This window comes from Amycolatopsis sp. La24, assembly GCF_029087445.1.
Classification (GTDB): Bacteria; Actinomycetota; Actinomycetes; order Mycobacteriales; family Pseudonocardiaceae; genus Amycolatopsis; species Amycolatopsis nivea.
The window spans coordinates 1-43,302 of the sequence record NZ_JARACH010000074.1 but is presented as its reverse complement, the minus strand read 5'-3'; the positions used below and the strand labels follow the sequence as shown (position 1 = coordinate 43,302).

General features: G+C 69.3%; 41 protein-coding genes, 1 other RNA gene and 1 pseudogene. 12 read left to right on the top strand and 31 right to left on the bottom strand.

All coding sequences use genetic code 11. The features are described 5' to 3' along the window. The first annotated feature begins 149 nt into the window (after nucleotides 1-149). On the top strand, nucleotides 150-1,124 hold the full coding sequence (locus PUT80_RS40515; RefSeq protein ID WP_275295303.1) for a WYL domain-containing protein: 975 nt from the start codon (nucleotides 150-152) through the stop codon (nucleotides 1,122-1,124). Here the strand turns inward: PUT80_RS40515 and PUT80_RS40510 are convergent. Continuing rightward, on the bottom strand, nucleotides 1,115-2,032 hold the full coding sequence (locus tag PUT80_RS40510) for an SDR family oxidoreductase (RefSeq protein ID WP_037808454.1): 918 nt from the start codon (nucleotides 2,030-2,032) through the stop codon (nucleotides 1,115-1,117). The genes PUT80_RS40515 and PUT80_RS40510 overlap by 10 nt on opposite strands. A gap of 155 nt (nucleotides 2,033-2,187) precedes the next feature. On the opposite strand from PUT80_RS40510, the gene PUT80_RS40505 reads away from it, so the two are divergent. Next, nucleotides 2,188-2,748, top strand: a complete 561-nt coding sequence (locus PUT80_RS40505) for a DedA family protein (RefSeq protein WP_275295302.1) — start codon at nucleotides 2,188-2,190, stop codon at nucleotides 2,746-2,748. Here the strand turns inward: PUT80_RS40505 and PUT80_RS40500 are convergent. Continuing rightward, nucleotides 2,705-3,814: a serine hydrolase domain-containing protein gene (locus PUT80_RS40500; protein ID WP_275295301.1), complete on the bottom strand. Its 1,110-nt coding sequence runs from the start codon at nucleotides 3,812-3,814 to the stop codon at nucleotides 2,705-2,707. The genes PUT80_RS40505 and PUT80_RS40500 overlap by 44 nt on opposite strands. Nucleotides 3,815-3,878: 64 nt before the next feature. Between PUT80_RS40500 and PUT80_RS40495 the strand changes: the two genes are divergently transcribed. Beyond that, on the top strand, nucleotides 3,879-4,433 hold the full coding sequence (locus PUT80_RS40495) for a TetR/AcrR family transcriptional regulator (RefSeq protein ID WP_275295300.1): 555 nt from the start codon (nucleotides 3,879-3,881) through the stop codon (nucleotides 4,431-4,433). Here PUT80_RS40495 and PUT80_RS40490 read toward each other — a convergent pair. Further along, nucleotides 4,430-5,335, bottom strand: a complete 906-nt coding sequence (locus PUT80_RS40490) for a LysR family transcriptional regulator (protein WP_238603908.1) — start codon at nucleotides 5,333-5,335, stop codon at nucleotides 4,430-4,432. The genes PUT80_RS40495 and PUT80_RS40490 overlap by 4 nt on opposite strands. Before the next feature lie 86 nt (nucleotides 5,336-5,421). On the opposite strand from PUT80_RS40490, the gene PUT80_RS40485 reads away from it, so the two are divergent. Continuing rightward, on the top strand, nucleotides 5,422-6,321 hold the full coding sequence (locus PUT80_RS40485; RefSeq protein ID WP_238603907.1) for an EamA family transporter: 900 nt from the start codon (nucleotides 5,422-5,424) through the stop codon (nucleotides 6,319-6,321). 3 nt (nucleotides 6,322-6,324) lie between these two features. Here PUT80_RS40485 and PUT80_RS40480 read toward each other — a convergent pair whose 3' ends face one another. The 4 genes from PUT80_RS40480 to PUT80_RS40465 form a co-directional block, all read right to left on the bottom strand. Further along, the gene (locus PUT80_RS40480) at nucleotides 6,325-6,954 is read right to left on the bottom strand and encodes a hypothetical protein (protein ID WP_134662066.1); all 630 of its coding nucleotides are present in this window, start codon (nucleotides 6,952-6,954) and stop codon (nucleotides 6,325-6,327) included. A 178-nt stretch (nucleotides 6,955-7,132) separates the two neighbouring features. Next, the gene (locus tag PUT80_RS40475; RefSeq protein ID WP_037808466.1) at nucleotides 7,133-7,789 is read right to left on the bottom strand and encodes a DedA family protein; all 657 of its coding nucleotides are present in this window, start codon (nucleotides 7,787-7,789) and stop codon (nucleotides 7,133-7,135) included. 109 nt (nucleotides 7,790-7,898) lie between these two features. Then, a complete protein-coding gene (locus PUT80_RS40470) occupies nucleotides 7,899-9,095 on the bottom strand; it encodes a DUF6596 domain-containing protein (protein WP_275295299.1) in 1,197 nt (398 codons plus the stop codon). Next, nucleotides 9,092-9,472: a YciI family protein gene (locus PUT80_RS40465; protein ID WP_275295298.1), complete on the bottom strand. Its 381-nt coding sequence runs from the start codon at nucleotides 9,470-9,472 to the stop codon at nucleotides 9,092-9,094. The genes PUT80_RS40470 and PUT80_RS40465 overlap by 4 nt, the downstream gene beginning before the upstream one ends. Nucleotides 9,473-9,574: 102 nt before the next feature. Here PUT80_RS40465 and PUT80_RS40460 point away from each other — a divergent pair, with 102 nt between their 5' ends. After that, nucleotides 9,575-9,997 (top strand): nuclear transport factor 2 family protein, encoded by a 423-nt coding sequence (locus tag PUT80_RS40460; protein WP_275295297.1) that lies wholly within the window; start codon nucleotides 9,575-9,577, stop codon nucleotides 9,995-9,997. A gap of 59 nt (nucleotides 9,998-10,056) precedes the next feature. Here PUT80_RS40460 and PUT80_RS40455 read toward each other — a convergent pair whose 3' ends face one another. Beyond that, nucleotides 10,057-10,383, bottom strand: coding sequence for a helix-turn-helix transcriptional regulator (locus PUT80_RS40455; RefSeq protein ID WP_037808473.1), 327 nt, complete (start codon nucleotides 10,381-10,383; stop codon nucleotides 10,057-10,059). 99 nt (nucleotides 10,384-10,482) lie between these two features. Continuing rightward, nucleotides 10,483-10,770, bottom strand: a complete 288-nt coding sequence (locus PUT80_RS40450) for a hypothetical protein (RefSeq protein ID WP_037808475.1) — start codon at nucleotides 10,768-10,770, stop codon at nucleotides 10,483-10,485. Nucleotides 10,771-10,867: 97 nt separating this feature from the next. On the opposite strand from PUT80_RS40450, the gene PUT80_RS40445 reads away from it, so the two are divergent. Continuing rightward, nucleotides 10,868-11,629 (top strand): GntR family transcriptional regulator, encoded by a 762-nt coding sequence (locus tag PUT80_RS40445; protein ID WP_037808477.1) that lies wholly within the window; start codon nucleotides 10,868-10,870, stop codon nucleotides 11,627-11,629. A gap of 107 nt (nucleotides 11,630-11,736) precedes the next feature. Here PUT80_RS40445 and PUT80_RS40440 read toward each other — a convergent pair whose 3' ends face one another. The 11 genes from PUT80_RS40440 to PUT80_RS40390 all read right to left on the bottom strand — a co-directional run bounded on the left by PUT80_RS40440 (nucleotide 11,737) and on the right by PUT80_RS40390 (nucleotide 24,069). Continuing rightward, complete coding sequence (locus tag PUT80_RS40440) at nucleotides 11,737-12,849, bottom strand: oligopeptide/dipeptide ABC transporter ATP-binding protein (RefSeq protein WP_043834533.1); 1,113 nt, start codon at nucleotides 12,847-12,849, stop codon at nucleotides 11,737-11,739. Further along, nucleotides 12,846-13,841: an ABC transporter ATP-binding protein gene (locus PUT80_RS40435; protein WP_037808482.1), complete on the bottom strand. Its 996-nt coding sequence runs from the start codon at nucleotides 13,839-13,841 to the stop codon at nucleotides 12,846-12,848. The genes PUT80_RS40440 and PUT80_RS40435 overlap by 4 nt, the downstream gene beginning before the upstream one ends. Nucleotides 13,842-13,845: 4 nt before the next feature. Beyond that, on the bottom strand, nucleotides 13,846-14,781 hold the full coding sequence (locus tag PUT80_RS40430; protein ID WP_037808484.1) for an ABC transporter permease: 936 nt from the start codon (nucleotides 14,779-14,781) through the stop codon (nucleotides 13,846-13,848). Continuing rightward, the gene (locus PUT80_RS40425) at nucleotides 14,778-15,779 is read right to left on the bottom strand and encodes an ABC transporter permease (RefSeq protein ID WP_275295296.1); all 1,002 of its coding nucleotides are present in this window, start codon (nucleotides 15,777-15,779) and stop codon (nucleotides 14,778-14,780) included. The genes PUT80_RS40430 and PUT80_RS40425 overlap by 4 nt, the downstream gene beginning before the upstream one ends. Before the next feature lie 87 nt (nucleotides 15,780-15,866). Further along, on the bottom strand, nucleotides 15,867-17,558 hold the full coding sequence (locus PUT80_RS40420) for an ABC transporter substrate-binding protein (RefSeq protein WP_051728630.1): 1,692 nt from the start codon (nucleotides 17,556-17,558) through the stop codon (nucleotides 15,867-15,869). Between the two features lie 425 nt (nucleotides 17,559-17,983). Continuing rightward, nucleotides 17,984-18,460 carry a uridine kinase gene (locus PUT80_RS40415; RefSeq protein WP_275295295.1) on the bottom strand — a complete coding sequence of 159 codons (477 nt, stop codon included), beginning with the start codon at nucleotides 18,458-18,460 and terminating at the stop codon, nucleotides 17,984-17,986. 44 nt (nucleotides 18,461-18,504) lie between these two features. Then, entirely contained in the window at nucleotides 18,505-18,942 is a 438-nt protein-coding gene (locus PUT80_RS40410; RefSeq protein ID WP_037808489.1) for a DUF2304 domain-containing protein, read from the bottom strand. A gap of 11 nt (nucleotides 18,943-18,953) precedes the next feature. After that, nucleotides 18,954-19,709, bottom strand: a complete 756-nt coding sequence (locus tag PUT80_RS40405) for a glycosyltransferase family 2 protein (RefSeq protein WP_051728631.1) — start codon at nucleotides 19,707-19,709, stop codon at nucleotides 18,954-18,956. 6 nt (nucleotides 19,710-19,715) lie between these two features. After that, nucleotides 19,716-21,671, bottom strand: a complete 1,956-nt coding sequence (locus tag PUT80_RS40400; RefSeq protein ID WP_238603901.1) for a DUF6541 family protein — start codon at nucleotides 21,669-21,671, stop codon at nucleotides 19,716-19,718. Between the two features lie 83 nt (nucleotides 21,672-21,754). After that, nucleotides 21,755-23,053: a hypothetical protein gene (locus tag PUT80_RS40395; protein WP_275295304.1), complete on the bottom strand. Its 1,299-nt coding sequence runs from the start codon at nucleotides 23,051-23,053 to the stop codon at nucleotides 21,755-21,757. Beyond that, the gene (locus PUT80_RS40390; protein ID WP_275295294.1) at nucleotides 23,050-24,069 is read right to left on the bottom strand and encodes a glycosyltransferase family 2 protein; all 1,020 of its coding nucleotides are present in this window, start codon (nucleotides 24,067-24,069) and stop codon (nucleotides 23,050-23,052) included. Before PUT80_RS40390 ends, PUT80_RS40395 begins: the two co-directional genes overlap by 4 nt. 86 nt (nucleotides 24,070-24,155) lie before the next feature. Between PUT80_RS40390 and PUT80_RS40385 the strand changes: the two genes are divergently transcribed. Beyond that, the gene (locus tag PUT80_RS40385; protein WP_037808497.1) at nucleotides 24,156-25,253 is read left to right on the top strand and encodes a UDP-N-acetylglucosamine 2-epimerase; all 1,098 of its coding nucleotides are present in this window, start codon (nucleotides 24,156-24,158) and stop codon (nucleotides 25,251-25,253) included. On the opposite strand, the gene PUT80_RS40380 is transcribed toward PUT80_RS40385, so the two are convergent. From PUT80_RS40380 to PUT80_RS40370, 3 genes are all read right to left on the bottom strand, one after another. Then, complete coding sequence (locus PUT80_RS40380; protein ID WP_134727578.1) at nucleotides 25,244-25,702, bottom strand: hypothetical protein; 459 nt, start codon at nucleotides 25,700-25,702, stop codon at nucleotides 25,244-25,246. The two genes, PUT80_RS40385 and PUT80_RS40380, sit on opposite strands and share 10 nt — an antisense overlap. Before the next feature lie 62 nt (nucleotides 25,703-25,764). Beyond that, nucleotides 25,765-26,361, bottom strand: coding sequence for a recombination mediator RecR (recR, locus tag PUT80_RS40375; RefSeq protein ID WP_037808499.1), 597 nt, complete (start codon nucleotides 26,359-26,361; stop codon nucleotides 25,765-25,767). Between the two features lie 3 nt (nucleotides 26,362-26,364). Beyond that, a complete protein-coding gene (locus PUT80_RS40370) occupies nucleotides 26,365-26,721 on the bottom strand; it encodes a YbaB/EbfC family nucleoid-associated protein (protein ID WP_037808500.1) in 357 nt (118 codons plus the stop codon). A 124-nt stretch (nucleotides 26,722-26,845) separates the two neighbouring features. On the opposite strand from PUT80_RS40370, the gene PUT80_RS40365 reads away from it, so the two are divergent. Both PUT80_RS40365 and PUT80_RS40360 read left to right on the top strand, forming a co-directional pair. Then, the gene (locus tag PUT80_RS40365; RefSeq protein WP_238608218.1) at nucleotides 26,846-27,682 is read left to right on the top strand and encodes an N-acetylmuramoyl-L-alanine amidase; all 837 of its coding nucleotides are present in this window, start codon (nucleotides 26,846-26,848) and stop codon (nucleotides 27,680-27,682) included. A gap of 105 nt (nucleotides 27,683-27,787) precedes the next feature. After that, nucleotides 27,788-30,892 carry a TIM-barrel domain-containing protein gene (locus tag PUT80_RS40360; RefSeq protein ID WP_275295293.1) on the top strand — a complete coding sequence of 1,035 codons (3,105 nt, stop codon included), beginning with the start codon at nucleotides 27,788-27,790 and terminating at the stop codon, nucleotides 30,890-30,892. Here PUT80_RS40360 and PUT80_RS40355 read toward each other — a convergent pair. Beyond that, complete coding sequence (locus tag PUT80_RS40355) at nucleotides 30,889-32,946, bottom strand: DNA polymerase III subunit gamma and tau (RefSeq protein ID WP_275295292.1); 2,058 nt, start codon at nucleotides 32,944-32,946, stop codon at nucleotides 30,889-30,891. The two genes, PUT80_RS40360 and PUT80_RS40355, sit on opposite strands and share 4 nt — an antisense overlap. Before the next feature lie 87 nt (nucleotides 32,947-33,033). On the opposite strand from PUT80_RS40355, the gene PUT80_RS40350 reads away from it, so the two are divergent. Further along, a complete protein-coding gene (locus tag PUT80_RS40350) occupies nucleotides 33,034-33,843 on the top strand; it encodes a fused MFS/spermidine synthase (protein WP_205669831.1) in 810 nt (269 codons plus the stop codon). A gap of 7 nt (nucleotides 33,844-33,850) precedes the next feature. On the opposite strand, the gene ffs is transcribed toward PUT80_RS40350, so the two are convergent. The 4 genes from ffs to PUT80_RS40330 form a co-directional block, all read right to left on the bottom strand. Further along, an RNA gene (ffs, locus tag PUT80_RS40345) (signal recognition particle sRNA small type) lies at nucleotides 33,851-33,950 on the bottom strand. Between the two features lie 5 nt (nucleotides 33,951-33,955). Beyond that, on the bottom strand, nucleotides 33,956-34,450 hold the full coding sequence (locus PUT80_RS40340; RefSeq protein WP_037808510.1) for an ATP/GTP-binding protein: 495 nt from the start codon (nucleotides 34,448-34,450) through the stop codon (nucleotides 33,956-33,958). A 3-nt stretch (nucleotides 34,451-34,453) separates the two neighbouring features. Beyond that, nucleotides 34,454-34,873 (bottom strand): roadblock/LC7 domain-containing protein, encoded by a 420-nt coding sequence (locus PUT80_RS40335; protein WP_043834557.1) that lies wholly within the window; start codon nucleotides 34,871-34,873, stop codon nucleotides 34,454-34,456. Then, nucleotides 34,870-37,188: an ATP-binding protein gene (locus tag PUT80_RS40330; protein WP_275295291.1), complete on the bottom strand. Its 2,319-nt coding sequence runs from the start codon at nucleotides 37,186-37,188 to the stop codon at nucleotides 34,870-34,872. Before PUT80_RS40330 ends, PUT80_RS40335 begins: the two co-directional genes overlap by 4 nt. Nucleotides 37,189-37,449: 261 nt before the next feature. On the opposite strand from PUT80_RS40330, the pseudogene PUT80_RS40325 reads away from it, so the two are divergent. Continuing rightward, nucleotides 37,450-38,354, top strand: a pseudogene (locus PUT80_RS40325) (serine/threonine dehydratase). Here PUT80_RS40325 and PUT80_RS40320 read toward each other — a convergent pair. Genes PUT80_RS40320 through PUT80_RS40310 form a run of 3 tightly spaced genes read right to left on the bottom strand, consistent with a single transcriptional unit; the run spans nucleotide 38,341 to nucleotide 42,394 of the window. Then, on the bottom strand, nucleotides 38,341-40,134 hold the full coding sequence (locus PUT80_RS40320; RefSeq protein WP_275295290.1) for a glycosyltransferase family 39 protein: 1,794 nt from the start codon (nucleotides 40,132-40,134) through the stop codon (nucleotides 38,341-38,343). The pseudogene PUT80_RS40325 and the gene PUT80_RS40320 sit on opposite strands and share 14 nt — an antisense overlap. Before the next feature lie 48 nt (nucleotides 40,135-40,182). Continuing rightward, nucleotides 40,183-41,667, bottom strand: a complete 1,485-nt coding sequence (locus tag PUT80_RS40315) for a HAMP domain-containing sensor histidine kinase (RefSeq protein WP_275295289.1) — start codon at nucleotides 41,665-41,667, stop codon at nucleotides 40,183-40,185. Further along, complete coding sequence (locus PUT80_RS40310; protein ID WP_037808517.1) at nucleotides 41,642-42,394, bottom strand: response regulator transcription factor; 753 nt, start codon at nucleotides 42,392-42,394, stop codon at nucleotides 41,642-41,644. The genes PUT80_RS40315 and PUT80_RS40310 overlap by 26 nt, the downstream gene beginning before the upstream one ends. A gap of 170 nt (nucleotides 42,395-42,564) precedes the next feature. Here PUT80_RS40310 and PUT80_RS40305 point away from each other — a divergent pair, with 170 nt between their 5' ends. Beyond that, the gene (locus tag PUT80_RS40305) at nucleotides 42,565-43,122 is read left to right on the top strand and encodes a hypothetical protein (protein ID WP_275295288.1); all 558 of its coding nucleotides are present in this window, start codon (nucleotides 42,565-42,567) and stop codon (nucleotides 43,120-43,122) included. The last annotated feature ends 180 nt before the right edge of the window (nucleotides 43,123-43,302 follow it).

The window sequence follows — 43,302 nt, the reverse complement described above, 5'->3', positions numbered from 1 at the left end:
CTCGTCCTCACCCAGCACGAACAAGCCGTCCGCGACACCGCCCAGCCCACCCCGGCCTGACAACTACCACACCCCGTCAACCCGCCATGACCAGCACAAACCAGGATGAAAAATCCCCATTGGGGCGGTTCTGGGCGAGGGAGACGAGGATGCGAGCCGAGCGCCTGGTCGCGCTTCTCTTCACGCTGCACCGCAAACGCGCGGGCACCGTCGGGGAGCTGGCCGGCGAGCTGGGCGTGACCGAGCGGACACTGCGGCGGGATCTCGCCGCGTTGCGCGAAGCCGGCGTGCCGCTCTGGAGTGAACCAGGGCGCCGTGGCGGCGTCCGGCTCGTCGACGGCTGGCGTTCGCGGCTCGACGGCCTCACCTCGCGGGAGGCCGTCGCGCTGCTGGCCCTCGACGTGCCGGACGCGCTGGCCGGGCTCGGTCTCGGCACCGCGGTGTCCGCGGCGCACGCGAAAGTGTCCGCGAGCATGCCGAAGCAGCTGCAGGAACACGCCCGGACGGTCGCCGGGCGGTTTCATCTCGACGCCTCGGCCTGGTTCACCTCGCCGGACGACACGAGCGCGCTGCCCGCGGTCGCGAAGGCGGTGTGGACGCAGCAGCGGCTCGACGTGCGGTACCGGCGGCGCGACAAGGTCACCCGGCGGACGCTCGATCCGCTGGGGCTCGTGCTCAAAGCCGGGGTTTGGTACCTGGTAGCACGTGTCGACGCCGACCTGCGGACGTATCGCGTCTCCCGGTTCACGGCGGTCGCCGAAACCGGGGAAACCTTTGCCCGGCCGGAGGAATTCTCGCTCGCCGACTGGTGGCGCGCGTCGTCGGCGGAGTTCGAGAAGATGCCGCTGCCGTTGAAGGTGACGGCTCGGCTCGACCGGTCCGCGGCGGGGGCGTTGCGGCGGGTTTTCGGGCCCGAGCACGTGAACGAGGTGCTGGTGTCGCTCGGCCCGAAGGACGCCGACGGGTGGGCCGAGGCCGAGTTCGCCATGGAGGGCAAGGAAGTCGCCGTCGGACAGCTGGTTTCCCTCGGCCCCGGCGTCGAGGTGCTCACCCCGCCGGAGATCCGCGCCGCGGTCGCGGAATTCGGTCAAGCGCTGGCTGAGCGCAACAAGGATCAGCGGTAGCCGCTGGCGTCGGCGGGCTTCCCCGGTTCCTGCACCTCCTCGATGTACCGCCACGCGTCCGGACGGCTGCCGTCCACGTCATCGATCTCGTAGACCTTCGCCAGCTGACCGCTGGAAACGGTCTGTCCGGTCCACCGGTGCCGGTCCGCGTCGGCGGCGAGCGCGACGACCGTGCGGCCGGAGAAGGTCGGCGATTCCGAGATCACGAAGTGCGGCTCACGGACGGTCGCGTCGCGCCAGTTTTCCTCGGTGACCTCGAAAATCTCCAGCATCGCCTCCGAACGCAGCCACCCCGGCGTGAACGCGATCGCGGTGCACTCGTGCTTTTTGAGTTCGGCCGCCTCGCCGACGGCCAGGACGTTGATCGCCGCCTTAGCCAGGTAGTACGGCAGCGACGTGCCCTCGCGGTACTTCTGGTTGTACTCGGCGGTGCCGTCGGTCAGTTCGATCACCAGCCCGCCCGGACGCCGGATGACCAGCGGAAACAGATGGTGGCTGGTGATCAGGTGGGCGTCGAGGGACAGCCGCATCATCCGCAGGCTGGCGTCCAGAGAGTGCTCCCAGACCGGTTTGCCCCATTCCAGGTAACGGTCGCCGCCCCAGATGCCGTCGACCAGGATGTCGAGGCCGCCGTGCTCGGCGTCGATCCGCTTGGCGAGCGCGGCGACCTCGTCGCTCACCAGGTGGTCGACCCGCAGCGCGGTTCCCTTGCCGCCCGCGGCTTCGATCCGCTCCAGAGTGTCCTCAATGGTCTCCGGACGGTCCACTTCGGACCGTCCGGCCCGCGTCGTGCGACCGGTGACGTACACGTGTGCCCCGGCCCGGCCCAGCTCGACCGCGATCGCCCGGCTCGCCCCGCGCGTGCCGCCCGCCACGAGCGCGACCTTGCCCGCCAGTTCCCCGCTCATTCCGTTCGTCCTCTTCTCTCTCGGTGAACCACCAGCGTGCGCGCGAACCCTGACATCCTCTGTCCGGGTTCCGGAAATCTGTGTTCTGGCTGTGCCTTGCTGTGAAGAGCCGGTGATTCGGACTCATCGGCGTCGACGAAGCGGTTAATGGAGATATGGACGCTACGACGGCTGGGCTGGTGGTGCTATTCATCGTCTCGCTGGTGCCGGTGTTGCCCACCGAGGTGACACTGCTCGGCATGGGCGTGGCCGCCGCGCAGCACGGGACCTCGCTGGCTGTCGTGATCGCGGTCGCCAGCTTCGGCTGCCTGCTATCGGACCAGGCGTTGTACGCACTCGGGCGGTTCGGCGGGGCTCGCGTACTGGCCCGATTGAGCCGTCGGCGCAAACTGGCCGCCGGGCTGACCTGGCTCGACGGACGCTTGCAACGGCATCCGCGGCCGGTCCTGGTGGTCGCGCGATGGCTGCCTTCCGGCGGCACGATCGGCGCGCTGCTGGCCGGCTCGTTGCGGTGGCGGTTCACCGAGTTCCTGACGGCGTCCGCGGTCGGCGTGCTGCTGTGGACGTCGTACGTCGCGTTCCTCGGCTACGCCGGCGGGCAACTGGTCGCCGAGCCGGGGCTGAGCCTCGCGTTGTCGCTGACCATCGCGGTGCTGCTGGGCTCGGCGATCACTATCGGGATTCGACGGCACGCAGCGCCGAGTACAACGCCTTGATCAGCGGTTCGTTCTCCGGCGCGGCCGCGGCGGGGAACGGGATCCGGCGGCGGGTGTAGCCGTACGCGACGCCGTTGCGCGGATCGACGAACGCCTGCTGGCCACCCGCGCCGCTGTGTCCGAAGCTGCCCTGGCCCAGCTCGGGGTAGTACTCGCTGGTGGCGTGGAATCCGATGCCGAACGCCTTGTGCTGATGCAACACCACGTCGTCACCGGTGGACTGGATTTGCGCGAACTCGGCAGCGGTTTCCGGCTTCAGCAGCGGCGGTTCGCCGTCCAGCGGACTGATCGCGGCGGCGTACATCCGAGCCAACCCGCGGGCCGAGGCGACGCCGCCGAACGAGGCCGGGCCGAGCCGCCGGACCTCCGGGAGGTTCGGCAGTTCCCAGACCTCCGGGCCGTCCGGATGGTGCCGGTTGAACGCGATCCCGTTCAGGCTGTTGGCGGCGGGCGGGGCGATCTGCCGCTCGGGGGTCAGGATCATCGGCTCCGCACTCGCGAATCGCGGTTCCAGTTCGACGGGGAGGCCGAGGTAGAAGTCCAGTGCGTACGGATCGCGGATCCGTTCGGCGAAGTGTTCCTGGATGGTGCGACCGGTCGCCCGCAGCACGACCTCGCCGCTGAGCGCGCCGATGACCAGCGCGTGGTAGCCGAACGCGGTTCCCGGTCGCCAGAACGGGCGCTGGCGGGCCAGGCGTTCCGCGACGATCCGGTCGTCCGCGAGTTCCGCGCGGGAGAATCCTTCGTCGGCGCCGACCAGTCCGGCTCGGTGCGCCAGGAGTTCCCTGAGCGTGACGTCGGCCGAGAACTCCGGCCAGTAGTGGCGCACCCGCTGGTCAAGGTCCAGCACCCCGTCCTGGACCAGCAGCGCGACGACCAGATGCGCCGCGCCTTTCGTCGCGGAGTAAGCGCCAAGCAGGCAGTCCCCGTCGACGCCGGTCCACAAGTCGACTACCCGCTCGCCGCGGTGATACGCCACCAGCTGGGCAGCTCCGTCCGCGACTGCCGCGAACGTGTCCCGCACCTGTTCGAAACCGGGCCGCACGGTGCCCTCGATGTTTTCCATGCCACGACCGTACTCCTGTTTGTAACCATTGGTCACTAACTCTGTCTCGGTAGAGTCCGCAGCTATGACCCGACCGCGGCCCGGCCGCCCCGCACAGCTCGATCGCGAGCGGATCGTCGACGCGGCGTTGTCCACGGGAAACCTCGACACCTTGACCATGCGCGAACTGGCGACGCGGCTGGGCGTGACGCATGGCGCGCTCTACCGCTGGGTCGCCAACCGGGACGCGCTGTTCGATCTGATCAGCGAGGTGGTGCTGGAGCGGGTACTTCCCGAGGAAGGACCGCCACGCCGGTCTTGGCGGCCGTGGCTCGCCCAGGTCGCGTGGGCGATGCACGACCAGTTCCTCGCGGTGCCCGGTTACGCGACCCGGTTGTCCCGGCCGCACCGGCACAACGCGGATTCGTTCGGCAGGCTGCGCTCGCAGGTGGTCGCCGCGTTCACCAACGCCGGGGTGTCGCCGGAACTGGCCGAGCAGAGCTGGTACATCTTCATCACGTGCACGGTCAGCTGGCTCGCGGTGCGGGAAAACCCGCTCGATCTCGGGCCGGACGCGCCGCGGTTTGAGCTGTTTCTCGACACGTTGCTGCGTGGGCTTCCTGCCCGGGAACCCAGTTAGGTCGTCAACGCGGCGACCTCGGCACGCAACTCATCGATCACAGTCGCGACCGCCGGACGGTTCGCCGCACCGGTACGGCACACCACTTCCACCAACCGCGCCGCCCGGATTCCCGCCAGCGGACGGCCGACCAATCCACTGCCCCGCCGAGTGTCCATTGTGTACCGAGGCATCAACGCGATCCCGTGCCCGGCCGCGACAAGCCGTTCAGTGATGCGGAAATCGTTGATGCGCTGGACGATCTGCGGCCGCACGCCGGTACGCACGGTGAGCGAACGCAGGACGTCGTCGACCGGGAAGCCGTGGTCCACCGAGATCCAGCGTTCGTCGGCGAGATCGGCGAGTTCGACCCGGCGGCGGCGGGCGAGCCGGTGATCGGCGGGCAGTGCGACGTCCAGCGGTTCGCGCAGCAACGGGACGACGTCGAGGCGTTCGGTGTCGAATTCGGGCGCGTGCTCGTCGCGGTGGGCGACGACGACGTCGTAATCGGCGACCAGGCCAGGCACCTGCGGCGGGACCATGTCGACGTCGCGGACGTCGACGTCGAGGTTTTCGTACTGGTCGATGCGGCGCAGCAGACCGGGCAGGAGCATCAGGCCCGCGGACTGAAAGATCGCGATCCGCACCCGTCCGCGCGGGGCGCTGCGGTAGGTGGCCAGTTCCGCTTCAGCCCGGTCCAGCGCGGCCAGCACGTCGTCGGCGCGGGCGACCAGCGCGCGGCCCGCGTCGGTGAGCCGCAGGCCGCGGCCGGCCGGTTCGGTGAGCGCGATGCCGACCTCCGCCTGCAACGCGCGCAACTGCTGGGATATCGCCGACGGCGTGCAGTGCAACGCCCGAGCGGCGGCGGTGACGCTGCCCCGATCAGCGAATTCGCGCAGCGTCCGGAGCCTGCCCAAGTCCATCCGCGCAGTGTATGTGAAGCAGCGCTACACAGTCGGTGCAGTTTTTCTCGCTGGTGCTTCAAGGTTTGCCTAGGCAGAGTGGCGGCATGGCCATCCGGGACCGTCTGCTCGCTGTGTTCGTCGCCGTCTTGTGGGGTCTGAATTTCATTGCGATCCACGCCACACTCGGCCAATTCCCGCCGATGTTCGCGGGCGCGCTGCGGTTTCTGCTGATCGCGATTCCGACGATGGTCCTCGTGCCGCGGCCGCGCGTGAAGCTGCGCTACCTCCTGGGCTACGGGCTCGGGTTCGGCACCGGACAGTTCGCATTCCTGTTCGTCGCGATGCACCTGGGCATGCCGACCGGGCTGGCGTCGCTGGTGCTGCAGGCGTCCGCGCCGTTCACCGTGCTGCTGGGCGCGGTGCTGCTGCGGGAACGCGTCTCCGGACGGCAGCTGGCCGGGATCCTGCTCGCGGTGGCGGGCATGACCGCGATCGCCTGGCAGCAGTCCGCCCACGCCGCGCTGGTGCCGGTGCTGCTGACCCTGCTGGCCGCGCTGAGCTGGGCGATCGGCAACCTGAGCATGCGCCGCGCGGAGCCGGACAACCCGCTGCACCTGACGCTGTGGATGTCAGTGGTGCCGCCGCTGCCGATGCTGGCGCTGTCGAGCATCTTCGAAGGCCCCGGCGCGGCGTGGCACTCGCTGGCGACGCTCGGCACCAAGACCGGCCTGATCGGCATCGCGGGTCTGGCGTACGTCGTCATCTTCGGGACGGTCGTGGGCTCCGGCATCTGGACCACGCTGATGCGCCGCAACCCGGCGGGCGTGGTCGCGCCGTTCTCGCTGCTCGTGCCGGTGGTCGGGTTGACGGCGTCGTTCTTCATCCTCGGCGAGGTGCCGACAGTACTGACCCTAGTCGCCGCGGCGGTGGTGATCGGCGGGGTCTTGCTGGGCTCGCTGCGGAAGAAGCCCGCGGTCACGCCGGAGGAGCTGCTGCCGGTGTAAGGGTCACCGGCTGGGACGCTGCCGCAGCAGTTCGGGCACCCGGTCGTACGCCTTCAGCTCGCCGGCCAGCTCCGGGACCAGATAGCCGAGCACCCGCAGGATCGTCTCGTGGTCCTTCCACAGATGCCGGTGATGAATCGGCTCGTGATGCATGATCCGGTTGCGGAACAGCAGAACGGTGCGCAAATCCGTGTGCAGATCACGCCGTTTGCCGCGGTAGAAGGCGAACGTGCGGTGCAGGTGCGGGACCCACAGCGTCCGGTCGTAGGCACTGCTGAGCGTGGACACCCAGAACCCGAGCGACAGGTTGGCCACGAGGTCATCGGGCGTCTGCGGCCGTCCGCGCACGGTCAGCTTGCGCCGGGCCTCTGCCAGCTTGCCGACGCCGTCGGGGCGCAGCGGGGCTACCCGCCACCAGTCTTCCCGGTCGAACGCCGTCGCCAGCGTGCGGTGCAGGCCGTTCCGCAGCGCGAGCTCCAGGCAATGCAGCGACGGGTAGAACGCCGCGGAAACCTCTACGTTCCACCAGTACAACGCACAAGCCCGAGCGAGATCGCCTTCCGCCTTCGCGAGATACGGCGCGAACCTCGGGGTCGACAAACCTTCCCTGATCCACCCCGGCTCCCCCGGCATCAGCTGCCCCTCCCCGTTTCTTGCCCCTCTCGGGCGGAGGGGATGTGCTAGTATGGCGCAGTACGCCCCGGGTCGCCTCTGCTTTCGCATGCCGCTCGGGGCATCGCTTATTTCCAGGCCGGGGAACAGAAAACCCCCGGCACGTCCGAAGACCTGCCGGGGAATCCCGTCAGCCGGTTCAGGCGACCGCGTCGTTCTTCTCCTCCGACGACGCGGACGAGGCCGATCCCGCCGCGTGGCGGGCCATGCGCTTCTTCAGCACCAGCGTCACCACGACGCCGATCACCAGCGCCGCGCCGAGGCCTGCCCACTGGAAGCCCTTCAGCCACTTGTCGGCGACCACGCCGAGGTAGTAGATGAGCGCCGTCGTCCCGCCCGCCCAGACGATGCCGCCCAGTGCGTTCGCGATCAGGAAGCGCGGGTAGTGCATGTTCAGCGACCCGGCGAGCGGGCCGGCCAGGATGCGCAGCACCGCGACGAACCGGCCGAAGAACACGGCCCACATGCCGCGTTTGTGGAACATCTTTTCGGCGCTCGCGATGTGGTCGGGGCCGAAATGTTTCGGGAATTTCCGGCCGGCCCAGGCGAAGAGCCGTTTGCCGCCCTTCTTGCCGATCAGGTACCCGATGCTGTCGCCGATGATCGCGCCCGCCGACGCCAGCACGCCGATCCACAGCGGGTTCAGCCCGCTGTGCGACGACGCCAGCAGCGCCGCGCTCACCAGCACGATCTCCCCCGGCAGCGGGATGCCCAGGCTTTCGACCATCACCACCAAGCCCACCAACAGGTAGACCGACAGCGGAGGGATCGCCTCCAGCACGTGGTCGATGTTCACTGCCAACCCCCTTGTGATTCGTGCCTGGTCTCCGCAGAGTACCCAGCTGACGAGCGTTCTCGCGTCCGCCTGGAGTCGGGGGTGGGGTCCGTCTTCAGGCAGGGGTTTTTCAGGGTTTTTCCGACATAACACGCAAAGCGCGCGATTCGAAGTACTCGCGTTCCGGCAGGCTCAAGGTGCGCTGGGCGGCCCGGAGATAGCAGTCGCGGGCGCCTTGCGCGTCGCCGGACCGTTCGAGGAGATCGGCGCGGACCACGTCGGCCCGGTAGTGGTCCAGGTGCTCGGACGCGTCCAGTTCGGCCAGCGCGACCGCCGGGCCTTCGACGCGGGCGAGCGCGACCAGGCGGTTGAGGGTGACCATCGGGCCGGGCGCGAGCTGCCGCAGGAGGTCGTACAGCATCAGGATCTGCGGCCAGTCGGTATCGTCGGCGGTCGGGGCTTCGTCGTGCACGGCGGCGATCGCGGCTTGCAGCTGGTACGGGCCGACGGGGGTGTTCGCCAGCGCGTGTTCGATGAGTGCGCTGCCTTCGGCGATCGCGGACGCGTCCCAGAGCGAGCGGTCTTGTTCGGCCAGCGGCACGGGCACGCCGTCCTGGCCGGTGCGGGCGGGACGGCGGGCGTCGGTGAGCAGCAGGAGGGCGAGCAGACCGGCGACCTCGCCGTCAGCAGGCAGCAGGGCGTGCAGTTGCCGGGCGAGCCGGATGGCCTCGGCGGTCAGTTCGACGCGGTTCACCTCGCTGCCGGAGCTGGCGGTGTGGCCCTCGGTGAACACCAGATACAACACTTGCAGGACCGCGGCGACGCGTTCCGGCAGTTCGTCCCGGGGCGGCAGGGCGAAATCCGCACCGCGCAGCTTCTGTTTCGCGCGGCTGATCCGCTGACCGATCGTCGGCTCCGGAACCAGGTACGCGCGCGCGATCTCGGCGGTGGTCAGACCGCCGACGGCACGCAACGTGAGCGCCACCTGCGACGGGCGGGTCAGCGCGGGATGGCAGCAGAGCAACAGCAGGGTGAGCGTGTCGTCTTGCTGCGGCACGAGTTCGAAGGACGGCGGTTCCAGCGCGGCCACCGTCTCCTCGCGGCGGATCCGCGCGGCTTCGTTGCGCCACATCTCGATCCGCCGCCGAGAAGCGGTCGTGATGAGCCAGGCCTTCGGATTGTCCGGGACCCCGTCCTTCGGCCACTGCACGGCGGCGGCGAGCAGGGCCTCCTGCACGGCGTCCTCGCATTTGCCGAAATCGCCGTAGCGGCGCACGAGCGCGGTCAGGACCTGCGGGATGAGGTCGCGCAGGAGGCCGTCGATCACAGCTCGAAGTCCACGTCGCCGATCAGCCCCATCACGGGCCGCACCTCGATCGTCGCGAACGGGGCCTCCGGGATCCGCGCGGCGATCTCCAGCGCACGGGCCTCCGAATCGCATTCCAGCAGGTAGAACCCGGCGAGCTGTTCCTTGATCTCGGCGAACGGGCCGTCGGTGGTGCTCACGCCGTCAGTGCTCACGCGGACCTGCTTCGTCAGCTCCGGCGCGGCCAGCCGCTCGGACACGATCCGCTCGCCGGTGCCCGCCAGCTCCTCGTGGAACCGCTGGTAGGCCCGCAGGCCCTCGGCCTTCTGCTCGTCGCTCATCCCCGCCCAGGCCGCGCGCGACGCCGGGTTGCCGTAGATCAGGACCAGATACTTCATCGGGAGCCTCCTCGAAAAGTTTTTCCACCCCAGATGTCGAAGCCGGACCGGCGGCTTCGACGTCCCGGACGAACACCGAGTCCGGGAAAAGGAGACCACAAAATGTCCGAAAACGAGATCCGCGACCTGCTGGCCGAGCGCACCGCCGCGATGCACGCGAAGGACCCGCAGCGAGTCGTCGCGAGCTACACCGAGAAGGCGGTCAAATTCGACCTCGCCCCGCCGCTGCGCACGACCGGCGCTTCCGCGGAGCACGTCGCGCAGTGGATGAGCACCTTCGACGGGCCGATTTCCTACACGTACCACGACGAGGAGATCACGGTGTCCGGCGATCTGGCGATGGTGGCGGCGCTGACGAAGCTGACCGCGACGCCGCAGGGCCACAACGAATCGTTCACGCTCTGGTTCCGCACCACGTTCGCCTTGCGGCACAACGGAAATGGCTGGCTGATCGCGCACGAGCACAACTCGACGCCGTTCCACATGGACGGTTCGTTCCGCGCTGCCGTCGACCTCCAGCCCTGAAAACGGTTGGGAACCCGGCCGCCGCGCAACGTCGGGGAGAAGCGCGGCGGCCGGGAGTTTCAGGGGACAGGGTCGCGGCGAGGAGGCCCGCAGGTGCAGATCGGGCAAGCGGACACGATTTTGCGGAGCCGGTAGAGGAGCGCGAGGTTCAGAATCCGTTCCTGCTCGTCGCCGACGACGCCGAGCGAGCCGAGGATGCGCGCGACGATCAGCGGGCTAGGCGTGCGCCGCCCTTGCTCCCACTCGGGAATAGCCCCTGGAGATACGCCGATCCGCCGGGCAAGCTCGCGAACGCCCCACTTCTTTGCCTCCCGGGCTTCGCGGAGCGCGCTGCCCACCATCTGCGGCAACAGGTTCGGTTGGCGCTCCGGGTCGTTCGTGCTCACTTGTCGTGTCCTGCTCTTCGGTCCGGTCGGCGATGATCTCGCCAGTGTCGGGATCGGTGACGATCTCGGTGCCGTCGTACTGGATCCAGTGGCCCACGCTCACCACGCCCGTTTCGGACTGCGCGGTCCGCCGCAGAAGCACGTCGGGCAGTCATCGCGCAGGTCGCGGTCTGACCTCAGTTCCTCGGACAGCTCGTCGGCGAACGCCATCCGCTGCGGCAACCGCAAACCGGACGTGCACTTCGGCCAGAACACTTCCGCTCCGGGGGTGAACAGCTTCCGCTCGAACTGATGATTCGAGCCGTCGCACGCCCACCTGTGCACCGAATAGATCACCGTGGCCACCTCGCCGGAGGGCAACTCGCCCGCGATCCGTATCGCTTCCACATCCCACCTCGCCAACTGGTATTGACGTCTTATCCACTAACTGTCGCACGTCGCTCACCACTGGTCAAGACAAGTGGACCAGTGGCAGAATGGGCGCATGGTGGATCGCACGAGCGGAGTTCCCGCGTTTCGGCAGGTGGCGGCTGACCTTCGCGAGAAGATCGCGGCCGGTCAGTACGCACCAGGCGATCAACTGCCGAGCGAACGCGAACTGGTGGACGTCTACAGCGTGTCCCGTCCGACGGTGCGCGACGCAGTGGACGTGCTGCGGCGCGAGGGTCTCGTGATCGCCGAGCATGGGCGCGGCGTGTTCGTGCGGCCACCCGCCAGCATCCAGCGCGTTGCCCGGTCTCGTCTGTCGAAAGAGGCGCGGGCGAAGAACCGCGGCGCGTTTCTCGCTGACGCCGCAGCACGCGGTTTCGCACCGTCGTCGTCAGTCACGGTTCGGTTCGAACGGGCCGACGCACGTGCGGCCGAGCATCTTGCGATCGATGAAGGCGCTGAGGTGACCGTGCGAGACCGGGTGATGCGCGCTGATGGGCTCGTGGTCCAGCTCGCGGTGTCGCGCCTTCCACGAGAACTGACGCGCGACACCGCGATCGAGCAGGTGGACACGGGCAGCGGTGGTACGTACGCCCGGCTGGAGGAAGCGGGGCACGAACTCGGGTCGTTCGTGGAATACGTCGGGGCTCGGATGCCCAACCCCGTCGAGGCATCGCAGCTTCAACTCGCCGACGGCGTCCCGGTCATGACCGTCACGCGCGTGGCCTACGACGCGGACGGGAGGCCGTTGGAGATGAACGACATGGTCCTTGCCGCAGACCGCTACGAGCTGTCGTACGAATGGCCTGCCGATTGACTGTCCACATAGAACTGACCGGGCAAGGCTCCACCCTGAAAGCCCTGAAAAGCCGTGAAGGACTCCTTGAGGGAATCAGATTCCCTCAAGGAGTCCTTCACGGACGGTCAGAGGATCTCGGCGGCCGAACCGACGTCCGGCGGGCCGAGGTCCGGGTTCAGTGCCCCGGCGTCGACCAGTTCCACCTCGACCTTGTGCGGCTGGATCCGCCCGTCGCGGATGTCCTCCGCGTAGTGGCAGGCCACCCGGTGTCCGGCGCCGATCTCGCGCAATTGCGGGCGATCGGTGTCGCACAGGCTTTCCTGCTTCCACGGGCACCGCGTGTGGAAGCGGCAGCCCGACGGCGGGTTGGCGGGCGACGGGAGGTCGCCGGCGAGCAGGATCTGCTCGCGGCTGTCCTCCACCACCGGGTCCGGCACCGGGATCGCCGACAGCAGCGCGCGCGTGTACGGGTGCAGCGGGTTTTGGTACAGCTCCTCCGACGTCGTTTCCTCGACCAGCGCGCCGAGGTACATCACGCCGATCCGGTCGGAGATGTGCCGGACCACCGCGAGGTCGTGCGCGATCACCACGTAGGTGAGACCGAGCTCGTCCTGGAGGTCCTCCAGCAGGTTCACCACCTGCGCCTGCACCGAAACGTCCAGCGCGGACACCGGTTCGTCGGCGACGATCAGGTCCGGCTCCACCGACAGCGCCCGCGCGATGCCGATGCGCTGGCGCTGGCCGCCGGAGAACTCGTGCGGGTACTTCCGCAGCGACGACTCCGGAAGGCCGACCGCGCTCAGCAGTTCGCGCAGCCGTTTCGCGGTCGATTCCTTGTCCTTGTCGAGCCCGTGCGCGCGCATGCCCTCGACGAGGATCGATTCGACCGACTGGCGCGGGTCCAGGCTCGACATCGGGTCCTGGAACACCATCTGCATCCGCCGCCGCGCCTTGCGCAACTGCTCGCCCTTGAGCTGGGCGACGTCGGTGCCGTCGAACACGACCTTGCCGTCGGTCGGTTCGTTGAGCCGCAGGATCGCGCGGCCGAGCGTCGACTTGCCGCAGCCGGATTCGCCGACCAGGCCGTAGGTTTCGCCGCGGCGGATCGACAGGTCGACCCCGTCGACCGCGAACACGTGGCCCACCGTGCGGTCCACGACGATGCCGCGTTTGATCGGGAAGTGCACCTTGAGGCCGGTGACCTCGAGCAGCACCTCGTCGGTGTTCGCCACCGTCATCGGGTTCCTCCTCCTGCCGCCACGGCGGGTTGCACCGGGTTGTGGCAGCGCAGCAAGCCGTTCCGGTCGGGAACCAGCTCCGGCGAATTCTCCAGGCAGGCCTGGATCGCGTTCGGGCAGCGCGGCGCGAAGGCACAGCCGCCGTCCCACGGGATGTTGTCGGCCACCGAACCGCGGATCGGCACCAGCTTCTCGCCGCGGCCCTCGTCGAGCCGCGGGATCGAGGCCAGCAGGCCGTGCGTGTACGGGTGCCGCGGCTGCGCGAACAGCGAATGCCGCTCCTGGCGCTCCACGATCCGGCCGCCGTAAAGCACGTTGACCTCGTCGCAGAGCCCGGCGACGACGCCGAGGTCGTGCGTGATCATCACCAGCGCGGTCCCGGTGTCCTGCACCAGTTCCCGCAGCAGGGCGAGGATCTGCGCCTGGATCGTCACGTCGAGCGCGGTGGTCGGCTCGTCCGCGATGAGCAGCCGGGGACGGCACGCCAGCGCGATCGCGATCAGCGCGCGCTGGCGCATCCCGCCGGAAAGCTGGTGCGGGTACTCGGAAAGCCGCCGCGTCGGGTCGGGAATGCCGACCTTGTCGAGCAATTCCGCCGCTTCGATCCGCGCCTTCTTGCGCGGCATGTCGCGGTGGCGCTCCAGCACCTCGGTGATCTGCAGCCCGATCGGGATGACCGGGTTCAGCGAGGACAGCGGGTCCTGGAACACCATGCCGAGATCGCGGCCGCGCCGGTCGCGCATTTCGCGGTCGGACAGGGTCAGCAGATCGGTGCCCTCGAAGCGCACCGAACCGCTGACGGTGTTGCCGCGCTTGGCGAGCAGCCGCATGATCGCGAGCGAGGTCACCGACTTGCCGCAGCCGGACTCGCCGACCAGCCCGACCGTCTGGCCGGGTTCGACGTCGAAACTCACGCCGTCGACCGCGGTGAACGGACGCTCGCCGCGGCGCTGGAACACGACCTTCAGGTCGCGGACTTCGAGAAGTGCCACGGGGTCACCGCCGGTTCTTCGGGTCGAGGGCTTCGCGGAGGGACTCGCCGAGCAGCGTGAACCCGAGCGCCACGATGATGATCGCGATCGCCGGGTAGTAGGCCAGCTCGGGCCGGATGTCGAGGAAGTGCTGGGAAGCGTTGCCCAGCATCAAACCCCACTCCGCGCGGGTCGGGTCCGGGTCGCCGAGACCGAGGAACGACAGTGCCGCGGCCTCCAGGATCGCGGTCGCCAGGGTCAGCGTCGCCTGCACGATCACCGGGCCGAGCGAGTTCGGCAGCATGTGCCGGAACACGACCGTCGTCCGCTTCACGCCGAGCGACGTCGCCGCGAGCACGTGGTCCGCCTCGCGCTGGGCGAGCATGGAACCGCGCAGCAGCCGGGCGAAAATCGGCACGCCGATGATCGACACCGCGATGATCACCGTCCACTGGCTCGGCTTCGCGAACAGCGCCGCGATCGAAATCGCCAGCAGCAGCGAGGGAAACGCCAGCAGCACGTCGACGATGCGCATGAGGACGGTGTCGACCCAGCCGCCGAACGCGCCCGCGAGCCCGCCGATGAGCGCGCCGAGCAGCACGCCGATCACCGTGGCGAGCACGCCGACCAGCAGCGTCTGCTGTGCGCCGATCAGCAGCCGGGACAGGAAGTCGCGGCCGAAGTCGTCGACGCCGAGCGGGAAACCCGGCTGGGCGCCAGGAATGATGCCGCGCCCGAGGATGACCTTGTCCTGCAGGTACCGGACCTGCGGGTCCTTCGGCGCGAGCAGCGGCGCGAAAATCGCCAGCAGCAGGAACAGCAGGGTGATCACGCCGCCGACGATCGCCACCGGGCTGCGCAGCATCCGGCGCAGTGCCTCGGCGCCGAGGCTGCGCCCGCCCGCCGAAGCCGCGGCGAGCTTGTCGATCGGCTCTTTCTTCTTGTTCAGCAGAGTGTTCACCGCACACGCACCCTCGGGTCGATGAGCCCGTAGGAAATATCCACGAGCATGTTCACGAGCACGTAGACCAGTGCCCCGAGAAGCAGCAGCGCCTGCAGCCGCGGGTAGTCCCGCTTGTCGATCCCTTCGGCGAGAAGGAATCCGAGGCCGCGGAAGTTGAACACTCGCTCGGTCAGCACGGCGCCGCCGAGCAGCGCGCCGGTCTGCAGGCCGATCGTGGTGATCACCGGCAGCAAGGCGTTGCGCAGCACGTGCCGCTGGCGGACCACGGGCTGCGTGAGGCCCTTGGAGTTCGCGGTGCGGATGAAGTCCTCGTTGAACACGTCGAGCACCGAAGCGCGGGTGATCCGGGTGATCACCGCGAGCGGAATCGTGGCGAGCGCGAGCGCGGGAAGAATGAGGTGCTTGATCGCGTCCCACACCGCGTCCCATTCGCCGGTCATCATTCCGTCGAGAATGGCGAAATGCGTGACGACGGTGGCGTCGATGCCCGGCGCCTGCCTGCCCTGCGACGGCAAGCCAAGCGGCGTGGAAAGCAGGTCCTGCATCATGTAGCCGAGGAAGAAGATCGGCACCGCCACGCCGACCAGGGTCAGCACGATGATGACGTTGTCGACGATCTGGCCGCGGAACCGGGCGGCGAGATAGCCGAACGAAATACCGGCCACGACGGCGATGATCATCGCCGTGATGCCCAGCTCGATGGTGGCCGGGAGGAACGTGCCGATCTCCGACATCACCGGCCGGGACGACACGAGCGAAGTGCCGAAATCACCGGTGATCGCGCGGCCGAGGAATTTGAAGTACTGCACGAAAATCGGCTGGTCGAGGCCGAGCACGTGGTTGAGGTTCGCCAGTTTTTCCGGAGTCGCCTTGTCCCCGAGCAGAGCCGACGCGGGCCCGCCGGGAAGTGAGCGCAACCAGGCGAACACCAGGATGGACAGGATGAGGAGCGTCGGGATCGCTTGTAGCAGCCGACGCACGAGAAAACGGAGCACGAGTAGTCCTTTGTGTACAGCCCGGGAACGAGGCCAAGGGCAGGCGCGGTAGCACCTGCCCTTGGCCTGGCTGCTCAGTGGAGCACGTCAGCCGATCGTGACGTTGTCGAAGCGTTCGTCGGTGAGCGGGCTGGCCACCACGCCCTTGATCTTCGGGCCGACCACGATCGCCGGCGTCGGGTAGGCGATCGGGATGGCGGGCAGGTATTCCATGATCTTCTTGTTGGCTTCCTGGTACGCCTTGGTGTGCGCGTCGCCGGCCGGCGCCGCGTCCGCGTCCGCGAGCGCCTTGAAGATGCCCTGGTTGTTCTGGTCGGTCAGGCCGAATTCCGGCTTCGGGCGGCCGAAGAAGGTGCCGACGAAGTTGCCCGCGTCGTTGTAGTCACCGGTCCAGCCGAGCAGGTGGATGTCCTGCTTGCCGTTCTGCTGCACGTCGTCCTTGTACCCGCCGTTCCACGACTCGGCGACCGGCTGCACGTTGATGCCGATGGCCTTCAGGTCCTCGGAGATCGCGGTGTAGGTGTCGGCCGGATTCGGCATGTAGGGCCGGGTGACCTCGGTCGGGTAGTAGAACTTGAGGGTCATGCCCTCGGCGCCGGCTTCCTTCAGGAGCTGCTTGGCGCGCTCCTTGTCGTACGGGTACTTGGTGACGTCGTCGGTGTACCCGTTGATCGCCTTCGGCACGAACTCGGTCGCGACCTCGGAACCCTCGGCCAGCTTGGAGCGCACGAACTGCTCGCGGTTGATGCCGTAGGCCAGCGCCTGGCGGACCTTGGGGTTCTGCAGCTTCGCGCCGTTGGGGCCGGCCTGGTTGATGCCGAGGTAGAGCACGTTGAACGACGGGCGGATCAGCACCTGCTCGCCGTCATTGCGCAGCAGGCCGTAGTCGGCGGGGGCCGGGAAGTCGTAGCCGTTGATGTCGCCGGCCTTGAGCGCCTGCTTGCGGGCGTTCTCGTCCGGGATCACCTTGAACACGAGCTTGTCCAGCTTGGCAGGCTGCGGCATCGTGCTGGTCTCGTTGCGCACCAAGGTGATCTGGCCGTTGCCCTGGTCCCAGCTCTCGAACTTGAACGGGCCGGTGCCGGTCGGGTGCTTGTAGCCGTACTCCGGATACGTGATCGACGTGCCGGAGCCGGTGACCTTGTCCGCGTTGTACTTCTGCAGCGCGGTGGGGCTCTGGATCGCGAACGACGGCAGGGTGAACGCGGCCGGGAAGGCGCCCTTCGCGCGGGTCAGGTTCAGGACCGCGGTGTGGTCGTCCTTCGCCTCGCAGCTCTGGTAGACCGGCTGGCCCTTGGTCGTGCCCTCGTTGTTCTTGAAGCCCTCGAAGACGTCGCCGTAGTAGATCATCTGGCTCTGGGCGGTGGCGCCCTTCATGTTGTACCAGCGATCGAAGTTGAAGCAGACGGCCTTCGCGTCGAACGCGGTGCCGTCGCTGAACTTCACGCCCTGCTTGAGGTCGAAGGTCCAGGTCTTGCCGTCGTTGCTCGGCGTCCACTTCGTCGCGAGCGACGGGGCCAGGTCCGCGGTGCCCGGCTTGTTCTGGATCAGCGTGTCCAGCATCTGCCGGGTGATCCGGAACGTCTCGCCCTCGTCGTTGAAGATCGGGTCGAACATCTTCGGGTTGCCGGTGTTGCCGAAGACCATGGTGCCCCCGGACCCACCGCCTCCGGACTCGTCGCGCTTCGATTCCGCGCACGCGGACAGCGAGACTGCGAGCGCGCCCGCGAGCCCGATCAGAGCTGCCCGGCGTGTTCGGGTCAGCCGCAATTGCTGCATCTGGCACCCCTTGGGAATGTTCGGTGTCTCGAAAGCACCGTCGGCGGTCAGTTCGGGAAGACCAATGCGATCGGTGTGTTCGGTGACACTAGCGGGAACTCGGCCCCCGCTTAAGCACGTGAGGTTACGATCGCGCTACGTAAGGCCCAAATTGAGCGCAACGTGTCGGCAATTGTGTGCACAGCGTAGCGAAAACGGCCGGTTTGGTACGTTGAGTGGCGGTTTGCTCACCCGGTTGGCCTAGCGGTCCGGGTTGTCCGTTCCGGGTGCCGTGGATGTTCCGGAATCTCTCCGGCGGGCCTGGAGAGTTGCCCGCGAAGGCCGCCGAATCGGCCCGAATGCACTCGCGTCCGCCGTGCTCGCGCATTCCGCGCAATAGCCATTTCGCCTGCCGCAAACCGATGTCGAGCCGGGATTCCGGTTGTTCAGACCAGCTGGTCGGCGGCCTCCCGGGTGCCGTCGACGGCGAACCAGCCGCGCTCGAACAACTGCCAGCGGCGCAGTTCGGCCCGCGCTGGCTCGCCGTCCCGGGCGACTGCCCTGGACAACCGTTCAGCCTCGGTGCCGCCCTCGACCCAGCACAGCCACGACAACCGGGACCGCACCGCGCGGCGTCCGCTCGACACGCCTTCCAGCACCAGCACCTCGGGCGCCTCGACGTGCACCAGCTCGCCCGGCCGCGGAGTGCCAGAGGTCCAGTCCATCCGCCGGTACTCGCCGGGCAGGCCCTGTGCCAGCGGCGTCAGCACTCCGTCTTCCAGCTGCGGCCACCACGCGACGGGATCGTCCCAGGTGGCGAAGGCGTCCGTGCTGACCAACGCGGCACGCGAACCGAGAGCCTCGACCGTCTCGGCGGCGATAGTGGACTTCCCGGCTCCGGACGGACCGTCGACGGCGAGCATCCGAACGCCGCCGAGCCGGGGCGGGGCGGCGAGCAGTGCGGAGATCAGGGAACGCGTGCCGGCCTCGCTTCGGGCAGGCCGTCCACGGTGTCCGGCGCGGTCGTGCGCTTCTCCAGTTCGGCGATGCGTGCTTCGAGCTCGCGCTGGGTGTCTTCCAGCTCGCAGCGCAGCAAAGCGGTCTCCTCGACTGAGGTCCGCACCTCTTCCTCCAGGTGCCCGACCTCGGTCGAAAGCTGCAGCGAAACCATCGCGAGGACCACTCCGGACAGGAAGAAGACGAAGTTCGACGGGGTCTCCACGCCCGTCAGGTGCGCCACGAAGTTCGCCACCGCGGGCACCACGGCGAGGATCACGACCCCGATGGCCACCACGAGCCAGATGCCAGCGTACTTCTCGCGCAGTTTGCGCCGCCGCATCATCTCGATGACGACGAACAGCACGAGACACGCGATGACGATGCTCAGCACCCGCCAGCCTGCCATGGAGGGCCTCCTTACACGGCGTCGGAAGAATCGACGGAGGGACGGCGGCGGACCAGGGCGAGCAGCAGCGCCAGCCCCGCGCGGCCCAGGTACACGGCGGATTTCACCGGCGAATGGCTCGGCGTGCCGCCCGCCCGCTCCCGCATCAGGACCGGGGTTTCCGCGATCGCGAGCTTCGCCCGGATCGCCAGCATGAGCGCCTCGACCGTGTCGCCGAGGTATTCGGCCGGGTAGCCGGCGGCGAACAGCCGGATCGCGCGCGGTCCCATCGCCTTGAACCCGGACGTGACGTCGGTGAGCCTGGTCCCGGCCAGCTTGCTGAATACCAGCGACAGCACGGCCATCGCGTACTTGCGCGGACCGACGGCCCGGTACGAGCCCTTGCCCGCGAACCGGGAGCCGATCGCGAGGTCGGCTCCCTCGTCGAGCAGTCGCAGCAGCGCGCCGACCTCGGCCGGATCGTGCTGTCCGTCGGCGTCGACCTGGACCACGGTGTCGTAGCCGCGCGAGACGGCGTAACGGAATCCGGTGCGCATCGCGCCGCCGACGCCGAGGTTCACCGACAGCCGGACCACCCTGGCTCCCGCCTCGCGGGCGAGTTCGGCGGTGCGGTCGAGCGAACCGTCGTCGACGACCAGCACGTCCATGCCGGGCAGCGACCGTTTGATCTGGGCGAGCACCGACGAGACGCTGTCCTGCTCGTTGAAGGCCGGGATCACGATGAGCACGCGGCGGGTGTGCACGAGCGTGCCGGACAAGTCAGCCATGAGCGCTCACTCCCCGTGCGAAGTGCTCAGCGCGGGTGCCACCGCGACGCCGGACTGTCCCGCGATCTCGTAAATCGTCGCGTCGGAATTGCGGAAGACGACGTGGAACATCGGGCCCTCGGCGATCCGGGCGACGCCCGCCGACTGGATCGCGGTAGCGGTGGCCAGCCCCTTGCCCTGGATGACATAGCGCACGCGCAGGTCCGTGAGGTCCCTGCGGACCCGCGGCGACGTGCCGACCTGGTCGACCTGGTCGCTGAGGTACGCGGCCGTCGTGCCCGGACCGGCTCCGTAGAAGTTCCACTCGACCGGCGTCACGCCGGACAGCGCGTACATCCACGCGGAACCGTCGGCCTTGTTGTTCATCACGCGTTCGCCGGGCACCGTGTGCTGCGCGAGCCAGGCATACGCGGCTTCCTCCGCTTTGGACACGGTGGGCCCGTCCTGGTACCTGGCCGCCAGCCGCACCGCGTTGCGACCGACGTAACCGCCCCCGCTCAGCCCGCCGAGCACCACAACCAGCAGCAGCACGGCGACGCCGGTGAGCGCGACCGGCTTGAGCTTCACCCGTGGCTGCATTTTGCGGACCAGCCAGGCGACGAAGGTGTGCGCGAACTCGCCGAAGGCCACCGCTCCGGCGAGCGGCACGAGCGCGGCGATCCGCCAGTGGTCGTTGTAGAAGACGCTCGTGACCGACCGCACGAGGTTCGACTCGAGAGACACGGAAACCATGAACAGGCCGCCGAACACGACGTACGCGCCGACCAGCCACAGCATCCGCCGGTGTCGCACCAGCAGCACGATGCCGATGAACGCGGGCACGCCGACCCACCACTGCGGGAACTCCGACATCGGGGAGAACGTCAGTGTTTCGCCGAGGCCGCCGGCGAGTGTCGCCTCGGTCGGCCAGTGCGCGCTCGTCACGCCGCTCGCGTTGTACAGCGACGGCAGCACGAGCGGCACGCCGAACGCGATCGCCAGTCCGACGGTCGCGATCAGCGTGGGAGCACTGCGCCGCCAATCGATCTTCTCGTAGCGCAGCAGCACCGCGAGCAGGATGAGCAGGAAGTACGCGCCGAGCACGAACACGAGGCTGGTGTGCAGCCCGCACAGTCCGGCAACGCCGACCCCGAGCGCCACCGGGCCCGTCGCGCCGTCCGGCTTCAGCAGGTACCGCGCGAGCACGAGCATCGCCGGGATCAGCGCGACCCCCGCGACGTACGGCCACAGCGGACCGCGCCACAGCGAGTCGTACGGGAACGCGCTGAACCACGTGGTGACCGCGGCGGCCGCGGCGGTACCGAGCGCCGGCATTCCCCACACGCGGCACAGCGCCGCGACGCCGACCGGCACGGTGAAAACCACTGCCAGCGCGGCCAGGTTCAGCGTGGGCATCATGGTCAGCCCGCCCTTGCCGAAGACCAGCGAGAGCAGTGCGTGGTAGGTGTCCGGGTAGAAGTAGTTGGTCTGGTTGGGCAGGTTCGCGATCGTGCCCACGGTGGACGGCCGGGCGTCGCCGTGTTCGGCGATCCAGCGGATCAGGTTGCCGTGGAACGGCGCGTCCCAGCCCTGCTGGACCGTGTTGATCCCGTTGGTGCCGCGCAGAAAAGCGACCGCGCCCACGACGAGGCCCGCGGCGACGCCCGCCGCCATCACGACGTGGTCGCGCAGCGGGAGCTTCGGAAGTTCTTCGACCGTCCAGTCCGGATGACGGCGCGCGCGCAGCCGTCGCGCGGCGAACGCCAGCCCGAAGCCGACGATCGCGAGCACGAGCGTCCAGAGCGCGACCGCGAGCATCGTCCAGCGGATGCCGAGGCCGCCGAGCACCGGGACGCCGAGCGCGACGACTCCGAAAGTGAGCAGCGGCGCGGTGGCGGCGAGCGTCCACCCGCGCAGCCGGACGGCAGCCCCGAAGACGAGCCCGGGCACCCAGAACGCGAGCAGCACCAGAAGAACGTTCATCGATTTCGCGGTCCAACCGTGAGCACCATTTTGCCTTCGCCGCACACCGATGCCGGAGGCTGCGAAGTCACACTACTGCGGCGCTATTCCGCCGTTTCATCGGAGTGGTTCGTTGCCATGATCGACGAATTGACGAGAACGAATGCGAGCACAACCGCGAGGCCGGTCATTGGCGCGGCGGCGAGTGCGATCACGGCACGGAAAACGGTGTCCCCGGGTACCGCCAGCAGCAGCACCGAAGCGGTGGCCGCGACCACCGTCCACGTGATCAACACGCGTCTGGCCTGGGCGCGCGCGACGAGCACCGCGGTGAGCAACTGCATGGGCACCAGCAGCACCGAGGACCAGACGAGCCCGGCGACCGCCCAGCCGTCCACCTGGTAGCCGGCGCCGTAGACGAACCCCACCGCCCACGGGCCGATCAGCAGGCCGACCAGCGCGCCGAGCGCGGCCAGCGCGAGCGAGGCGAACGTGCCGAGCAGCAGCACGCGACGCAGCCGGTGCCGTCCGGCGTCGCTCGTGGAAAGCCGTACGACGAACGGCACCGCGAGCGATTGCACCGGCCCTACCAGCGTCAATGGCAACCGGGCGATGACCAGCGCGGCGAAGACCGCACCGAGCCGGCCGCGGTCGCCGCCCGGTGCGAGCAGGCCGACGAGCGCGGGATATCCGGTGATGACGCTCGCGGTGAGCGCGGCGCCGAGCAGCAGCATCAGCATCCGGCGGACGGTGACTGGCCAGCCGTCGCCCTCGGCGCGGACGTCGAGCAGCCGCCAGCCTTGGCGGACGAACAGCAGCCAGGCGAACGAACCCGCCGCGACTGCCAGCGCCAACGGGACCAGCCGGTAGGCCGTCGCGAGGACCAGCAGGCCCAGGACCAGCGCGCGAACCGCCGGTTCGGCGACCACCAGCCAGGCGAAATGCTTCACCTGGTGCTGCCCGATCAGCAGGCCGCGAACGCCGAACTGGCAGGCGAACGCGACGCCGCCGGCCAGCACGACGAGGGCGAGTTCCCCGTAGCCGGGGAAAAGCCGGTCGCGGACCGGCGGGACGAGCAGCGCGAGCCCGAACGCGGCGGCCACCGCGGCGGCGGTGGCGACGGCCCGGAGCGCACCCCGGCCGGCGAGCCCGCCAGCGAGCGCGGCCACCGCGGACTGCCGGGAAAGCTCCTGCTCAAGCGGGGAAAGCGCGCTGCCGAGCCCCATCAGCAGACCCCAGAAGGTGACGAACGTGGCGTACTGGTCCGGCGGCAGAAGCCGCGCACAAGCGACGGTGAGGACGTAGCCGAGGACGATCGACGCGAGCAGCGAACCGCCGAGTTTCCCCGCGGTGCGGTGGGTGTCGCGGACGACTCCGCCTGCCGTCTCTTCGGTCACGCTCATCGACGCCGCAGCCATGCGCGTAATGCCAGGTAGAGCCCCCGGAACACCCCCGAGCCGAAGCCGGCCGCGAAGACCGGCAGCAGGGTGCTGACCGCGCGCGCCTCGGCGTTGGTGGCCCCGCACTTCTTCACCACGGCGGCCGCCGCGACGCTTCCGGTCGCCCCGAGCGCGACCGTTGTCTTCGGCATTTTCACCGCAAGTCCGGCACCAATCACGCCTACAGCGAGCGAGCAAAATAACGCGTTTCTCGCTGGACCGGGTGAATTTAGGTAGGAATCCACATAGGTTGTCCCCCGAAAGAATGACTGAGCGTAGAACTTTCTGAAGGAATCACGCCCGTGGTAGATCGCGGAGAACTGCGGGGCCAGAAAAATCCGCGCGCGTTCGGCGATCCAGCGCAGCATCCGGGTGTCGTCGCTGGCGAGCCGGACGTCGTCGAACAGCGACTCGAACGCGGCCGCCGCGCCCTCCAGCAGGTCACGGCGGGCGCAGAAGAACGTGGTGCCCTTGGGGTAGCGGTCGAACTCCTCGATGCCGAACGACGTCAGCTTCGGGTCCGCGAAGTACCGCCGCCAGCCGACGGCGACGAGGCCGGCCATGAATCCGGCGTAGGGATTGTGCTCGGAGGCGACGTGGATGTGGCCGTTCCAGACCGCGCGCTGGGGGTGTTCGACGAGCTGCTCGCGCAGGAAGGCGAGGCTTCCCGCGTCGACGATGACCCGGCTGTCCAGCAGCAGCAGCCAGTCGCCGGAGGCCTTCGCCATCCCGGCGCGGCGGGCCTCGAACCGGCCGCCGTTGGGCTGGGTCAGCACCGTGATGCCGTGTTCCTCGCGCAGCCGGGCCAGCTTCCCGGGCGTGCCGTCGGTGCTCCCGTCGTCCACGACGAGCACCTCGACCGGCCACCGGGCCGCCTCGGCGGAGGCGATCAGCGCGCCCACGCTGCGGTCGATCCAGTCCTGTTCGTTGTGGACCGGGATCACGACGCTGAGCGACGGAAGGAGCGGGTGAGCACTCACGCGGCGAGGCTACCCTGCACTTGACCGGCGGGAATGCGCAGTATCCTTGCCGCCGTCGCTAACCCTCTGTTGATTGGGCTCCCACGGTGATTTCCTTCGTCGCAGGCACCACCGCGGAACTGATCAAGATCGCGCCGGTCTTCCACCGCGTCGCCGAGCGCGGAGCGACCCCGAAGCTCTGGTTCACCGCACAGCACGTGGACGAGGTCGCCGACGTCCTGTCCGATCTGCGGCTGCCCGAACCGGATCTGTGGTTCGTGCCTCGCGCGCGGGCACGCGACCTCGAATCCCCGGCGCAGGTGCCGGGCTGGGCCGCGCAGGTCATGCGCACCGCGTGGAGTCGCCGCGCCGAACTCCGCGCCCAGTTGAGCGAGGACGGCCGCCCGCCGCTCGTGCTGGTGCACGGCGACACGTTCACCACGCCGTACGGAGCGTTGATCGGCAAGAAGATCCTGAAGGCCCGCGTCGGGCACATCGAGGCGGGCACGCGGTCGGGCAGCATCCTGTCGCCGCTGCCGGAGGAACTGAACCGCAAGATCGCCGGGAAGTTCGTGGACATCCACTTCTCGCCGAGCGAGCGCGAGGTGCACAACCTGCGGGGCGCCCGCGGCGTCGTCGTGAACACCGAGGCGAACACGGCGATCGACTCGATGCGTCAGGTCGTCGACCAGCCGCTGGACGTGCCGGGCCTGCCGGAGAAGTTCGGCCTGGCGACGCTGCACCGGTTCGAACTGGTGTCGCGGGCGGACAAGTACCGCGAGGCACTGGAAATCCTGCGCGCGCAGAGCCGCGAGATGCCGGTCCTGTACCTGGCCGGTGCGCCGGAGCGGGAGAAGATCCGCGCGCTGGGCCTGGACGAGCTTTTCGACGACAAGTTCATCGCGCAGCCGAAGATGCGGTACCTGAAGTTCCTGCCGCTGGTCGCGCGAGCCGAGTACGTGGTCACAGACTCCGGTGGGTTGCAGGAGGAATGCGGTTACCTCGGCGTCCCGTGCGCGGTCCACCGGGCCCGCACCGAACGACACGTGGGCATCGGCGAGAACGTCGTCCTGACCGAGATGCGCGGAGACCGGCTGCGGGAATTCCTGTCCACGTACCGAAATCGCCGCGGACAGTCCTGGACGGACAAATACCATCCGTCGGATATCGTGGTGAACTCGTTGGCACAGCTGGGTTATTGCTGACCCTCGAGCAGCTGGATCTCCCGGACGTAGAAATCCTGCGTCAGCTCAGCCATCTTCTCGAAGAACTGAAGCCCGCCGGCGACCAGCCCCGACAACAGGTCCGCTTCCCCGGCCACCGAGGTCCGGCGGAAATCGCTGCCGCTGACGGTGATCCGAACCAGCCCTCGCGACACCCGGTCCAGCGCGAGCTCCAGCGACTGGTCCGGGAAGGGTGACCGCGCGGAGCCGGTTTTCCGGTACTCCGCGACGAGATGCGCGACAGCAGACCACAGTCCTTCGATCTCCGAAGCCAGATTATCGTCGAGAATCACCACCCCGGACACGGTGAGCATGATCGCGCCGGCCAGGTCCTCGCCGTACCGCGTGTGCGGCCGCTCGGTGCAATCCACGAGGTCCACGAACTCCGTCGTCGACCAGAGCCGGGTACGGACGGGATCCACCCAGGTCATCGTGCCTCCCCCAGTGCAAAAAAGGACGCGGCGCCAAGGCCGCGTCCTTCCCTGTCAACAGCTCAGAGCGCGCGCCGCCCGGACAACGCGCGGCCCAAAGTCAGTTCGTCCGCGAACTCGAGGTCCCCGCCCATCGGCAGCCCCGACGCCAGCCGCGTCACCGAGAGGCCCGGGAAATCGCGCAGCATCCGCACCAGGTACGTCGCGGTCGCCTCGCCCTCGGTGTTCGGGTCGGTCGCGATGATGATCTCCCGGACGTCCGCCTCGCCGATGCGCTTCAGCAGTTCCCGCATCCGCAACTGCTCCGGGCCGATGCCCGACAGCGGGTCCAGAGCGCCGCCGAGGACGTGGTAGCGGCCCTTGAACTCGCGGGTCCGCTCGACCGCCAGCACGTCCTTCGGCTCCTCGACCACGCAGATCACCGTGAGGTCGCGGCGTTCGTCGCGGCAGATCCGGCACGTTTCCTGTTCCGAGACGTTGCCGCAGATCTCGCAGAACTGCACGCCTTCCTTGACCTTGCCCAGCACGTCCTGCAGCCGCGCGATGTCCGCGGGGTCGGCGGCCAGCAGGTGGAACGCGATGCGCTGGGCACTCTTCGGACCGACGCCGGGCAACCGCCCCAGTTCGTCGATCAGGTCCTGGACGACACCTTCGTACAAGTGTCAGCCGCCGAAGCCGAGGCTGCCGAGGTCCGGCATGCCGCCGCCGAGGCCGCCCGCCAGCGGGCCCAGCTTCTGCTCGGTGAGCTTCTGCGCGCTCGCCGACGCGTCGCGCACCGCGGCGACCACCAGGTCGGCCAGGGTTTCGACGTCGTCCGGGTCGACCACCTTCGGGTCGATGACGAGGCCCTTCAGCTGGCTGTCGCCGGACACCGTCGCGGTGACCAGACCGCCGCCCGCGGTGCCGGTGACCTCGGTGTTGGCGAGTTCCTCCTGGGCCTCCACCAGCTTCTGCTGCATCTGCTGGGCCTGCTGCATGATCTGCGACAGGTCGAAGCCGCCGCCGCCGGGTTGCACCATGATCGCACTCGGTCCTTCCGCGTTTGGGTGTTCCTCCCCAGCCTAGCCGCGAGTCCGGCGCGTCCGTCCCCGCGGCACGCGTGTGCTGTGGCACCGTGGTCGCGTGCGAGCGAAGACACTCCCGCTGCTGACCGGCCTGCTGCTGCTCACGGCGTGTTCCGGCGGCGGCGGGACGCCTCCGTCTCCGGCCGCCGCGCCGACGTCGTCCCCGGGATCCGCGACGCCGAGCCCGTCGTCTTCCAGCCCGCCACCGGCGCCGTCCTCGTCTTCCAGCCCGCCCTCGACGTCCGCCGTGCCGCCGGTCGGCTCGGGCAAGGTCGTGGTCCTCGATCCCGGACACAACGGCGGCAACGCCTCGCACCCCGGCGAGATCAACCGGAAAGTGCCCGCCGGGCGCGGGCAGACGAAGCCGTGCAACACCACCGGCACCTCGACCAACGCCGGGTACCCGGAGCACGCCTTCACCTTCGCGGTCGCGCAGCAGGTCGGGAATGCGTTGGCGGCCAAGGGAATCAAAGTCGTCTACACGCGACAGAACGACTCCGGCGTCGGCCCGTGCGTCGACGAGCGCGCGCGGATCGGCAACGACGCGAACGCCGACGCGGTGGTCTCGATCCACGCCGACGGCTCCACTTCGCCGACCGCGCACGGCTTCCACGTCGCGTACTCGGCACCGCCGTTGAACGCGGCGCAGGGCGAACCTTCGCTGAAGCTGGCGCGCACGATGCGCGACGGAATCCGCGACGACGGCTTTCCCACCTCCACTTACATCGGCTCGGCGGGCCTCTCCCCACGGAATGATCTGGGCGGGCTGAACCTGTCGACCCGGCCCGCCGTGCTTGTCGAATGCGGCAACATGCGCAACGCCGACGAGGCCGGTCAGATGTCCTCGGCGGCGGGCCGGGCGCACTACGCGCAGGCCATCGCGAAGGCGATCGAGGCGTACCTGGCCGGTGCCTGACGCAGAGAGCCGAAAGGGCTACTGAGCGGACAGAACACCGGACACCGTCTTCTTTCTTGATCGGTCCCGACTTACCGTCGCTGGGGACCTTTCGAGGAGGCGTCGGTGGCAACTTCACTCCGAGGACGACTGGTACGGCTGTTCGCCGTGGCAGCCATGGCGGGCACTCTCGTGTCGACGGGAGTCGCCGAGGCCGCTCCACAGTCGGTGACCGCCGGGCCAGCGCGGTTCGAAGTCCTGTCGCCGACGCTCATCCGCACCGAATACGCGGGTGACGCCAAGTTCGTCGACGCGGGCACGTTCAACGCGATCGGCCGCGGCAGTTTCTCCAAAACCCCTTACACCGCAACGAAACGCGACGGCTGGCTGACCATCCGGACCAGCGCCGTCCAGCTGCGCTACAAGCTCGACTCGGGCGCGTTCTCCGACGACAACCTCACCGTCCAGCTGCGAACCGGCGGCCAGGACGTCACCGCGCGGCCGTGGGCGGGCAAGCTGACGCCGGCCTGCGCTTTCGGCGCCCTCTGCGAGGCCGAACATCTGCAGCTCAACGGGCCAGGCACGGCTACCGACCACCGCGGCTACACCGGCGACGGTTTCGCGGCGGGCTTCATCAATCCCGGCGACAGCCTGGCCTTCCGCGCCACCGCCCCCGGTGATCACCAGCTGGATCTGCGCTACGCCAACGGAACCGGCGGCGACGGACAGCACACCGCCCGCACACTCAGCGTCCTCGTGGACAGTGCGAACGCGCGGACCATCACCCTTCCGGCGACCGCGGACTGGGACACCTGGGCCGTCGCGACCGTGCCGATCACGCTGCCCGCAGGACAGCACCAGGTGACCGTCAAGCGCGGCACCGGCGACTCGGGCAACGTCAACATCGACAGCCTCGCCCTGGTCAACACCGGTGCCGAGTACCCGCAACCCGTGCCGCCCGCGCCGACGCCGTGTGCGTTCGGTGTCCTCTGCGAGGCCGAGCAAGGCGCGCTGTCCGGAGGCGCACACCCGGCCAACGACCACGACGGACACTCCGGCAAGGCCTTCCTCGCTGGCATGGAGCGATCCGGCGCTTCGGACGCGCTGACGATCACCGGCGTCCCCGCCGACGGTGCCTACGACCTGCAGCTGCGCTACGCCGACGCGACCGCCGTTTCCGGCCAAACCCAGCCAACCTCGTTGACGCTCCAAACTGGCGGCACCGCCACCAATCTGACCCTGGCGTCGACCAGCAGCTGGAATTCCTGGCGCACCAAGGCAATCCCGGTTCAGCTCAAGGCTGGCACCAACACCGTCACACTGTCCTGTCCGGACTCGAACTGCCACGTCAACCTCGACACCGTCGCCGTCACCGCCGCGCATTCGGTGTTGCTCGCCCCGCACGCGCCGCTCGGCGGATACCGACGCGGACTCGACGGCGTCGACGGAACCGCGGTCACCGCGCCAGGAATCCTTTACCAGGACGGCTGGTCGCTTCTGGACGACACCGCATCGGCGCTGTACGACCCGCGCACCAAAGTCGTCACCCAGCGACCCAGCAGCGAGAACTACCAGGACGGTTACGTCTTCGCTTACGGCCAGGACTACGGCCAAGCGCTCCAGGAACTGGCGCAGCTGACCGGACCGTCGCTGCTGCTGCCCCACTGGGCTTACGGCGTCTGGTATTCCGAGTACTACGACCGCACCGCCGCTGACTTCGAGCAGACGATCGTGCCGAAATTCCGTGAGCAGCAGGTACCGCTCGACATGCTTGTCGTGGACACCGACTTCAAATCGCCGGACCGGTGGAACGGCTGGGAAATCGACCCGACCCGCTTCCCCGACCCGAAGGCGTTCTTCCAGTGGGCGCACGACCAGGGCCTGCACACGTCGCTGAACATCCACCCGAGCATCCGCGGCGACGACCCGCAGTTCCCGGCCGCGCAGGCGACCGCGAAGGGCAAACTTCAGCCCAGCTGCGGAAAAGATTGCTACGTCTTCGACTTCGGCGACCCCGACCAGCTGCGGGCCTACTTCGACCTGCACCGGCCGATGGAACAGCAGGGCAACGACGTCTGGTGGCTCGATTGGTGTTGCGACGCCTCGAAATCCAGCCTCGCCGGCGTCACCCCGGACGCGTGGATCAACCAGCAGTACGCACAGCACGGCGGCTTCGCGTTCTCCCGCGCGTACGGCTCGCTGCAAGCCGGCGGATACAGCTCGCCGACCGCCGTGCCGACCGGTCCGTGGGCGGACAAGCGCACCACGCTGCACTTCACCGGCGACACCATTTCCGACTGGGCAACGCTGGCCTTCGAGGTCGGCTACACCCCCGGTGAATCCGCGGCGACCGGACTGGCTTCGGTGAGCCACGACATCGGCGGGCACACCGGCGGGTTGCAGCAGCCGGGCACGGAGCCGGGCAGCACCAAGCTGCCGGACGATCTGTACGCGCGCTGGGTGCAGCTCGGCACGTTCCAGCCGATCGATCGGCTGCACTCGAACCACAGCGACCGGCTGCCCTGGCAGTACGGAGCCGCCGCGGACGCGTCAGCGACGAAATTCCTGAACCTGCGCGAAAATCTCGTGCCGTACACCTACTCGCTCGCGCAGCAGGCGACCGCGACCGGAATGCCGATCGTGCGACCGCTGTACCTGCAATATCCGGATCAGCAGGAGGCGTACGCGCAGGCGGGCGGGGAATACCTGTACGGCCCGGACGTCCTCGTGGCTCCGGCGACCAGCCCGGGTGCCACCGCGACCACGAGCGTCTGGTTCCCGCCAGGCAGCGACTGGACGGACTACTTCACCGGCAAGACCTACCCCGGCGGCACCAGCGCGCAGATCACCACGGGCTGGGACACGATGCCGGTGTTCGTGCGCTCGGGCGGAATCATGGTCACCCGCAGCGGAAATGTCGCCGGGGACGCGCACGATCCGCTGACCGCCGCGACCGTCACGGTGGCTGGCGGCCACAACGGCGCGTTCACTCTCCAGGAGGAGCGGTCCTCGACTGCCTTGCGCTACACCGAAAATGCCCACTCGGCAATGCTCGCGATCGGTGCCTCGCAACGCACTTGGACGGTCCGGTTCACCAATGCCGCCAAGCCAGCCGCGGTGTACGTCGACGGTCGGCGCAGCGGAAGCTGGACCTGGGACGCCGCGACCCGGACCGTGACCGTGCAGACGCCGCCGACGTCGCACCCGCTCACGGTCCGGCTGATCCGCTAGTCCAGCGGACGCGCGCCGAGGTGATCCGAGAGCAGCTTCCGTGCGATCTGCTCCGGATCCTCCTCCGCGGGCGGCGGCGGAGGAGGCGGGACCGGGCTGGAGTCCTCGGAGTAGATGTCGTCGTCCTCGTCCGTGGGCTCGGGCGGGAGCGGGATGTCCGGTTCGCTCGTGGTGACGCGCGGACGGCTCGGCGCTTCCGCCGCGGGCTTCGGCGGGGCAGGCGGCGCTGCCGAGGGAGTCTGCGCGGCCGCGGACGGACGCGTGAACGACCGCTCCGGAGCCGGTGCCGTCGGTTGCTGCCGGGGAGCCTGCCGCGCCGGAGCGGCTGCCGGGGCCGCGCCGTGCACGCAGCGGACCTGCCATTCGCCGCCGAGCACCTCGCTCAGCCCGGCCGCGATCTTGCTCGCGTTGCCCTGGTCGCTCAGCCGCCGCGCGAGCGGTTCGGACTTGTGCGTCAGCGTGACCGCCGAACCGTCGACCTCGGCGACCGTCGCCTGCGTGAGCATGGCTTCGAGCGCCCGGCCGCCGGTGAATTTACGCAGCGACGCCAGCAGTTGCGGCCACTTCTCGCGCACCTTGGCCGCGTCGATTCCGCCCGCGGCCGGGGCCTCCTCAGCAGGCGGAGCGGGCGGGGCCTCCGGTGCGGGAGCAGCCGCGGCAGGCGGTTCGACGGGAGCCGGACGGCTGACCTCCGGACGCGCCGGGCGCGCCGGTTCTTCGGCCGCCGGACGCGCCTCCGCCGCCGGACGTTCGGCGGGAGCTTCCTGCGCCGGACGCTGCGAAGGCCGCTGGAACCGAGCCGGTGCCTCCGCCGGAGCAGCGGTAGCCGCCGGAGCGGGTGCGGGACCGGCATTGGGCGCGGAAACAGCAGGGGCCGCGGCGGGAGCAGGCACGCCAGCGGGCCGCCGCTCGAGCCGTTCGATCCGCGCCAGCAAGGCTTTCTCCGCCTCGGTGACCGACGGCAGCAGCATCCGCGCGCAGAGCAGTTCGAGCACGAGCCGCGGCGACGTCGCGCCGCGCATCTCGAGCAGTCCACTGTGGACGATGTCGGCGTAGCGGGACAGCGTGGCCGGGCCGAGCTTCTCCGCCTGCTCGGTCATCCGCTTCAGCTCGTCGTCCGGCGCGGCGACCAGGCCGCGTTCGCCCGCTTCCGGGACGGCGCGCATCAGCAGCAGGTCGCGCAGGCGGTCGAGCAGGTCGGTGGCGAAGCGGCGCGGGTCGTGTCCGGCGTCGGCGAGTTTCTCGACGGTGCCGAACACTTCAGCCGGGTTGTCGTTCGCGAGCCCGTCGATCACCGCGTCGATCAGCGCGGTGTCCGTGACGCCCAGCAGCGCCACCGCCCGCGGGTACGTGACGCCTTCCGGACCGGCCCCGGCGAGCAGCTGGTCGAGCACCGACTGCGTGTCGCGAGCCGAACCGCCGCCGGCGCGGATCACCAGCGGGTACACCGCAGGTTCGACCGTCGCGCCCTCGGCGGCGACGTTGCGTTCCAGCAGCTCCCGCATCGAGCTCGGCGGGATCAGCCGGAACGGGTAGTGGTGCGTGCGCGAGCGGATGGTGGTGAGCACCTTGTCCGGCTCGGTGGTGGCGAAGATGAAGATCAGGTGCTCAGGCGGTTCTTCGACGATCTTCAGCAGGGCGTTGAAGCCCTGCGTGGTGACCATGTGCGCCTCGTCGATGATGAACACGCGATAGCGCGATTCGGCGGGCGCGTAGAACGCCTTGTCCCGCAGTTCGCGGGCGTCGTCCACACCGCCGTGGCTGGCCGCGTCGAGTTCGGTGACGTCGACGCTGCCAGGGCCTTCCGGCGCGAGCGCGCGGCACGAGTTGCACTCGCCGCACGGATCCGGGGTCGGGCCTTTGGCGCAGTTGAGCGAGCGCGCCATGATCCGCGCACTCGACGTCTTGCCGCAGCCGCGCGGCCCGGAGAACAGGTACGCGTGGTTGATGCGCCCGGCGGCGAGCGCCGTGCGCAGCGGTTCGGTCACATGCTCCTGGCCGACGACCTCGGCGAAGGTCGCCGGACGGTACTTCCGGTACAGCGCGAGAGCCACGAGCCCGAGACTACAGTGAGCACGGTGAGCCCCTCCCGTTCCGGTCGCGGCCGTGCGCCGAGCGGCCCGCGGCCGGGCACTTATCCGGTGCGGTTCGGGACCGCCGAGCTGCTGCGCGACGCCGATCGGCCCAACGCGTGGATGCTTTCGGTGGGCGGGGTGGCGCAGTCCTACGTCGATCTGGACGACCCGACGAACCTCGAGTTCGACTACGTGCGCCGGCTCGGCGACCTGGTCGACTTCCTTCCGCCCGGCCCGCTCGACGCGCTGCACGTCGGCGGCGCGGGCTGCTCCCTGCCGCGCTACGTCGCCGCGACGCGACCGGGTTCGCGGCAGCTGGTCTTCGACGCCGACGAGCCGCTGATCGACCTGGTCCGCGAACAGCTCGACCTGCGCAGCGTCCCGAAGCTGCGGGTACGGATCGAGGACGGCCGCACGGGCGTGCGCAGCAGGCACGACGCGACGGCGGACCTGATCGTGCTCGACGCCTTCGAGCGCGCGACGCTGGCAAGCGGCTTGGCGACGGTCGAGTTCGTCACCGAGGTGGCCCGCGTGCTCCGACCGGGCGCCACGATGCTGGCGAACATCTCCGACGGCCCCGGCCTGCCGTTCGCCCGCCGGTTCCTCGCGACGCTGGCGGAGGTGTTTCCGCACGTCGTCCTGCTGGCCGAGCCCAGCGTGCTGCGCGGCCGCCGGTTCGGGAATCTCGTGCTGGCCGCCTCGCGGCTCGACCTGCCGACCGCGGAGCTGACCCGGCGCGCGGCGTCCTCGCCGTATCCGGCGCGGGTGGTGCACGGCGATGAGCTGCGGCAGCTGCGGGGGAAGGCCGCGCCGGTCTTCGACGCGGAGGCGCTGCCTTCGCCGACGCCGCCGGATGACGTACTAGGCCTGTTTTAAGGCATAAAAAAAGCGGGTTCCCCCCGTACCCGCCAGAGCCCGCTTATCCTTGCTGCCTTCCGGCCCTGGGGAAGTTCACAGGGTGGACGCCACGGGGGGTCCCCGCAGACGACTATAGCGGACTCGGTTGCCGCGCCTCCGACCCCCGCACCACGGCGGCCTCGACGAGGTCGAGCACCTCGCGCACGGACGCCGGGTCGCGGGCGTCGAACGGATGCACCGGAATGCCGTCGCGCACGGTCAACGCCCAGCGCACGTCGTGCAGCGGACGCGTGAGCAGGCCGTCGAAGCAGTTCACCCCGACCACGAACGGCAGCCGCAGCCCTTCGACCGCGTCGAGCACCGGGTAGGCGTCCGCGATCCGCCGCGGGTCGACCACCACGAGCGCCGCGTCCGCGCCCCGCACGAGGTCGGGCCAGCGGAACCAGAACCGGGCCTGTCCCGGCGCACCGAACAGGTAGCGGCGCCGCTCGCCCTCGCCGAGCCTGCCGAAGTCGAGCGCCGCGGTGGTGTCGCCGGCGTCGGTGCGCACCGGCGCGATCTCCGAAACGGCGTGCACCGCCGTCGTTTTCCCGGCTCCGGCCGGGCCAAGCACGAGGATCTTCACGGGTCAGGCGAACGTGGTGTTCTTCAACTCCTCGACCAGCGCGGGGGTGAGGACTTCGGACGCGCGGTTGGCGAACATCGCCATCTCGTAGGCGATCGTGCCGAGGCTGGCCTGCTTGTTGGCCAGCACGCCGAGCGAGCAGCCGATGCTGATGGTGCAGACTACGAGGTAGCCGCGTTCCAGTTCGACCACGACCTTGTCCGGATCGCCGAGCGGATGGCTTTCGGACACGCTCTGTGCCAGCGCGAGCATCGCCGAGCAGGTCGCCGCGAGCCGGTCGGCGTCCGCGCGGTCGAGGTCCTGCGACGCGGCGATCAGCAGCCCGTCCGCGGACACCGCGAGCGCGGCGATCGCACCCGCGGTGTGCAGCGCGAAGCGGTTGACCAGCCAGTTGAAGTTCTGCGCGGCGGCGGGAACGGTCATGATCCTCCTTGATCGGCCTGCTGGGCGGTGACTTGCTGTGCTTTGGCGACGCCGTCGGAAAACGAGTCGAAGGTGGCCCGCTCGGCGGCCGGATCGCGCAATTCGCGGCGCGGCAACGGGGTGCGGACGATCTGCGGCAGCTTGAGCCCGGGGGCCAGCTGCGCGCCGGGGACGCGGCGAAAGACGCCGTCGCGGGATTCCGGCTGCACCACGGTGAACTGGTGCGTCGGAGACGGGTCCGCGGTGTCCGGAACGTCCTCTGTGGACTCTTCCGGCTCGTCGGGAAGTTCCAGCGTTCCGGCGCGGGAAGCGAATTCCGGCTCCGCTTCCGGCCATTTCGGAGCCTCGTCCTGCGCCGGCTCGTCGGCTTCCGGCTCCGGCGGGTCGGTGAACCACCGGAATCCGGCCGGAGTCGGCGTGGACAACGCGGCGATCGCGGGCGCGGGCAGCAGCACCGGCCGGGGGTCGGGTACCTGGCCCGGTTCGAAAAGCCCAGGACCGCGCCGGAAATCGACGTCGCGGGTGAACAGCGCCTGCGGCACCGAGATCTTCGCCGTCACGCCACCGTCCGGAGTGGACTCCAGTTCGACCCGCAGCGAATGCCGCTGCGCGAGCCGTCCGACCACGGCCAGTCCGAGCTGCTGCCCGGACGCCTCGTCGACCGGTTCGGCGAGGCGGCGGTTCTCCTGCGCCAACCGGTCCGCGGACAGCCCGACGCCGTGATCGGCGATGCGCACCAGCAGGTCGCCCGACGACTGGAACTCCGTCGAAATCTCCACCAGCGACTCCGGCGGGGAGAACGCGGCGGCGTTTTCCAACAGTTCGGCGAACAGCAGCACCAGGTCGATCCCCAGCGACGGCGCGAGCAGCGCCTCCGCCGGTTCGCCGAGCCGGATCCGGGATTCGTCGTCGATTTCCGCGGCGGCCGAACGCAACGCGGTGGCCAGTTCGATCGGACCGCCGACCCGGGTCTCGTCGCGATTTCCCGTCACCACAAGCAAATCGTCCGCGGTGCGCCGCAGCCGGAGGGCCGCGTGCCCCACGCGGTGCAGCCCGGCGAGCAGCACCGGATCGTCGGCGCCGCGCGTCAATTCCTCGATCGCGGTGCGCTGGCCCGCGACCAGATTCTGCGTGCGCTTGGCCGCTCCGACCAGCAGCTGCACCCCGGCGCGACGCGTGTTCGCCTGCTCGGTCACCGCTTCCACCGCGGTGCCGCGGAGCCGGTTGAACGCCTCGGCCAGCTCGGCCAGTTCGCCGCCGGTGTCCGCCTCGAGCGCGGGCAGCAGCGGTTGCGGCGGGCCCGATCCCGGTTCGGCGGCCTGAACCAATTCAGGCGCAGCGAGGTCGGCGGTCGAGCGGGCTTGCCTGCTCAGCCGCCGCAGCGGCCGGGCAATGGAGCGCGCGGCCAGCACGGACAACGCGGCAACCAGTCCGAAAAGGACAATCGCGGCGCCGCCGACGATGAAGGCCGTCCGGGTCGCGCTGGACGCTTTCGCGGAGGCCGCGCCGGCAATCGCGTCGGCGAGCCGGGTCTCCATCGCGTCGCGCTGATCGGCGAGCTGAGTACCGGCAGTGACCACATCGGACACAAACTGCCGGTCCTGCCGCGGTGCCGCGGCCAGCCGGTCAAGCTGCTGGGCCGTCGCTCCGGCCTCGACCGCGTCGACCTGTGCCGCGTCCTGCTTCCCCGCCAGCCGGGCGAACTGTTCTCCGTAGACGGCAGCGCGCTGACCTGCGCGATCGGCTCCGGCGGACGCGATCAGCGCGCTCGCCCGGGCCGCTCGCTGTTCGTCCGCGCGCAGCAGGGCGTCGAGCGTCCTTGCCCCGGAGCTGTCCGAAGTGGCCAGTCCCAGTGCGTCGATCAGCCCGACGGACATGGAATCGTAGCCGGAAGCGACATCAGCTACGGAAATCTGACGATTGAGCGCCTTCTGCCGCAGTTTCGCCAGTTCACCACCGGGGCTGACCAGGCTGTCCGCGACGCCGTGCGCAGCGCTGTCGACCGTCTGCTGCTGCCGGACGAGCGCTGAATTGGTGGCCGAAGGGTCAGCGACAAAAGCGGCCGTGAGCAGGCTTTCCCGCTGCAACTGCCCGACCAGGCCGCCCACCCGCTGCCCTCGCGCGGCGGTGTCCGAAGCGGTCGCGGCTGCCGACGCGGCGGTGACCTGGGCAACCACGAGCGGAACCGCCGCTGCCAAGACCAGGACCAGCGGAGCCACGACCAGCACGGTCACTCGCGCCTGCACGGTGCGGATCCCGAGGCGGTCAAGCAGCCGCGCAGCGGATTCCCGCGACCGGGGCGAGCCGTCGCGCATCCACGTCACCTTCCGTTCCCGAGGAGTCCCGACGAGACCGAGGCGTGGAGTGCACCGAACGGGGACACCCGCAGGACGCTACTACTCTCAGTAGTACTCGTCGCGGTACGCACATGGTCGGACACCCCACGTCTGCGCAGAGCTTAGCGAGATCGGCAAGGGATGGACAATGCCCTCTTGCACCGTGTCGCGCCCTGACACGCTGGGGTTTTCCCGGCGAGCGGCACGCGAGCGAGCAGGACCGGGAGCAGAATGGCCGATATGCGCACCGCACCTGTCGCCGCCGACGTCGCTGCTGCCCATCTCCGTCTCCGACCACACGTCCGGTGGACACCGCTGTTACGCACCGAAATCGACGGCCGTCCCCTCGTGCTCAAGCTGGAGCAGCTCCAGCGGTCCGGTTCGTTCAAACTCCGCGGCGCGGTGAATGCCCTGCTCAACGGGCCTAAGCCGAAGCGCGTCGTCACGGCGTCGGGCGGCAATCACGGCCTCGGCGTCGCCACCGCCGCGCAGGCGCTGGGCATTCCCGCTGTCGTCTACGTGCCGGAGTCCGTGCCCGAAGCGAAGGCCGCCGGCATCGAAGCGGCCGGCGCGAAGCTCATCCGGCACGGCGCGGCGTACAGCGAGGCCGCCGCAGCCGCGCTGGCCGTCGCAGAAGAACCCGGCACCCGCTACCTGCACGCGTACGACGACGCCGACGTCATCGCCGGACAAGGAACCGCGACCGCGGAGATCGTGGCCGACGCACCGGATGTCGATGCCATCGCCGTCGCGGTGGGCGGGGCGGGCTGGCGTCCGGTGCGACGCTGGCCGCGGACGGTCGTCAGGTATTCGCGGTGGAGCCGGAGCACTGCCAGGCACTGCACGCCGCCCTCGCCGCAGGCGAGCCGGTGGACGTCACCATCGACTCGGTCGCCGCCTCCGCACTCGGCGCGACCCGCGTCGGCGAGCTGGCGTTCGGCATCCTCAACTCGCCGGGCGTCACGTCCGTGCTGGTGTCCGACGCCGAGCTCCTCGCCGCGCGCGACCTGCTGTGGCGCGACTTCCGGCTGGTCGTCGAACCGGCCGCAGCGGCCCCGCTGGCCGCTTGGCTGGCCGGGCGCGTCCCGGCCGAGCTGCCGTGTTTTGTGTTGTGCGGAGCCAATACCTCGGTCACTTTTGCGTGAGGTCGTAGACCTTCGCGCCGCCGACCGTGGTGGGGTGGAAGTGCTGCTCGACCCAGGCGGTGATCTTCCCGGACGTGCCGCGGCTGCCACCCGGGCCGCCGCGGCCGTTGCGCGCTCCGACGACGAAGTAGTGGATCTCCCCGCTCGCCACGTACTGCTGGAATTGCGCGAGGGTCGGAGCGGGGTCGCCGCCGCTGAACCCGCCGACGGCGAGCACCGGTTTGCCGCTGCCCAACGCGAGCCCGGCGGCCTGCATCGCACCGGTTTCCGCGGCGGCCCACTTCGTCGTCGTGGACTCCAGCAACCGATTCAATTCCACATTGGACTGTTGCGGTCCGCCGAAACCGATGCGGCCCTTGTGCTGCGGCCCGGATGCCGGACTTCCCCCGGTATGCGCCGTCGACGCGGTGGCCACGGTGAATGAGGCCATCCCCAGCAGGGCAGCCACGAGTGCCAGCAGCGCGACTGCCCGACGCGCAGTCCCGATCAGCAACGCGAAAACGCCCAAGACGCCCAGCACCAGCACGGAGTACCGCACCCATGGCTGCCAGCTCGGAGTCCGGTGCAGGAGAACAAAACTCCACGCGACCGTCGCCGCCAGCATCACCGCGAGCACCGCCCGCGGCGCGAGATAAGCACGGCCACGCCACAGTTCGGTAGCGGAAATCGCTACGGTGGCAGCGATTCCCGGAGCGAGCGCGACCGTGTAGTACGGGTGGATGATCCCGCTCATATAACTGAAGACGAGGACGCTGAGCACTGTCCAGGCGCCCCACAGCAGCAGCGCGGCCCGAGTCCGGTCAGTACGCGGCGCACGCCGGGTGAACCACAACCCGGCCACGAGTCCGATCAAGGCGGCTGGCAGCAGCCAGGACGCTTCGCCGCCGAATTGCTCGGTGAACAAGCGAGTCAGGCCCACCTGACCGCCGAAACCGTGTCCGGCACCGGAAAACTCCGGCATCTTCGGCCGGGCGTCCCCGCCGTGCGACTGTCCGAAAATCCGGCCGAGCCCGTTGTACCCGAAGGCCAATTCCAGCACGCTGTTGTTCGTCGACCCGCTGATGTACGGCCGATCCGCGACCGGCCACAACGCCACCGCGAGCACCCACCAACCCGCGGAAACCACCACCGCACCGGCGGCGGCGAGCAATTGCCACATCCGCCGTCCCAAGGAAGTCGGCGCGGCAACCGCGTAGGCGAGCACGAAGGCAGGCAACACCAGGAATGCCTGCAACATCTTGTCGAGGAACCCGAAACCGATCGCGACACCCGACAGCAGCAGCCATTTCGTGCTCGCCGTTTCCAGCGCCCGCACCAGGAAATACCCGCCCGCGACGAGCAGCAGCACCAGGAACGCGTCCGGGTTGTTGAACCGGAACATCAGCGCGGCGACCGGGGTGAGCGCGAGCAACGCACCGGCCAGCAAACCGGCGACCGGACCGGAAAGCCGCCGCACCGCCAGGTACAGCAGGCCGACCGAGCCCACGCCGGCGAGCGCGTCCGGCACCAGCATGCTCCAGCTGGAGAAGCCGAAGATCCGCCCGGACAATCCCATCACCCACAGGGAAAGCGGCGGTTTGTCGACGGTGACCACATTGCCCGGGTCGAGCGAACCGAAGAACCACGCTTTCCAGTCCCACGTGCCCGCTTGCACGGCCATCGCGTAGAAGTCATTGCCCCAGCCGGAAATCGCGACATTCGTGAGATACAACGCGGCGGTGCCCAGCAGCAGCACCGCGACGGCGGGGCGCACCCAGCGCGGCGCGACGGCAGTCGTCATGCCCGTCATTCTCACGGCCCGGGCTGTGCGCGGGCTGTGAATCGCTCGCTAAGGAGTGTTGGCACCGTCACGCAATTGCGGGAACGAGGCCACGAATTCGGTCCGCCCCGGACCGCTGTTCACCATCACCCGTCCGGAATGCGCGGCCACGACCGCGGCGACAATCGCCAGCCCCAGCCCAGTGCTTCCGGCGGCGCGCGAACGCGAATTGTCGCCGCGCGCGAACCGCTCGAACACCTCGGGCAGGATTTCCGGCGGAATTCCCGGCCCATCGTCCACAACGGACAAAGTGACCCATCCGTCCCTAGTGGACAGTGCGGTGGTCACCGTGGTGCCCGCGGGCGTGTGCGTGCGGGCGTTGCCGAGGAGGTTCAGCACGACCTGGTGCAGTTGCCCGGAATCGCCGAGCACCGCGATCGGTTCGCCGGGAAGTTCCAGCAGCCACTTGTGTTCCGGACCGGCGACGTGCGAATCGGCGACCGCGTCCGCGACGAGCCGGGACAAATCGACCGGCCCGTGCACGACCGGACGCCCGGAATCGAGCCGGGCGAGCAGCAGCAAATCCTCCACCAGCGTCGTCATCCGCGCCGATTCGGATTCCACCCGGCTCATCGCGAACGCGATGTCCGGCGGCACCTGTTCGCTGCCGCGCCGGGTCAGTTCGGCATATCCGCGAATCGCGGCGAGCGGCGTGCGCAATTCGTGGCTCGCGTCCGCGACGAACTGCCGCACCCGGCTTTCGCTGGCATGCCGGGCGGCGAGCGCTTCGGCGATGTGGCCGAGCATCCGGTTGATCGCCGAACCGACCTTGCCGACCTCGGTGCGCGGGTCAGTGTCCACTTCGGGCACTCGCTCGGACAACGCGACCTCGCCGCGGTCCAGCGGCAGTTCGGACACCCGGGAAGCGGTGGCGGCGAGCCGGTCCAGCGGAGCCATGGTGCGCCGGATCGTGACCGCACCAGCGAACCCGGCGACGAGAATCCCGCCGAGCGCGACGCCGCCGAAGATGAATCCCAGCCGCCACAACGTTTCCGAGACCCGGCTCATCGGCAGCCCGATCACGGTGAACTCGCCGCGCGGCGAATACGTCGCGACCACCCGGTATTTCTTGAGACTCCCGGGAAGTTCGACCGTGCGGCTCTGGCCGTTCGGCGCGAGCACGAGCAGGACCCGGTCCTGCTCCGGGGTCAGCGGGACGAGGCCGAACGGGCCGATCACCTGCCCGTTGACCTTGCCGTCGTGGACGACCAGGCTGAGCGTCCCCTCGGGCTGGCCGAGCACGCGCAGCGGATCCGGCGGCAGCTTCCCGGAACCGTTGATCGGCGGCCGCGGAACGCCGTGCCGGAACCCGCGGTCGCTCGCCGCCGACAGCTGCCCGTCGAGCTGTCCGACGAGAAAGCTGTTCAACGCGAACTCGGTGACCACGCCGACGACCAGGCAGACCAGCGCGAGCAGCGCCGCCAGCTGAACGATCAGCCTGCGGCGCAACGACCACGGACGGCGGCGCTCAGCCCGCGGCGGGTTTGAGGACATACCCGGCGCCGCGCATGGTGTGGATCATCGGTTCCCGATCGGCGTCGATTTTCTTGCGGAGGTAGGAAATGTACAGCTCGACGATATTCGCCTGGCCGCCGAAATCGTAGCTCCACACGCGGTCGAGGATCTGCGCCTTCGACAGCACCCGGCGCGGATTGCGCATCAGGTAGCGGAGCAATTCGAACTCGGTCGCCGTGAGCGGCACCAGATCGCCGCCCCGGTGCACCTCGCGACTGTCCTCGTCCAGGGTCAGATCGCCGACCACCAGCTGCGAACCGGCCGATCCGGACACCCCGCCCGCCCGGCGCAGCAGCGCGCGCAACCGCAGCGCCACTTCTTCCAGGCTGAACGGTTTGGTCACGTAATCGTCGCCGCCCGCGGTGAGCCCGGCGATCCGGTCTTCCACCGCGTCCTTGGCGGTAAGGAAAAGAACAGGCAGATACGGCGTTTCGGCGCGCATCCGGCGCAGCACCTCGAGGCCGTCGAAATCGGGCAGCATCACGTCGAGCACCACGGCGTCCGGCCGGAAATCGCGGCCGACGCGCACCGCCTCGGCGCCGGTGCCCGCGCTGCGCACCTCCCAGCCCTCCATCCGCAGGGCCATGGACACGAGTTCGGCCAGCGTCGACTCGTCGTCGACGACCAGCACGCGGACCGGGCTGCCGTCCGCGCGGCGCAGTTCGGCCTTGCCCCGGCCGGCAGACGCGGCGTTCACACTGCTCATGGTGCCATCTTCGGGCCCCGTCTTCAGGTCGGCCTGTGCGCCGGCTGTGTGTTTCCTGTGCGCCGTTCCCCCGCCTGGGTGCACAGGTGTCCCCCACGTCCGGCACAGCTTCCGCACAGCGGCCGCCCCGACGCTCGGAAAGGACAAGCGCGAACGTTCCGGAGGAGACCATGACGACCGATCCAGCAGAGGGCGCGACCTGGGGAGAGCAGCCCGCCCCCGCATCCGGCGGCAGCGGCCAGGGCAAGGCGTGGTCCGGCCGGAAAACCGCGATCGCGGCGGGAGTCGCGGTGGTGATCGCGGTCGGTGGTGGACTGGCGATCTGGGCGGGGACCAGTGGCAATAACGCGGCCGCGCAGCAAGGGCCGGGCGGGTTCGGTGGGCCAGGTGGACCCGGTGGGTTTGCCGGTCGCGGGGGGATGGGCGGGATGGCTGCGCTGCGGGATGCGCTGCACGGCGATTTCGTGGTGGCGGATTCGGCTGGCGGCTATGTGACTGAGCGGCTGCAGACGGGGACGATCACCGAGCTCAGTGCTACTTCGGTGACTTTGACTAGCAAGGACGGTTATAAGCAGAGCTATACGTTGGATTCTTCTACGGAGAAGAGCGGGTCGCCTAAGTCTGGGGACAATGTGACTGTGGTGGCGAAGGTGCAGGGGGCTACGGCTACTGCTACTTCGTTGGGGGAGGCTCAGCAGTTTGGGGGGCAGCCTCGTCGGCGGGGGTAGGTGCGCAGCCTCGTCGGCGGGGGTAGGTGCGCAGCCGCGTCGGCGGGGGTAGGTGCTTGGTGAGTGGTTGCGTGGGGCACCCCGAAGTTTGATTGTGCTGACGGTTCGGGGGTGCTTGTCAAGGCGGGAAAGATGCCTTGACAAGCACCCCCGAACCGCAGATGAGCTTCGTATCGGGGT

What these genes read in the sequence shown, in the direction of transcription:
- PUT80_RS40445 (WP_037808477.1), top strand. Translation starts at nt 10,868, where the DNA reads ATGGTGGATCGCACGAGCGGAGTTCCCGCGTTTCGGCAGGTGGCGGCT.
- PUT80_RS40305 (WP_275295288.1), top strand. Translation starts at nt 42,565, where the DNA reads ATGACGACCGATCCAGCAGAGGGCGCGACCTGGGGAGAGCAGCCCGCC.
- PUT80_RS40405 (WP_051728631.1), bottom strand. Translation starts at nt 19,709, where the DNA reads ATGGCTGACTTGTCCGGCACGCTCGTGCACACCCGCCGCGTGCTCATC.
- PUT80_RS40410 (WP_037808489.1), bottom strand. Translation starts at nt 18,942, where the DNA reads ATGGCAGGCTGGCGGGTGCTGAGCATCGTCATCGCGTGTCTCGTGCTG.
- PUT80_RS40495 (WP_275295300.1), top strand. Translation starts at nt 3,879, where the DNA reads ATGACCCGACCGCGGCCCGGCCGCCCCGCACAGCTCGATCGCGAGCGG.
- PUT80_RS40465 (WP_275295298.1), bottom strand. Translation starts at nt 9,472, where the DNA reads ATGAAGTATCTGGTCCTGATCTACGGCAACCCGGCGTCGCGCGCGGCC.
- PUT80_RS40485 (WP_238603907.1), top strand. Translation starts at nt 5,422, where the DNA reads ATGGCCATCCGGGACCGTCTGCTCGCTGTGTTCGTCGCCGTCTTGTGG.
- PUT80_RS40440 (WP_043834533.1), bottom strand. Translation starts at nt 12,849, where the DNA reads ATGACGGTGGCGAACACCGACGAGGTGCTGCTCGAGGTCACCGGCCTC.
- PUT80_RS40510 (WP_037808454.1), bottom strand. Translation starts at nt 2,032, where the DNA reads ATGAGCGGGGAACTGGCGGGCAAGGTCGCGCTCGTGGCGGGCGGCACG.
- PUT80_RS40330 (WP_275295291.1), bottom strand. Translation starts at nt 37,188, where the DNA reads ATGCGCGACGGCTCGCCCCGGTCGCGGGAATCCGCTGCGCGGCTGCTT.
- PUT80_RS40420 (WP_051728630.1), bottom strand. Translation starts at nt 17,558, where the DNA reads ATGCAGCAATTGCGGCTGACCCGAACACGCCGGGCAGCTCTGATCGGG.
- PUT80_RS40320 (WP_275295290.1), bottom strand. Translation starts at nt 40,134, where the DNA reads ATGACGACTGCCGTCGCGCCGCGCTGGGTGCGCCCCGCCGTCGCGGTG.
- PUT80_RS40460 (WP_275295297.1), top strand. Translation starts at nt 9,575, where the DNA reads ATGTCCGAAAACGAGATCCGCGACCTGCTGGCCGAGCGCACCGCCGCG.
- PUT80_RS40500 (WP_275295301.1), bottom strand. Translation starts at nt 3,814, where the DNA reads ATGGAAAACATCGAGGGCACCGTGCGGCCCGGTTTCGAACAGGTGCGG.
- PUT80_RS40415 (WP_275295295.1), bottom strand. Translation starts at nt 18,460, where the DNA reads ATGCTCGCCGTCGACGGTCCGTCCGGAGCCGGGAAGTCCACTATCGCC.
- PUT80_RS40490 (WP_238603908.1), bottom strand. Translation starts at nt 5,335, where the DNA reads ATGGACTTGGGCAGGCTCCGGACGCTGCGCGAATTCGCTGATCGGGGC.
- PUT80_RS40380 (WP_134727578.1), bottom strand. Translation starts at nt 25,702, where the DNA reads ATGACCTGGGTGGATCCCGTCCGTACCCGGCTCTGGTCGACGACGGAG.
- PUT80_RS40400 (WP_238603901.1), bottom strand. Translation starts at nt 21,671, where the DNA reads ATGAACGTTCTTCTGGTGCTGCTCGCGTTCTGGGTGCCCGGGCTCGTC.
- PUT80_RS40335 (WP_043834557.1), bottom strand. Translation starts at nt 34,873, where the DNA reads ATGACCGTTCCCGCCGCCGCGCAGAACTTCAACTGGCTGGTCAACCGC.
- PUT80_RS40315 (WP_275295289.1), bottom strand. Translation starts at nt 41,667, where the DNA reads ATGTCCTCAAACCCGCCGCGGGCTGAGCGCCGCCGTCCGTGGTCGTTG.
- PUT80_RS40310 (WP_037808517.1), bottom strand. Translation starts at nt 42,394, where the DNA reads ATGAGCAGTGTGAACGCCGCGTCTGCCGGCCGGGGCAAGGCCGAACTG.
- PUT80_RS40515 (WP_275295303.1), top strand. Translation starts at nt 150, where the DNA reads ATGCGAGCCGAGCGCCTGGTCGCGCTTCTCTTCACGCTGCACCGCAAA.
- PUT80_RS40395 (WP_275295304.1), bottom strand. Translation starts at nt 23,053, where the DNA reads ATGAGCGTGACCGAAGAGACGGCAGGCGGAGTCGTCCGCGACACCCAC.
- PUT80_RS40370 (WP_037808500.1), bottom strand. Translation starts at nt 26,721, where the DNA reads ATGGTGCAACCCGGCGGCGGCGGCTTCGACCTGTCGCAGATCATGCAG.
- PUT80_RS40505 (WP_275295302.1), top strand. Translation starts at nt 2,188, where the DNA reads ATGGACGCTACGACGGCTGGGCTGGTGGTGCTATTCATCGTCTCGCTG.
- PUT80_RS40480 (WP_134662066.1), bottom strand. Translation starts at nt 6,954, where the DNA reads ATGCCGGGGGAGCCGGGGTGGATCAGGGAAGGTTTGTCGACCCCGAGG.